The 49,575-nt window shown below is 42.5% G+C and carries 37 protein-coding genes; 15 read left to right on the forward strand and 22 right to left on the reverse strand.

Annotated features, from left to right (window positions below):
- Window positions 1-429 precede the first annotated feature (429 nt).
- Both CEX98_RS10405 and CEX98_RS10410 read left to right on the forward strand, forming a co-directional pair.
- Window positions 430-1,425: a tRNA-dihydrouridine synthase gene (locus CEX98_RS10405; protein WP_099642006.1), complete on the forward strand. Its 996-nt coding sequence runs from the start codon at window positions 430-432 to the stop codon at window positions 1,423-1,425.
- Window positions 1,426-1,453: 28 nt separating this feature from the next.
- Window positions 1,454-1,828 (forward strand): TraR/DksA family transcriptional regulator, encoded by a 375-nt coding sequence (locus CEX98_RS10410; protein WP_099642007.1) that lies wholly within the window; start codon window positions 1,454-1,456, stop codon window positions 1,826-1,828.
- On the opposite strand, the gene CEX98_RS10415 is transcribed toward CEX98_RS10410, so the two are convergent.
- The 10 genes from CEX98_RS10415 to CEX98_RS10460 form a co-directional block, all read right to left on the reverse strand.
- Window positions 1,791-2,795: a hypothetical protein gene (locus CEX98_RS10415; protein ID WP_242441681.1), complete on the reverse strand. Its 1,005-nt coding sequence runs from the start codon at window positions 2,793-2,795 to the stop codon at window positions 1,791-1,793. The genes CEX98_RS10410 and CEX98_RS10415 overlap by 38 nt on opposite strands.
- Window positions 2,796-2,846: 51 nt before the next feature.
- The gene (locus tag CEX98_RS10420; RefSeq protein WP_099642008.1) at window positions 2,847-4,106 is read right to left on the reverse strand and encodes a tetratricopeptide repeat protein; all 1,260 of its coding nucleotides are present in this window, start codon (window positions 4,104-4,106) and stop codon (window positions 2,847-2,849) included.
- An 11-nt stretch (window positions 4,107-4,117) separates the two neighbouring features.
- Complete coding sequence (locus CEX98_RS10425; protein ID WP_099642009.1) at window positions 4,118-4,735, reverse strand: energy transducer TonB; 618 nt, start codon at window positions 4,733-4,735, stop codon at window positions 4,118-4,120.
- Window positions 4,735-5,139, reverse strand: a complete 405-nt coding sequence (locus CEX98_RS10430; protein ID WP_099642010.1) for an ExbD/TolR family protein — start codon at window positions 5,137-5,139, stop codon at window positions 4,735-4,737. Before CEX98_RS10430 ends, CEX98_RS10425 begins: the two co-directional genes overlap by 1 nt.
- A 14-nt stretch (window positions 5,140-5,153) precedes the next feature.
- Window positions 5,154-5,678, reverse strand: a complete 525-nt coding sequence (locus tag CEX98_RS10435) for a MotA/TolQ/ExbB proton channel family protein (RefSeq protein WP_099642011.1) — start codon at window positions 5,676-5,678, stop codon at window positions 5,154-5,156.
- Complete coding sequence (locus CEX98_RS10440; protein WP_099642044.1) at window positions 5,678-7,039, reverse strand: MotA/TolQ/ExbB proton channel family protein; 1,362 nt, start codon at window positions 7,037-7,039, stop codon at window positions 5,678-5,680. The genes CEX98_RS10435 and CEX98_RS10440 overlap by 1 nt, the downstream gene beginning before the upstream one ends.
- A gap of 6 nt (window positions 7,040-7,045) precedes the next feature.
- Window positions 7,046-7,816, reverse strand: a complete 771-nt coding sequence (locus tag CEX98_RS10445; protein WP_099642012.1) for a DUF3450 domain-containing protein — start codon at window positions 7,814-7,816, stop codon at window positions 7,046-7,048.
- A 404-nt stretch (window positions 7,817-8,220) separates the two neighbouring features.
- Complete coding sequence (locus CEX98_RS10450) at window positions 8,221-8,865, reverse strand: CatA-like O-acetyltransferase (RefSeq protein ID WP_099642013.1); 645 nt, start codon at window positions 8,863-8,865, stop codon at window positions 8,221-8,223.
- 48 nt (window positions 8,866-8,913) lie between these two features.
- Complete coding sequence (locus CEX98_RS10455; RefSeq protein ID WP_099642014.1) at window positions 8,914-9,954, reverse strand: Leu/Phe/Val dehydrogenase; 1,041 nt, start codon at window positions 9,952-9,954, stop codon at window positions 8,914-8,916.
- 372 nt (window positions 9,955-10,326) lie between these two features.
- A complete protein-coding gene (locus CEX98_RS10460; protein WP_099642015.1) occupies window positions 10,327-11,853 on the reverse strand; it encodes a fumarate hydratase in 1,527 nt (508 codons plus the stop codon).
- A gap of 329 nt (window positions 11,854-12,182) precedes the next feature.
- Between CEX98_RS10460 and pabB the strand changes: the two genes are divergently transcribed.
- The 6 genes from pabB to CEX98_RS10495 all read left to right on the forward strand — a co-directional run bounded on the left by pabB (window position 12,183) and on the right by CEX98_RS10495 (window position 19,489).
- Window positions 12,183-13,532 carry an aminodeoxychorismate synthase component I gene (gene pabB, locus CEX98_RS10470; protein ID WP_099642017.1) on the forward strand — a complete coding sequence of 450 codons (1,350 nt, stop codon included), beginning with the start codon at window positions 12,183-12,185 and terminating at the stop codon, window positions 13,530-13,532.
- Window positions 13,522-14,082, forward strand: a complete 561-nt coding sequence (locus tag CEX98_RS10475; RefSeq protein ID WP_099642018.1) for a CoA pyrophosphatase — start codon at window positions 13,522-13,524, stop codon at window positions 14,080-14,082. The genes pabB and CEX98_RS10475 overlap by 11 nt, the downstream gene beginning before the upstream one ends.
- A gap of 168 nt (window positions 14,083-14,250) precedes the next feature.
- A complete protein-coding gene (locus CEX98_RS10480; RefSeq protein WP_099642019.1) occupies window positions 14,251-15,627 on the forward strand; it encodes an L-serine ammonia-lyase in 1,377 nt (458 codons plus the stop codon).
- A 128-nt stretch (window positions 15,628-15,755) separates the two neighbouring features.
- A complete protein-coding gene (locus tag CEX98_RS10485; RefSeq protein WP_099642020.1) occupies window positions 15,756-15,986 on the forward strand; it encodes a hypothetical protein in 231 nt (76 codons plus the stop codon).
- A gap of 537 nt (window positions 15,987-16,523) precedes the next feature.
- Window positions 16,524-18,944 (forward strand): S8 family serine peptidase, encoded by a 2,421-nt coding sequence (locus tag CEX98_RS10490; protein WP_099642021.1) that lies wholly within the window; start codon window positions 16,524-16,526, stop codon window positions 18,942-18,944.
- Between the two features lie 11 nt (window positions 18,945-18,955).
- Window positions 18,956-19,489 (forward strand): hypothetical protein, encoded by a 534-nt coding sequence (locus CEX98_RS10495; RefSeq protein ID WP_099642022.1) that lies wholly within the window; start codon window positions 18,956-18,958, stop codon window positions 19,487-19,489.
- A gap of 104 nt (window positions 19,490-19,593) precedes the next feature.
- Here the strand turns inward: CEX98_RS10495 and CEX98_RS10500 are convergent, their stop codons facing one another.
- Together CEX98_RS10500 and bamC are read right to left on the reverse strand one after the other, a co-directional pair.
- Window positions 19,594-20,964, reverse strand: coding sequence for a YjiH family protein (locus tag CEX98_RS10500; protein ID WP_099642023.1), 1,371 nt, complete (start codon window positions 20,962-20,964; stop codon window positions 19,594-19,596).
- A 65-nt stretch (window positions 20,965-21,029) separates the two neighbouring features.
- Window positions 21,030-22,088, reverse strand: coding sequence for an outer membrane protein assembly factor BamC (gene bamC / locus CEX98_RS10505; protein ID WP_099642024.1), 1,059 nt, complete (start codon window positions 22,086-22,088; stop codon window positions 21,030-21,032).
- A gap of 542 nt (window positions 22,089-22,630) precedes the next feature.
- Between bamC and CEX98_RS10510 the strand changes: the two genes are divergently transcribed.
- Both CEX98_RS10510 and bcp read left to right on the forward strand, forming a co-directional pair.
- Window positions 22,631-23,164 carry a glycine cleavage system protein R gene (locus tag CEX98_RS10510; RefSeq protein WP_099642025.1) on the forward strand — a complete coding sequence of 178 codons (534 nt, stop codon included), beginning with the start codon at window positions 22,631-22,633 and terminating at the stop codon, window positions 23,162-23,164.
- A gap of 9 nt (window positions 23,165-23,173) precedes the next feature.
- Window positions 23,174-23,644: a thioredoxin-dependent thiol peroxidase gene (gene bcp, locus CEX98_RS10515; protein ID WP_099642026.1), complete on the forward strand. Its 471-nt coding sequence runs from the start codon at window positions 23,174-23,176 to the stop codon at window positions 23,642-23,644.
- Between the two features lie 89 nt (window positions 23,645-23,733).
- On the opposite strand, the gene CEX98_RS10520 is transcribed toward bcp, so the two are convergent.
- Together CEX98_RS10520 and CEX98_RS10530 are read right to left on the reverse strand one after the other, a co-directional pair.
- On the reverse strand, window positions 23,734-25,122 hold the full coding sequence (locus CEX98_RS10520; RefSeq protein WP_099642027.1) for a pre-peptidase C-terminal domain-containing protein: 1,389 nt from the start codon (window positions 25,120-25,122) through the stop codon (window positions 23,734-23,736).
- Between the two features lie 676 nt (window positions 25,123-25,798).
- Window positions 25,799-27,280 carry a DUF3612 domain-containing protein gene (locus CEX98_RS10530; RefSeq protein WP_099642029.1) on the reverse strand — a complete coding sequence of 494 codons (1,482 nt, stop codon included), beginning with the start codon at window positions 27,278-27,280 and terminating at the stop codon, window positions 25,799-25,801.
- Between the two features lie 145 nt (window positions 27,281-27,425).
- Between CEX98_RS10530 and CEX98_RS10535 the strand changes: the two genes are divergently transcribed.
- Window positions 27,426-27,914, forward strand: coding sequence for a malate synthase (locus CEX98_RS10535; protein ID WP_099642030.1), 489 nt, complete (start codon window positions 27,426-27,428; stop codon window positions 27,912-27,914).
- 94 nt (window positions 27,915-28,008) lie between these two features.
- On the forward strand, window positions 28,009-30,195 hold the full coding sequence (locus CEX98_RS10540; protein ID WP_099642031.1) for a cation:dicarboxylate symporter family transporter: 2,187 nt from the start codon (window positions 28,009-28,011) through the stop codon (window positions 30,193-30,195).
- Window positions 30,196-30,321: 126 nt separating this feature from the next.
- Here the strand turns inward: CEX98_RS10540 and recD are convergent, their stop codons facing one another.
- From recD to CEX98_RS10565, 5 genes are all read right to left on the reverse strand, one after another.
- A complete protein-coding gene (recD, locus tag CEX98_RS10545) occupies window positions 30,322-32,208 on the reverse strand; it encodes an exodeoxyribonuclease V subunit alpha (RefSeq protein ID WP_099642032.1) in 1,887 nt (628 codons plus the stop codon).
- Window positions 32,205-35,741 carry an exodeoxyribonuclease V subunit beta gene (gene recB, locus CEX98_RS10550; RefSeq protein WP_099642033.1) on the reverse strand — a complete coding sequence of 1,179 codons (3,537 nt, stop codon included), beginning with the start codon at window positions 35,739-35,741 and terminating at the stop codon, window positions 32,205-32,207. The genes recD and recB overlap by 4 nt, the downstream gene beginning before the upstream one ends.
- Window positions 35,728-38,985 carry an exodeoxyribonuclease V subunit gamma gene (gene recC, locus CEX98_RS10555; protein ID WP_172439753.1) on the reverse strand — a complete coding sequence of 1,086 codons (3,258 nt, stop codon included), beginning with the start codon at window positions 38,983-38,985 and terminating at the stop codon, window positions 35,728-35,730. The genes recB and recC overlap by 14 nt, the downstream gene beginning before the upstream one ends.
- 133 nt (window positions 38,986-39,118) lie before the next feature.
- A complete protein-coding gene (locus CEX98_RS10560) occupies window positions 39,119-40,144 on the reverse strand; it encodes a GGDEF domain-containing protein (protein ID WP_099642035.1) in 1,026 nt (341 codons plus the stop codon).
- Window positions 40,145-40,620: 476 nt separating this feature from the next.
- Entirely contained in the window at window positions 40,621-41,661 is a 1,041-nt protein-coding gene (locus CEX98_RS10565; RefSeq protein WP_099642036.1) for an alkene reductase, read from the reverse strand.
- Window positions 41,662-42,018: 357 nt separating this feature from the next.
- Here CEX98_RS10565 and CEX98_RS10570 point away from each other — a divergent pair, with 357 nt between their 5' ends.
- Window positions 42,019-42,597: a TetR/AcrR family transcriptional regulator gene (locus tag CEX98_RS10570; RefSeq protein ID WP_099642037.1), complete on the forward strand. Its 579-nt coding sequence runs from the start codon at window positions 42,019-42,021 to the stop codon at window positions 42,595-42,597.
- Here CEX98_RS10570 and CEX98_RS10575 read toward each other — a convergent pair.
- Both CEX98_RS10575 and CEX98_RS10580 read right to left on the reverse strand, forming a co-directional pair.
- On the reverse strand, window positions 42,594-43,079 hold the full coding sequence (locus tag CEX98_RS10575) for a hypothetical protein (RefSeq protein ID WP_099642038.1): 486 nt from the start codon (window positions 43,077-43,079) through the stop codon (window positions 42,594-42,596). The genes CEX98_RS10570 and CEX98_RS10575 overlap by 4 nt on opposite strands.
- Before the next feature lie 23 nt (window positions 43,080-43,102).
- A complete protein-coding gene (locus CEX98_RS10580) occupies window positions 43,103-43,396 on the reverse strand; it encodes a hypothetical protein (protein ID WP_099642039.1) in 294 nt (97 codons plus the stop codon).
- Window positions 43,397-44,030: 634 nt separating this feature from the next.
- Here CEX98_RS10580 and CEX98_RS10585 point away from each other — a divergent pair.
- Both CEX98_RS10585 and CEX98_RS10590 read left to right on the forward strand, forming a co-directional pair.
- The gene (locus CEX98_RS10585; RefSeq protein ID WP_099642040.1) at window positions 44,031-44,201 is read left to right on the forward strand and encodes a DUF2986 domain-containing protein; all 171 of its coding nucleotides are present in this window, start codon (window positions 44,031-44,033) and stop codon (window positions 44,199-44,201) included.
- A 151-nt stretch (window positions 44,202-44,352) separates the two neighbouring features.
- On the forward strand, window positions 44,353-45,324 hold the full coding sequence (locus tag CEX98_RS10590) for a transposase (protein WP_099642041.1): 972 nt from the start codon (window positions 44,353-44,355) through the stop codon (window positions 45,322-45,324).
- Window positions 45,325-45,744: 420 nt separating this feature from the next.
- Here the strand turns inward: CEX98_RS10590 and CEX98_RS10595 are convergent, their stop codons facing one another.
- Entirely contained in the window at window positions 45,745-49,299 is a 3,555-nt protein-coding gene (locus CEX98_RS10595; RefSeq protein WP_099642042.1) for a hypothetical protein, read from the reverse strand.
- Window positions 49,300-49,575 lie beyond the last annotated feature (276 nt).

Consider the following 49,575-nt stretch of genomic DNA (forward strand, 5'->3'; position numbering starts at 1 on the left):
TCCGACATCTAACTGGTAGCCTGATGCCATTGTTTCAAAGCTAAATGGATTTGCATTTGCATCGGTAGCGGTTAGACCCGCAGTACCAGCAACAACGGCACTCAAAGTAAGCGCAATGGAATTCTTTTTAACGGTATTCATCTGTTTGCTCTCTCAGAAATAGTTGATTCAATTAATAGACCCAGCTGGCTAAAATTTTATTTCACCCCTCTTCAAAAAATTCGACACTGTTTATAAAAGCTGGACGTATAGACTTTATAGTTCATCAATTCACTTTTTTCTAACCTAAGTACGCCGAACTGTACAGCTCATCCACACTACTTAAAATGAACAGTTCAAGAGCGTTAAGTTAAGATGACTTACACATTATGATTCGCTAAAATGGCGCACTTTTTTACTGCGATTTTTTGTTCTGTTTAAGGTAACCACATGAAGCTTGTTCTAGCACCGATGGAAGGTGTCGTTGATTTTAAAATGCGAGAATTACTCACAGACCTTGGTGGCTTTGACCTTTGCGTTACAGAGTTCATTCGTGTTGTTGACTTAACTTTCCCGCGCAGAGTATTTACTCGCTACTGTCCTGAGCTTTTAAACGGTGGATTTACCAGAGCCGGGACACCCGTGAGGATCCAGTTGCTCGGCCAAGTTCCCCATGCACTCGCTGCGAATGCAAGAAAAGCAGTAAAACTCGGCTCCCATGGAGTAGACCTTAACTTTGGTTGCCCCGCTAAAACAGTGAACAAAAGCCGAGGTGGTGCAGTTCTATTGAAAGAGCCAGAACAAATATACCAAATAATTAAAGCTGTGAGAGAAGCGGTTCCCGCTGAGCACGAGGTCAGCGCGAAAATTCGTCTGGGGTTTGATGATGATGCGAATAGCACGGAAATTGTAGATGCTGTAGAGCAAGCTGGAGCGTCAAGCCTCGCCATTCACGCAAGAACAAAACGAGATGGGTATAAGCCCCCTGCTTACTGGGAAAAAATTCCTCCATTGCTTTCAAGACTCAGTATTCCCGTGGTTGCCAATGGTGAAATTTGGCAAGTGAAAGATGCCATGCGATGCCAAGAACAAAGTCAGTGCCAAGATCTAATGCTTGGTCGTGGTGCACTGGCGACTCCAGACCTTGCAGCAAAAATCAAAGCCCATGTCACTGACACACCTTATACGCCACTTAACTGGGAAAATGTGGTCCATCATATTTTGCACTCTTCCATGCACCAAGATGAAAACATGAGTGAAAAGTACTTTTCCGCCAGAACCAAACAATGGCTCAGCTACCTGAAGCGTCAATATGCTGGGGCCCACGTCCTATTCGATGAAATTAAAACGCTTAAAAGTAAAGGTGACGTCATCAAGGTGTTGGAGAAGTACGCAATATCCCCTGACCTTGATTCAAATCATAACAGCAAAATTTTACTGAAATGATAATGGGGCGTCGGATAGGAGAGCGCCCATGAATGAAAATACACATAACTATGAGCAAAGCTTACAAACTGAGCTCGCTGCATTAAGAAACGACTTTTTAGGAGAGCTTAAATCTTCTCCCAATGAGTTCACTCATAACCTCGCTAATACTCTAGAGCTTAATCCACCTAATAAGTGGCTAGACATTGTGATGGAAAAGATCAATCCGGAGCAATTTCCGCTATACGATAGGTTGATGAAAGTAGAAGCTGCACTTTGCCAAATGGAAATAGGTCAGTTTGGGTATTGCTGTGATTGCGAACAAACCATAGAACCGGAGTTGCTAGAGCAAGACCCTGCAACCCAGCGCTGCCTTAGCTGCAAAACTAAGGCTGTGAAAAGTGCGGATATGCAGCAAAAATAGTTGCTGGAAAATAGACAATATTGGCAATCAATTGTTGTGCTTGTTGTTCATTCAGCGCTAGTCTTGAGTTGAGCGCAACAAATGCTTGCTTTTGTGACCACCCCTGATAATGAAGTCCCACATCCACTTCCATCAGCGTTAAGATTAGCGCTTTATGTTGCTCAACCGCATCTTTACATTTTGTAACAGATGTAGGTACATTAATGAAACCATCACGCCAGTTTAGCCCAGCGACTTTTGGGCAGCTGGCTGGCAACAAGGCCAAAATATAAGGTTGTTTAGTGTCTGCCGAGATTGTTACTTCACTCAAGGCTTGGGTTTCAGCCCGCAGCTTGCTGAGACTGGCCAACACTTTGGTTGGTGAAGCTTGTATAGACCCATAAAAGTTCAATTTAGATTGATACCATTCTTTACCGTTTGGTAGTTGATGTAACCCTAACATAGATCTGGGTTTGTACTCGTTTAAGTAGCGCTGTAAAGCCTGACCAGCAGGGAAATCGCCACTCACTGATCCCAGCTGCTCTAGCAGTGCTTTATGCTCAAATCGGTTCAAACGGATATTGCTTTCGTCCGCTTCAATTAGCTTAGTCTGCACAAATCCCAACCATTGGTTAAGTGCCTCGTCACTCACGGCTCCCCTGACGTTCTCAATAACAGAAATATACGCAGGCCATGGCAAATAGCGCTCAGGATAGCGCTCTTGAATACGTAAATAGTCCAGCTCTTTATGCGCCATTACATTTGTCGTGTCTAGACTTGTGGCCAGTATGGCATGTCTAAGCTGCAAGTACCCTTCAGTGAAAGGAAGTGTATTGATATCGTCGCTATGCGTATTAATAAAAGCACTGTTTAACGAACGCAGTGCAACACGAAGCTCTTTGTCAGTCTTAGGATTAGTTTGTTCGCTACAACCGGTTAAAGAGAAAAAAATGGTGAGGGCTAGGAGGACAAGTAAATACTTTTTCATCGTTTCACTTCAAATTTTAAAATCAAAAAAGCCCCTTTCGGGGCTTTTTAATTAGAGGCTTACGCCTCTGCGCTGTGCTTTATCTTTAATAAGGTTTGCCCAGCTTTTAGCATATTTTCGAGTGCGAGGATCGTCCTGCGCTTTCAAAATAGCTGTATAAGCTTGCTTAAACTTATCTTGATAATAGTAGCTTTCTGCTAAGTCTACGTAAACATCACCCTTTTTCTTGGTTCCAAGTTCAAGGGCCTTGTTCAGTCTAACTACCGCTTCGCTAAAACGTTGTCTTTGTCTTAACAAACTACCAACTTTAGCGTATAGCTCTGCATCATCATCAAACTTTGCAGCTTCTTCATAGTATTTAGCTGCTTCGTCAAGATGCTTTGCTTGGTGGAAATAGCTAGCTACTGCATTGACGTTTGCTTTAGTACGCTCGACTTTGCCATCTTTGATCGCTTTTTCGTACGTAATAGCAGCATTCCAAGGTATCTCAACAAGAGAATATAAACTACCTAAAATCTTGTAGTGATTCTCTTTTTCAAAATAACCTTTGTCATATGCAACTTTCATTATCGTCAAACCTTTGCTGTATTCTTCGGTTTGAAGATAAAAACTACCTAAGCGAGTCCAAGACTGAGGATCTTCAGGGAAGATTTTTACCATTACTTCACCCACTTCAACAGCCTTCTTAAACTGTTTCAGGTCAAAGTAAGCACCAATCTTCATCAAGTAGTATTGCTTGTTAGGCTCTTCAGATGCTGCAATTGCTTTATCAGCTGGCTCAATTACATTAGCGTACTGCTTAAGCTCGTAATAACCCTGTGCGATACGGCCGTATACGGCAGGGTCATTCTCACCAGTAAAGTCCATCCACGCTTTGTAAGCTTTGATCCCTTCCGCGTACTTTTCAGTACCTAAAAGGAGATCGCCTAACAACTTCATCAAGTCACCTTGGTCTTTGAAGTTTAGCGCATCAGGTGCAATCGCTTGGCGAGTATACTTAATCGCTTCAGCATAGTTCTCTTTCTGAGCATAGAGCTGGCCTAGGTAACGGTTAACCGTTGCTTTATCGAACTCATCAGAAGGGTCTAGCTCGCGAAGCATCGCTATCGCTTCGTCTACTTTCTCTTCGTTATAAAGATCGAACGCTTTGGCAACTTTCTTACCTACTCGCTCACCCATAATCTTCGTTTTTGCTGCTTTGCGCTTTTCTATTTCTTCATAGTTCGGCGCAGCCGCAGCTGAAGTTGAGTACATGCCGCCAGTCAAAGCAATTAGAAGAGCAAGAGCTGTAAATTTAGGTAAACTTTTCATATCCTGCCCCCTTAATTACCTTGGTTCAACGTAAAGTCTAGCTGAACAGTGATGCCCGGCTGTTTCTGAGGTTTACCATCAACAACCTTAGGACGATACTTCCACTTACGAAGTGCACGCTTAGCTTCACGGTCGAAGATTCGTCTAGGTTCCGCTTCAATAACTTCGATGTCTTCAACACCGCCTAGTTCATTGATAGTGAAAGATAGACGTACCCAACCCTCTTTGCCGTCACGAGCAGCTTGTGGTGGATACTTAGGTTCGATTCGAACGATAGGTGTTGCATCACCATCACGACCGAACTCACCTGGTCCAGATAAACCACCTGCTGTACCACCTAGGTCAATGCTAGGCATGTTAAAGCCGATATTACCAGCAGTTGGATCAGCCGTGTCTGGCTGAGGTGGCTGCGGCTTTGGCGGCTGCTTTGGCGGTGGCGGCGGCGGAGGCGGGACACGCTTCCGCTGCTGCACCTTAGATTCAGGTGGATTCGACATAATCTCGACTACGATTTGTTCTTTTTGAACATCCGCCCTATCTGCTCCTCCGGAGATCAGATATGACATAAAAAAGAACAAGCCGAGAGTTACTGCCCCACCTGCTAGAAGTGAAAACAGAAGTCGAATCATTACTGATCTCCAGCTATTGAAATCTTCAGGTTGTCGCCAGTCGCTTTGATTTGGTCCATAACCTTCACAACTACACCGTGTTTCGCACCTTTGTCGGCTTGAATAATTACCACGTCAGTAGGCTGCTCAGCCATTAGACTTTCAAGGTTTGCACTTACACGCTCAACATCTACCTGACGCTTATCCATCCAAATCTCACCGTTTTCACGGATTGCGATGAAGATGTTCGCATTCTTAGTCTTTTGTGCTTGTGCCGCTTTTGGCTTGTTAACCTCAATACCAGCTTCTTTAACAAAAGAAGTGGTAACGATGAAGAAGATAAGCATGATGAATACGATGTCTAGCATCGGTGTCATATCTACTGCTGCATCTTCCTCTTCACGAAAACGTTGTTTACGTGCCATAGTTCAATCTCTCTCTAGTGATGAGGCAAGCTATCAACTAGCTTCTCTTTAGCCATTTTCGCACGTGCTTCTAGACGCGTGCTAAAGAAAACACCTGATAGTGCCGCAACCATTCCAGCCATTGTTGGTATCGTAGCCATTGAAATGCCTGAAGCCATTAATCGTGCGTTACCCGTACCTTGAGTAGCCATCGTTTCAAATACTGTGATCATACCTGTCACTGTACCTAAAAGACCGATTAGTGGACACATCGCAACCAATGTTTTGATAATCAACATACGCTCATCTAATTTTTCAGACGCTTCAGAAATCCATGCATCGCGGATTCTGTGTGCGTACCAAGACGTAGTATCTTGGCGGGCGTCCCACCTAGCGACGATTTCCTTTTGTAACTTAGGAAACTCACCTAGTAGGAACCAATAGCGCTCAATCATTAAAACCCACATTAGAAAGAGTGCTATTGCGACCACGTATAATACATCGCCGCCTGTAGCAACAAAATCCCTGATAGATTCCCATACCTCCATCAGGACTAACATTAGGCTTTCTCCTTCTCCGCGTGAGCAGCAACAATACCTGCGCTTTGCTCATCTAGGATATGTAGAACCGCTTTACTACGACCAGCAACAACAGCGTGAAGTAGAATTAGAGGTAGTGCTGCAATTAGACCTAGTGCTGTAGTTACTAGCGCTAGAGAGATGTTACCAGCCATGATCTTCGGATCACCAGTACCGTAAAGTGTGATTGATTCGAACGTCATGATCATACCAACAACTGTACCTAGTAGACCTAGTAGTGGCGCGATTGCCGCTAGGATCTTGATGATGTTTACACCCATCTCAATACGTGGCGTTTCACGTAGGATAGCTTCATCAAGTTTAAGCTCTAGGTTCTCAACGTCTTGATCTTTGTTATCGTGGTAAACTTTCAAGATACGACCAAGTGGGTTGTTTGTGTTAGGGTTGTTAGCATTTTTGATTTGTGCTTTCATTTTGCCGCTAACAATGAACAGGTCAAGCATACGGATAACGGCAATTAGTGCACCTAGAATTAGTAGTGCAGTAATGATGTAACCTACCGTATCACCTTGGTGCCAACGTTCTTCAATTGTTGCACGCTGTGTATTAAGTTGTAGTAGTGAACCACGAGTTGGGTCAACTGCAAACTTAACGTATTGGTTAGCAGATGCACCGATTAGACGATCAACACCAGCCAGCTCACCGCTTGGTTGCTTACCAAGTGGAACGATTTGCTTGTTCTCTGCATCATAAATAACGTAGCCGTCTTTAGTTACAAGGTTGAAATTACCAACACGAGTTACTTCTTTAACGTTAACGTCACCATTTAACTCTGCAACTTCAGCTTCGAACTTAGAAACTTTTGCTGACTCAGTCATTTCAGTTTGGAAAGCAATCCAAAGGTCTTCTAGTTCACGAGTAGTTGGAAGCTCTTTTGCTTCTGCTAGTGAACGAAGCACTTCAGCGCGTCCTGGTTTTTCAGCACTTACTAGTGAAGCTTCGATTGAACCGATAGCATCAGCCGCTGAACGACGAACAACACCGAACATCTCACCTAGTGTGCCTTTCGCGTTTTCAAGCTCAACTTCTTTCTCAGCAAGAGTAACTTCGTTTTGCTTGAATTGCTCATTTAAACGCTCGCCACGAGCTTTTTCAGCAGCAAGATCACGCTTTGCTTTGTTCAGTAATGCTTGTTTGTCAGCACGGTCGTTTAAAAACTCTTGCTCACGTTGCTTGTTGATTTTTCCTTCAGAGATACGGTTTTGTTTAACCTGCTCTAGGATTTTGTCTAAGGCTTCAGTATTTGCGTGTGCATTTAGCGCGGCACCAGCAGAAACTGTTAACGCTGCAGCAACTGCAAAACCTTTAAATAGTTTCTTCATCATTTATTACTCCGCGCCAAAGATAGGTAGGTTTACAAGTTCAGGAGCCGCTTGCTTACGTGCAATACGGATCATGCTCTTAACTGGCTTAAGATATTCTTCACCCAGTTGATCCCACTGCTTAGAGTCGTTGTTCCAAACCCAAGCGTGTTTTTGGTCGAACGACTGAGCAACGTATGCAATACGGCCAAGACGTGCGAAGTCAACATTGATATTTTTGCCATTTTGTTCAAGAGAACCTTGGCTTGCAACCATAGTTGTACTGTAGTCAGTTTCAATTGTGTAAGCTTCAAGCACTTGACGGAACTTCTCAGAAGTAGTCACAGATGCGTTAGTCATGATGCTACGAAGTTTCTCCACACGAGCAAGACGCGTTTCTTGATTAAACGGAACGTCCGCTTTGATGAATTGCTCAAGCGTATCGATCATGCGATACATCAAAGGCACAACGTCCTGTTTTGTCTTATCAATAGTACCAATTTGACGCTCAAGAGACTCGATACCAGCATTCTGGTCTGCTACTAGACGTGCAACGTGATCGTTGTACACTTTTAGCAGTTCTGTTTCGTCGATAAGCGCGCGGTATTCCGCGATCATTTCTAGAGACTGACCATACAGATTGTCAATCTTATCTTGAGACTTTTTAGCAGCCGTTTGAGTTTGTTGACCTACTTTTTGTATGTCATTCAAAGGATCTGCAATCACATTGCTGCTTGCAAAAGCTGTCGCGCCTAAAAGCGCCGTAGCTACAAGGCTCTTTCTGATTTTAACAGACATAGTTCCCAACCAATTAAGTAATGTTACTTTTATAATTTTCGCGCTCTTAGCATCACTAAGAGCAACCCTGACATCATTTGACAGATATCAACCGTCCAATAATGCTAAATGCAACACGATGTGTCAACTTCACCGTGAAAACATTTTTTGTCAATAAATAAGTAATAATTATATACAAAACAAAAAATTAACATCAAAAACACAGCAAAAGATACACAACTCCCGTAAAACCAACCTTTTGCATACGCCATTTACAATATGTCACATCAAATTTATTCCAATAACCTGAATAGATATTCTATATAAAAATGATGAATACATACAAAAAACAGGAAGATAGATAGATTTTAGTGTTGCACTTTACGCAAATTATTCCATCTTCCGCCGATTAACGCAAAATTTGTTTATTTATCCCAAATCTCTTGATCTATTTTTTCTTGTAAAACTCGAACGAATTCAGCGACGTGTAGACCGTCCATTAATGCATGATGGACTTCGATACAAAACGGCATAGTTCCGTCTGCTTTATTGTATTTTCCGAAAACAAATTTAGGGATCCCAAAATCATCCTTGCTATGCCGAGCATGGCCAAAACTTGAAAATGATAACCAAGGAAGAATAGAAACATGGACACAATTTGGCAATGTGCTTTCCGATAAAAACTGTTCGCTTATCAGCGGCCCATTTAATTGCTCAGCTTTTCCGTGAAGGTTAACGCTGATAAAACGGCTAAACTCCTTCTCAGGGGCTAGTCTAACAAACCTAAAAGTATCGTCCTCACGTAAAAACACACTACTGATTTCTACTTCTTTATACTCGACGACCTCATTGGACTCGAGACGATAGCGAATTGGGGCATAACTGTTTAACGCAAGCTGCAAGGCGTAGAGGCAACTTAAAGAGAAAGGAACGGCACTGCGCTTGCTCATTTCATAAACGCGCTCCATTTGCAGGCTTACCGTCACGGTAAAATAAGGTTGTTCAAAGTCTTTAAAAAAGGAATAGTGTTCTTGGCGCGGCCAATTATCTAAGGAAATTTTCTTTTTCATACAAAAAAGGGGCCACCGCCCCTCTCTAGTTATTAAACGGCTTGTCTATTATAGACCGTTTTCAATAATCTCTTGCGCTAATTTGTCAGCAATAATATGCGTAGAAGTTTGTTCTTCTTCAGAGCGCTTGAAGATTTCGCTAAGTGTATCGTAAATACCCTCAACGTGTTTAGTTGCTGCGGCTTCGTCATAACCTTCAGGTTTAGTCTCGTAATATACGTTGATAATACCACCAGCGTTGATCACGTAATCCGGTGCGTACAACACGCCTTTTTCACGAATAATTTCGCCATGACGAGATTCAGCAAGTTGGTTGTTCGCGCAACCAGCAATGATGGTTGCTTTTAGGCGTGGAATAGTATCGTCATTGATTGTTGCACCTAACGCACATGGTGCATATACATCAACGTCTAAGTCATAGATCTCATCAATGCCTACCGCTGTCGCATTAAAGTCATTCACAACGCGTTGAACCGACTCTTCGTTAATATCGGTGACAAATAGTTCTGCGCCAGCTTCATGAAGGTATTTACACAGCGTGTATGCTACTGCACCTAGACCTTGCACAGCCACTTTAATACCGGCTAAATCTTCATGACCATGTTTATGTTGGTATGCTGCTTTGATCCCTAAGAAAGTACCTAGTGCCGTGAATGGAGATGGATTACCACTTTTACCTTCAAGGCCCATCACGTAATTGGTTTCTTTGTGCATTACCATCACATCACCTGTGGTGATATTCACATCTTCAGCAGAATAATAGCTACCACCTAGACGGTCTAAATGCTTACCAAAAGCTCTAAATAGCGCTTCTGATTTAATTGTTTTTGCGTCACCGATGATGACTGATTTACCACCGCCAAAAGGTAGACGTGCAACAGCATTTTTATATGTCATCCCTTTGGATAAACGTAACACGTCGTACACGGCATCTTCGTCAGACGCATAGTTCCATAGACGACAGCCACCTACCGCAGGGCCCAATTTGGTGTTGTGAACGGCAATAATCGCTTTCAAGCCAGACGCTTCATCTGAACAAAAGACGACTTGTTCATGGTTATCAAATTCAACTTGGTTAAATACAGCCACTTTCTTTTTCTCCAAAAATTATCTATCCCACTCGGGCATGCACCTTGATATGACGTTGGTGAAGTATCACAGCAAGGGCAACTAGCGCTGAAATTGGCTAGACTCTATCACTAACTCTATTACCATGCCACAAATTGAGATGATATAAACCCAATTCCACACAAATACAAATATATAATTCAAAGTTAAAGACGAAAAAGAAAAAATGATTCAATAATTAACAAGTAAAGTCTAATTCAATCTAAGTTATTTAGGTTTTCTGAAGTTACTGTTTACGTAAACGGAAGGTAAAATACAAATGTAAAGAATTCCATACGAGAAGAGGAGGCACTCGCCTCCTCTTTTCATAACTAAGTATCTCTACAAGAGCGATTAACTCAGTTTGCTATCTAATTCTTCAATTTTAGCTTTCCAAATAGCAGGACCTTGGGTATGTGCATTTTCACCCTTGCTATCAACAGCAACGGTTACTGGCATGTCTTCTACTTCAAATTCGTAGATAGCTTCCATACCTAGGTCTTCAAATGCGACTACGCGGGACTTTTTAATAGCTTTTGCAACTAAGTATGCAGCGCCGCCCACAGCCATTAGATATACCGATTTATTTTGCTTGATTGATTCTACTGTTGCAGGACCGCGCTCAGCTTTACCGATCATGCCGATTAAGCCCGTCTTCTCTAGCATTAAGTCAGTAAACTTATCCATACGTGTTGATGTGGTAGGACCAGCCGGACCGACAACTTCATCACCTACAGCGTCTACTGGGCCAACGTAATAGATAAACTTGTTGGTAAAATCAACCCCTTCTGGCAAGCCTTCACCCGAATTAATCATTTCTTGTAAGCGCTTATGCGCGGCATCACGGCCGGTTAATATTTTTCCTGACAGAAGTACTGTTTCACCCATTTTCCATTCTTGGATGTCATCTTTAGTCAACGTGTCTAGATCCACACGGCGCGTGTCTTCGCCCACTTCCCAAGTAACCTCTGGCCAGTCTTCAAGTTTTGGTGCTGTTAGATCAGCAGGGCCTGAGCCATCAAGGGTAAAATGTACATGACGAGTGGCTGCACAGTTAGGGATCATAACAACCGGTTTAGAAGCTGCATGAGTTGGCGCCGTTTTGATTTTGACATCAACAACCGTTGTTAAACCACCAAGGCCTTGTGCGCCAATACCTAGTTTATTTGCGCGTTCAAAAATTTCTAAGCGTAGCTTTTCTTCAGCTGTTTGGGCACCACGCTCCATTAATTCATGAATGTCGACCGGATCCATTAATGACTCTTTCGCAAGTACCGCAGCTTTTTCCGCAGTACCACCGATACCTATACCTAGCATACCAGGAGGACACCAGCCAGCTCCCATTGTTGGTAGAGTTTTTTCTACCCACTCAGCGACGTCATCAGATGGGTTTAACATCACCATCTTAGTTTTGTTCTCTGAACCACCACCCTTTGCGGCAATCATCACTTCAACTTCCGCACCTGGAACCATATCAATATGTACTACTGAAGGCGTGTTGTCTTTAGTATTTTTACGACTGCCAGCAGGATCAGCAACAATGGATGCTCGAAGTGGATTATCTGGGTTAGTGTAAGCACGGCGAGTGCCTTCATCTACCATCTGTTGAACGGTTAAGTCAGTTTTATCCCACTTCACGTCCATACCTACTTTAACAAAACAAGTAACGATCCCCGTATCTTGACACAAAGGACGTTTGCCTTCTGCTGACATACGAGAGTTGATAAGGATTTGTGCAATCGCATCTTTTGCAGCCTTACTTTGTTCTTTTTCGTAGGCTTTTTCTAACGCTTGGACAAAATCAAGTGGATGATAAAATGAGATATATTGAAGCGCATCTTCAATGCTATCAATAAAGTCTTGCTGACGGATTGTACTCATGACGGTTCCTCAAATTTCGACGGTATGATTCGATATTGAAATTTTACGCTGACAATGGGTGTTATACCATTTTGTTTTAATACTTGCTCAAGTTGAGAGAGCAAATCAGACGCCAACTGCATTAAGAGTTTTTTAATATGGAACAACTCAATAGCAAAATTTTTGTCTGGTTATCGACAAGGTTATCTTGCCTCAAAATAGCTCACTTCATTAAGCAAATTGGTATTATTCTGCGCCAGAAAGTCAATTTCAATACCTTAAACTATGGAATAGCAGGCAACTATGATAACCTCCCCGCCCGTTTGGGGCTAGCTTTGCAGGTCAAGTAAATGATAAATGAGCGAATAAACTGTATAAAATTAGACATTCAGTACAATGCAATTGAATTATTTGAATACTTTGCCAACGAAATACAGGCAATACTACTAGACTCTTGTGATTCAGCGCATGTAAATAGTCGCTACAGTCTTATCGCTATCCACCCTACTCATACACTTGAGGCCAAAGGCGGCAAAGTCTATTTGGATAATCAACCTGTAGAGCAGTCAATTTTCACGGTAATGAAAACTCAGCTTGCAAAAATGAGTGCCGCTCAAGCACCTAACGAATTGCCCTTTAGTGGCGGCTGGCTGGGCTATTTTGGCTATGACTTGGGTCGTTATATAGAAACAATGCCAAGTATCGCAGCACAAGACATTACACTTCCCGATGCCCATGTTGGTTTGTACCCTGATGCCCTAATCTATGATAAGAAGGTCGATACTTGGTTTTATGTATCGCAACCAAAGGTAGATAGGTGCGCAGATTATCTAAACCTGATAAAGCAAGCGCCAAAATTCGAAACCTTTGCGCTTACCTCCAAGTGGCAATCAAATATGTCTCAGCCGCAGTATGAAGAGAAATTTAACCAAATCCAATCATATTTGCTCAGTGGAGATTGCTACCAAATTAACTTGGCACAACGATTTAGTGCCACTTATACCGGGTCACCATGGCAAGCGTATAAAAAGTTGAGAAATAACAATAGCGCGCCATTCTCGGCATTTTGTCACCTAGGGGAAAGTGCAGTCGTCTCGGTATCTCCAGAACGTTTTATTCAAGTAAAAGATGGCATTGTTGAAACCAAGCCGATTAAAGGCACATTGCCTAGACTCATCGATGCAAAGGCGGATCTTGAGCAAGCCGAAACACTGCGCAACAGCAGTAAAGACAGAGCTGAGAATGTGATGATTGTCGATTTGCTGCGTAATGATTTAGGAAAAGTTGCAAAATCAGGTTCGGTCACTGTCCCTTCTTTATTTGATATTGAAAGTTTTCCGGCCGTCCACCACCTAGTGAGTACAGTCACATCTCAGTTAGCTGAAGGACACTGTGCAGTTGACCAACTTGAAGCGGCATTTCCAGGAGGCTCTATTACCGGTGCACCAAAAATCCGTGCAATGGAAATCATAGAAGAACTAGAGCCCCATAGGCGCAGCGTATATTGCGGCTCAATTGGCTACCTCAGTGCATGTGGCAACATGGACACCTCAATAACTATCAGAACCCTAGTATGTCATGAAAATAAGATACATTGCTGGGCTGGCGGTGGTATAGTAAAAGACTCTCAGGTACAACTAGAGTTTGAAGAGACTTATCACAAAGTAAATAAGATCTTACCTATATTGAATGAAGACTGATCAGGTTATCTCAAAATTTCTGTTGGCGCCCGTTACCGCGCCAACAACACAAAGACTGACTAGATTAAAACAAAGTGCAGTCTTGCTCCCTATTGTTAATATTCAAAATCATGCACATCTTTTGTTTTGCAAACGCAGTAGTGTGTTGCCCAGTCACCCAAGTCAAATCTGTTTTCCTGGGGGCAAGGTAGAACAACAAGATACCAGTATTATTAACACTGCGCTGAGAGAGACCGAAGAAGAAATCGGCTTATCGGTCGCCATGTCCGAAGTACTTGGCACTTTACCTTGTTTCCAAACGCTTTCTGGCTATCAAATCACCCCTGTGGTGGCTTCTGTACAAGCAAATGCCAAATGGGAGGAACAAAGCGATGAGGTGCAGCACACATTTATCATACCGCTACGACAACTCAATGATAGAGAAAACTGGCAAACATTCCACTTTACTCACCAAGGAAAGCCAATTTCTCTTGAAGGTTTTATGACGCCTCACGGGCTACTCTGGGGCGCTACCGCTAAAATCGTCAAACAGTTTACCGAACTGTTATGAGGCCTAACTGGTAAGACCTTTAGTTATTTTTCCATCTAGCTCGCATCATCTTTAGTTTTCTAGCTTACTTGCAGTAAATACACCCCGCTGTTTTGCCGATTATGGGTTACTTCCCTGAGCAGACACGTTATGATGACGTCCGTTTTAAAGGCAATGTGAGTAAAATTTATGATCAGTGCATTCGATATGTTCAGTATCGGTATTGGGCCTTCCTCCTCTCATACAGTAGGGCCAATGCGTGCCTCTAGGTTATTTGTACAAGACCTATTAGCACAAGGCATCATTGATGATATCACTTCGGTGAAAGTAGAGCTGTATGGCTCCTTGGGTCAAACTGGAATAGGACATGGTTCAGGTAAAGCTGTGATCCTGGGTCTTGCAGGCTATGATCCAGAAACTATTGATGCTGACTTGGTTCCAGAAATACTTGAAACTATTGAAAATGAGCAAGTTATCTATCTCGATAAACAATACAAGGTAAAGTTCCCAAAACAAGGGGCTATTGTTTTTCACCGCCGAAAAACCTTACCTAAGCACTCAAATGCGATGGAAATTAAAGCGTTTAACGGTGATGAACTGGTACATAGCCAGATATATTATTCAATTGGTGGTGGCTTTATTGTTACCGACCAAGATTTTGAAGCGGAAAAACAAGCTGCGCTGGATATCCGAACAGAAAACCCAGCTCCTTATCCATTTAACTCAGCTGCTGAGCTGTTGGAAATGTGTAAAGAATCTGGGCTCAGTGTGTCATCTTTGATGATGGCAAATGAGAAGACGCTGCGAAAAGAAAGTGAGATAAAAGAAGAACTCTTCCACATCTGGCAAGTGATGAAAGCTTGCATTGAGCGCGGCATGAGGACCGAAGGTATTTTACCCGGCGGACTAAAAGTACGTCGCAGAGCGCCTAGTCTTTACCTAAAGCTCAGTGTAGAAACACATCAAGATCCATTACGGGCAATGGACTGGGTCGATTTGTTTGCCCTTGCGGTAAATGAAGAGAACGCAGCCGGTGGTCGTGTGGTTACTGCACCAACCAACGGTGCTGCTGGCATTCTTCCCGCTGTTTTGATGTATTATCATACCTTTATCAAAGAAGTCGATATGGAAATTGCCACTCGTTATCTCCTAACGGCCGCAGCAATCGGTATCCTGTATAAGAAGAATGCTTCTATTTCAGGCGCAGAAGTTGGTTGCCAAGGTGAAGTTGGCGTAGCTTGCTCTATGGCTGCTGGCGCACTTACTGAAATTATGGGTGGTAATGTGGTCCATGTAGAAAATGCTGCCGAAATCGGTATGGAGCATAATCTAGGGCTTACTTGCGACCCTGTTGGTGGCTTAGTACAAGTCCCATGTATTGAGCGCAATGCGATGGGATCAATCAAAGCGATTAACGCTTCGCGCCTTGCTTTACGCGGCACTGGCGATCAAAAAGTATCTCTTGATAAAGTGATCAAAACGATGTTGGACACAGGTAATGATATGAAGACCAAATACAAAGAAACCGCTCGCGGTGGACTTGCGGTGAATATCATTGAGTGCTAGCTGACAATTGTCAGTTCACTTTATAGACGAATTAATGGCATTATGATGACAAATCATAATGCCATTTTTTTAGCCTAAAAACGGCTGAGGATATGGCTTATTAACCAAGAATAAGGAGTAGCATTATCATGTCGGGCACTACAATGGTTTTTTTAATCGTACTAATTTGCGTTGGCGGAGGCATACTGAGTGAAATCTACAAGCGACGACTAGAGTTCAAAAAAATGGACTCTCATAGCCAAAAGGAACGAGAGCAGCTGCAAACCGAAATCAACGCGTTAAAATCCAGAGTGGCAACACTTGAGCAAATAGTGACTGACGAAGGATATCAGGTGAAAAAAGATATTGACCGCTTGTAACTCGACACTTTGTGTCATTTATACTTTATGACCTTGGGGGTTCATTTGATGAGCGCCCTAGGCTCGTATTAAGTAGATGTGATCTCGCGTTGAAGGTTTGAGCACAGTATTTCAGTAATTAGAATAATTAAAATGTTTGATAAACTTAAAACCTGAAAAAACTTTCATAACAATTAGGAAACATCACGATTTAGCATCTTTGCACTTTTAGCCTCGTCTGAGAGAAAAATCTACGTTAGATTAACTGCAAAATATCAAATAAGAATTCATATCAAGCAAGTTTAAGCTAGAGCTTAATTCAAAGTTAATACTTTACTACACAAATAAGAGTATGAAAGATACTCGCTACAAACAGGTCAACTTTCAACCAAAACAGACCTCTATTTACAATTGTTTTCATAATAGGTAACTATTTGAAATATATTATTTTTTTAAACCACCCTTCCTGAAATTGCACTGTACGCAATAACAAGTCATTTGCTCAAAGATTTTTACTTCAGTACATTTAGTTCCGCAAATAGTACAAAGGTAAATAATATGAATAACAATAAGTTCAAATATACCGCTTTGTCCGCAGCAATAGTATTAGCACTATCAGCTTGCGGTGGTAGCGACAATAACAGTGAACCAGAAAATAAAGACCGAGCTCCTCAAGCGGGAGTTACACAATTACAAGATGTTAAACTGTGGCAAACAGTCTCAGGGGAGATAAAAGCGTCTGATGCTGATGGCGATAATCTGGCTATAGCAATCTTTGACGGAGATACTCAGATCACACCACAGGATAATGTATATACTCTTTCCCACGGTATCTTAACCCTAAAAGGGATTAAGGCTTTTGACTACTTACCAATGACAGGTGAAGCAGCAACCATCAAATATACCGTGACATCAAAAGGCAAGTCCGCAAGTAGTAGCATCGAAATCCCAGCATCAATTTCGGATCCTCTTGCTAACCAACAGTGGCACTTAAATAATACCGCTCAAAAAAGCTTTTCACAAAGCGATGCTTATGTTAGTGCAATAGCTAAATTCAGAGCCGGTCGAGAGCCAACGCCTGAAAAAATTGCGGCAGAAGAAAAAGCTGAACGTGATCGTTTTGAGGGTTCTACAGTTGCAGGCATTGATCTGAATGTTACTGAAGCATATTCACTTGGTGTTACAGGTAAAGGCGTTGTCGCCGTTGTTGTAGACCGAGGTGTAGATATTAGACACGAAGATCTAGCGAACAATGTATTATCAGGTCGCTCAATTAATCTTCACCCACAAGCTTCCGATCCAACAGACCCTACAACAGCTGGATATTGGAAGGAAGTCAAGGATGATGACGGAAACTTCGTCAAACTCGAATATGTAGCAAATGACGAAATTTACCATGGTACAGCTGTAGCTGGACTGATTCTAGCTGAGGGTTGGAACGGGCTGGGAGGTCGTGGTGTTGCTCCAAATTCAAGTTTAGTGAGCATTAACTACCTAGATTATCAACTTGGTGGGTTAACGCATGACGCCATCATCCACGGTTTAGATGGCAGTGGAATTCAGAAACATGAAGATGTGTTATTTAACCGTAGTTATGGTTATAACCCACCTGTTTTCTTACCTGAAGACCCGATTGAAGACGCATTATTTTCATATGCACCAACACAGTTACGAGATGGGAAAGGGGCGTTGAGTGTAAATGCCGCGGGTAATGACTTTGTCAATGGACGCATAAACGGTGACTATTGCTTACGCACAGATGTAGCAGAGACAGGTTTGAGTTGTATCGATGTAAACGTATCACAACAAAATCGAACTCCTCACGGTATCACCGTTGCAGCACTGGCTGCAAACGGAAAGAAAGCGAGTTATTCAACCACTGGAAGTGCAATCTTTATCTCTGCCCCAGCTGGAGAAGATGGACGCGGTGCGCCTGCAATGATAACAACGGATGAGATGGGGTGTTTAGAAGGTGCATCAAGCTTTGTAGCAATGGAGTGGTTATATACATACGGTTCTAACGATTTCGTGTCTGGATACGCGCATTTCGACTACCCAGGCCATCCCATGAATGCAAACTGTAACTATACTAACTCCATGTCGGGAACTTCTTCAGCAGCACCAAATACCTCAGGTGTAATTGCGTTAATGATGGAAGCTAATCCAGAACTTACAGCACGAGACATTCGCCATATTCTTGCAACTACTGCGGTAAAAAATGATCCTGAAAACCAACCTGTTGAATTAGAGACTGGCAATGGAAAGTTTACAGCTCACTTGGGATGGACCACTAACGCAGCTGGGTATAATTTCAATAACTATTATGGCTTTGGCCTAGCGAATGCTGGTGCTGCTGTTAAAATGGCACTAAATTACTCTGATGATCTCGGTACACAAGTCACTTCCGAATGGCAAGATGCGGGAGCCCAGATACTCGAAGCAGTAGCCGTAGAAGATGGTGTCTCTGAACTTGTTATGCCAGCAGAACCGAGCCTAGATCTTACAATACCAGATAACAATGCTGAAGGTGTAACGCATAGTATCGTTGTAGATGAGGATGCGACAATTGAATCAATGCAGTTCAGGTTTACGATCTCAAATCCACAAATGGTACTTTTCAAAAACCCAGATGTACCAGGCGACACTGTTAGTTCTGCTGGAACAGACTTAGCACTAGAAGTAACATCGCCTTCAGGTACTAAAGCAATTATTCTTTCTTCTAAACAGGCGCAGTTAAGGCCCGCAATAATGGAAGGCTCTTATCAAGACGGCTATATTCACTTACCGTCAGTTCATTTCCTAAGCAATGCATTTTATGGCGAAACAGCAAAAGGAACTTGGACTTTAAGGGCTATTGATACAGATAAACCTGCAACTACTGTTTATAAAAATAGAAATAAACTGTCAAGTGTAGTATTAGCTAACTCAGAACCATCGAAGCTAGAAGGTTGGGGTTTAAGAGTTATTGGTCGTAAATAAGGGGAGCTACCATGAATATAAATAAACTTATTTTGCTTTCTGCAGCAATATCACTTAATGCGATGGCAACAATAGCTGAAACAGACCTTAAACCATTAAACCTACCTGTTTCAAATATAAATACGTTGAAGCCGGCTAGTACTACGGGGGTAACTCCAGTTTTCAAAAAAGACAGTGGCGTTACAATTATACCGGTGGCTATTGCTGACCCAGATAAGACAATAAAAGTTCAACACGGTATCGCTTTTGTGGAGTCTGCGAAAACAGATTCTGAAGGCTATTACAAAGGCGATGTTTTGTCTGATGATATGGGTAACAGCAAAGTGGTGTCAGGTAATATCAAGGTACATTATGAAGGCAACCTCAATGATATCTCCTCGACATTTGACTTAATTGTTATTAAAGATTTCGGGAATAATGTTGCTCTTGTCAAACCAAGAAACGAAAAAGCTGAATTGAAAGATATCCAAAATAAGCTGATCCAAACAGCAGCAGTTAAAGCTGCACGCGTTGAACTATTAGGTAGTACAATGCGAGCTTTCTAAACAGGCTTTCATTCATACTATAATCATTAAAAAGGCTAGTGATCTCACTAGCCTTTTTCGTATTTGATTTATCAGCGCTTCAGATAAGGTATCTCGGCCTTAGTTTACCCCACCATCCACTTGGCCATAAGCACAATAACAGGAAGTGTAACCAGCGTTCTGAGAATGAAGATCACAAACAACTCCCATAAATTCACTGGGATTTTACTGCCTAACAATAACGCACCAACTTCCGACATATAAATCAACTGAGTAACACTCATAGCAGCTACGATAAATCTGGTTGTATCACTTTCAATTGACCCAGCAGCTAGAATGGAAGGAATAAACATATCGGCAAAACCAACAACGATAGTTTGCGCCGCTTTTTCAGCTTCTGCCACGTTAAGTAGCTCTAGATAAGGCACAAATGGCGTGCCTAAGTATTGAAATACTGGAGTATGCTCAGCAATGATCAACGCAAACGTACCCACCGCCATCACTACTGGCAACACTGCAAACACCATATCTAGGGCGTTATGTACGCCTTCTTCTACCGTGCCTTTAATTCCGGGGGCAGTTCTCGCTTTTGTCAATGCTACATTCAAGGAATGACTGAGTAATCCTTTTCCTTCTGGCACGGCTTCTGAGTCCTCGTTATGATCACTACCATCAACGTAGATGTCTTTTTTAAACCTAAGTGGCGGTAACCGCGGCACGATAATCGCAGCTACAAAGCCAGCTGCACAAACGGTCAGGTAAAACGGCGCAAATAAATGTTCTAGCTTTACTTGGCCAATTACAACTAAACAGAAAGTAATTGAAACCGCAGAGAAGGTAGTACCAATAATCGCAGCTTCTCGCTGTGTGTAGTGCTTGTCTTCATATTGACGAGCGGTCATCAAAATCCCCACACTACCATCACCAAGCCAAGAAGCCACGCAGTTTACAGCACTACGACCCGGCACGCCAAATAGCGGACGCATCACTTTGGTCAGGAGTGTGCCGACCATTTCAAGCAAGCCAAAATTAAGCAAAAGTGGCAGTAATAAACCAGCTAAGATAAAGACGGAAAACAAAACGGGTAGTAGATCATTCAACACCAGCGCACCGGTATTCTCTGAGTGAATCGCTTCTGGACCAACACCATTGAAGGTAAGCACAATAAACACCATGCCGACGAGTCTGGTGATCAACCAAATCCAGCTAACGTCAAACAAGTGCTTTATTATGGTTATTTTTAATAGCGCTTGGGGTTTAAAGAGTTTTATTATCAAACTCATGATACCTGTAATACACACAATAGCGACAATCATGTCTCGAATAAACGGCGCCACTTGCGCTTGTAACCATTTAGCCATCACAGCAATAGGGATGGTCATCGCCTCGCCTACCGCTACAGGTGTCATAAATAAAAAAATACCAATCAATGACGGTACAATAAACGCAAACCACGTTTGCAAGGTGGTGCGTGTTGTCACAGTGCTCTCTGTCATTTTTTACTTCCACAAAAACAAAGAAAAGAGCCGAAGCTCTTTTCGTTTTGAAATTATAATATTTATTAGATTGTTAGACCCTTTTGCCTAAGCAAAGTGATCAAGGCTTGATGCAGATTATTCATTGTATTTGCATCTAGTACATCACCTTTACTATCCTTCCAGGTAATTGACGTTCGCGTATCCTGCGCTTGTGCGATATTAATCGTGTAATCACCATCTTCTATTGGTAGTGCCACCGCTTCATCGCCCCAGATTGAATCCCACACGCTGTTTTCTGGTGCTTCATACCGAACCAGTACTTCTTGCTCCTCTCTATCAACACGTACAACCGTAAAGTTACTTCTTTCTAGGAAATTAGAAAAACGGTCAAGTACAGCTTCCTGTCCTTTTTCAGTCAAGAGTGCCGCATTGCCATTCTTGTCAAAGCCAAGTTCAAGTGCAAGCACTCCCTGACGTTTGCGCATTTCAACCTGAAGCAAGCGGTATTGATAGTCGAACTCAATGATGACTTCATTGAGAGCTCTAACCTCCAAATGGCGCTTTAATAGTGGAGTCAACGCTTTGCTTCCTTGGTAATCAACCAGTTCGGATGAAATAGAGGCAGTACGCTGGTGCTCTTTTTGCTCAACAGTAAACTTAAATCTTTGCTTTGCAGGTTCTTCACTTTCTTCCCAAAACCAACCGTCTTTTGGCTGAATAAGCGAATACCATGTAGTAGTGACAAAACCTTCGGGTTTATTATCAACCTCTAAACCTGCTCCATGCATGGCAAGTACACCATCAACGGAACTCCAAATAAAGGCAGGTAAGTCTTCAATACCGTCATTTTTATCAAAAAAGATCCGCGCGGCTTCTTCACCTTGCTCAACCCAACTTCCATGTGCAACCGTCAAAATCTGTTGTGGTGCGCGATAACTTACTGGTTCTGGGGCAACTTCATATTGCCCTACAGGCATCGCAAACTCCGGATCACGATACGGCTGTGATAGCCCTTCAGGCGCTTTCACAGGCGCATTTGCACGATAGTTTCTCTCATGATGTGCATCATTTGTGAAAATACTACAACCGCTTAAACTCACGGCAATTCCAAGAACCAGTGATTTTGGGATCCAATACTGCACTCATTTACTCCTTAGCAAACCCTATTATTATTCGAATCAAATTTATGATTTAGGATTGCCGAATTGGTTCACACAAAGTTGCCTAAATTTGACAATCTTTGAATTGTTAATGCTATGACATCAAATCATCCACATATCGTGGCAGACATTCCACAGCCAAAAATTTGCCTTATGTTACTTGTCATACATTAGAAAAACAAGCAACCATGCGCAGCCCTGGTGATTCTATTTTTTATTACAACGAGCTAGCGCTAAAACTCAAATATGTTAGTATTTCGCGTTGACTATTTAAGGCACGTTTATCGTTACTGTTTGATTTTCGTTCTCTGGGCAGGTTAAGCACAATATGGCGCTTGGCCCTCACTTGGACTTAAACGACTGCGCTTGATTGGTATTTCTACTGTGCTATCGCTCCATTAACATAGAGTAATATGCTTTGCAGACACTGCTTAGTATCAATACCAATCTGTTGCAAAAACAAACTTGTGAAGACTAAGCCGCCCCTTCCCTTGAGCGCATTACGTGAAATCAGAGGTTTAAAAATGACCATGCATGCAAACCATCAGCTCGTCTTAACAGCAATAGGCGAAGATAGATCTGGTATTGTTGGCGAATTGACACAACTAGTTAGTGACTGCAACTGCAATATAATTGACAGTCGTATCGCCATCCTAGGTAATGAATTTACCTTTATCATGCTACTTGCTGGAGACATGGCATCTATTAGCCGTGTAGAACATACCTTGCCAGCCAAAGGAATGGAGCTTGGCCTATTAACCATGATGAAACGCACTTCTAGCCATCGACAAGGCGAGTACAGTGCTGGTTACACCTTGGAGTATGAAGGGCTAGATACCCCTGGTACACTAAGTAAAGTGACTCGCTACTTTGCAACCCAAGGCGTGAATATTTGTTCTCTAAAATCAGATACCTTTGAACAGGGTGACGAGCTTCATATGCGCTGTGAACTTGAATTTAATATCCCTGTCGACGTAGATATTGACAACTTTAAAGTACAGTTCGAAGATCTTTCTCATTCCTTAAACGTAGACTACATATTTAGACGCATTCGCTAAGGACATTATATGAATACTTTAAAAGCTGGTGATAAAGCACCATTATTCTCACTGCAAAATCAAAATGACGAAACCGTTGAGCTCGAGGCTTTGTTAAAATCGCACCAGGTTTTAGTCTATTTTTACCCTAAAGCGTTAACGCCAGGCTGCACTGTTCAGGCAGAAAACCTGCGTGACCACAAAGCAGACCTCAAAGCGCTAAATACAATTGCCGTTGGGATCAGCCCAGATCCGGTGAAAAAGCTAAAGAACTTTGAAAACAAAAAAGAACTCAATTTCGACTTACTATCAGATGAAGATCATGCAGTTGCCGATGAGTTTGGCGTCTGGGGTCTAAAAAAATTCATGGGTAAAGAGTACGATGGTATTCATCGCCTTTCTTTTCTGGTGGGGCAAGATGGTACGATTAAGCATGTTTTCAATAAGTTTAAAACCAAAGAACACCATCAAGTAGTGATAGATTACTTAACCAACAGTTAAGTATTGCTTTGTACAATAAAAAAACCCAACAGCCTTGAAGTCGTTGGGTTTTTATTATTTAGCCGTTTTTTAGCTGCTTGTGGCTACCCCTAATATGGATTATTTGGCACATAGAAGTTAGTTAGGTTTCCGTCAATTGTTACCTCAAGAGTATTGCCCGTATGAGCGTGGCTAAAGACATTATAGGTTTCTCCTGGTAATACCTTTGTACGCAAAAAGTTTTGATATTCAACAGGCTGCCCACACGCTAAGTTTATTCTCTGTGTTTGAGCGGTTTCTCGCAATATGTAGACTTCTGAGCTACCGTCAACAACTCCATCACCATCCTTATTAATGAATATCGAGGCTGATTCACTTGCGGCGATGTTGAAGTGATTTGCACTATGACGTGCTAAAGATACCGCCGCTCGCCCCATTCTGTCGCGCTCAGCGAAATGCGTGTCTGTTAGTGCATTATCTAGCATCGGAATGGCGATAAATCGACTGCTAAAGTTCAGTGTTTCGTGGCAAAAGTCAGTGACCACTTCACTAGATATCGCGCCAAGCACACCATCAGGGTCATAAATACTATCCGCCATTAGCGCCATACCTGCAGAAGTGCCACCAACGACGCCTCCTTTATCAAACACATGCTGCACCGCACTTTGCACTAGGGTTCCCTGCCATTGATTTAAATAATCAGATTGATCTCCCCCTGCAAACCAGACAAATTCTGCGCTTCGAATAACCCACTCAACGTAAGGGTCATTGGCTTTATTTATCGAGTCTACAATTAACGTTTCAACAGAATCAGCGGCCATGAGCGCCAATAAGTACTCGTTGTAGGCATCGGTACCTGAAGTACGCAGCACCACCACATCTGCGCCATTACCAACATGAGGCGCTACTCGTTGACTAAATGCGTCATCAACGTCTGTCCCTCCTCCCATCAATAATGTCGCACCGTTTCCTGATATTAAAGCATTGCAAGTATCGCTAGTATTACCAGCAATGTATGCCTTCAACGCACCAGGCTTAGATGGGCGACTACCATAATTACATTCTGAGCTTGGCGGCGGTGTTTGCTCTTGGCTAAAGTCAAGGGTTAGATCATACCATCCAGCACCACTGTAACGCGTTAGCTTGAGGTAATACGTTCCCACCGTATCAGCATAATAGCTTCCTTGCTCCGGCACCTGACTTGTTTCTGCGGTTGCCACCGCAGGTCCAGTTTCTTGATATAAAAACCAGTCAAAGTCATCCCCAGAGCTATGATCAAGCGATACATCAATTGCTCCGGGCTCTGTTACTTGAAACGAAAACCAATCGATATCGCCCCTTGATAACTCACCGCTAATCATTTTATTGCTGCATACACCGCTATTAGCGTTACTTTCAGTGTCGTTGAATTCAGTTTCACTGCTTAAACACGCAGCGCTTTGATGGGTGACAAATAATAAGGTGGCTAGTGATACAGATAGAATGTTGTTTTTATTCATAATATTAACCTGAATTAGATAGTTACTTTATCCAATCCGTTCCATGTAGCCAGTAGGTAATACAAACTTTGCGCCGCAATAACCTTTACATTCGATTATTGCCATCACCAAGTCGATCACGCTTTGTGCTGTGCTACTTTGCTATTTAACTGGTGCAACAACATAGGTTGCTGGATTAGTGCAAGTCAAAACGGACTGGTGTCGACCCCAGCGATCAAAAATCACTTGGGGCTAGCTTAAAACTCAGGTGGGGTTACTCGTCGAACCACTCGCTCAAGTGGTAGTTGACCGAACATTCATGCAGATCACTAGGGCACTGTTTGGTATAAATAAACATAGTCGTCTCCTAGATGATTGTTGAAAGAAAAATCAAGCAGATGTAAACAATCTGCTCAGAAAATATGGCACGCAACACGCAACCTTTCAACTATTATTATCAAAAAGTCAACAAAAAATCTAAAAAACTGATTCCACAAGCCCTTCATAAAAGTAACTTGCTCAATTTAGTGATTTGCTCAAAGGCGAGTAAATATTGTCGAAAATACCGCTACCGCATCCTCCTCATGCCAACGTATCAACATCCATATCAGCAGGATAAAGCTTTTTTATTTACTTGTTTTAAATAAGAAATTTCAACGGGCTAGTGTGTGATTTGTTCCCTCAAATTGAGCAAGTATTAAGACAAATTGGTATAACAACTTGGTTGCCGTGGGCAGGTCTTTCCCCTCGTACAAATCACCCTTACGGAACCTTCAAGCCCACGCTCTATCCATTGAATATTTAAAATTTTTGCGACTCTAAGCAATTGCGTTTTCATATGATAAGGCACAACACTCGCTCCCCCATGGCTAATGCACGCTTGCTGTAGCTCTCCAATTAGTGCATCAGCGTCAATTCCTTGTGCATTAATTGCAGGATTTAAATCCAATCCTGCACACAACACCCTTGGCCGCTTCGCAACATCAACAATCTTGACTGATTCACAACAATATAAACGTGGCTTGCCGTTAACATTCAGAATGGAAAGTTGGGCACTGGCACTGTTGCTATCATCATGGAACTTTCTAAATACCGCCCAGTGTTGGCATGGATCGGCAACACTACGCATATTTCCCCATGGCAAAGGGATACCATTACCACGATAAACCGCTTTTAGTTTGCCAGCTTGGTACGCATCAAAATAGTGCCAATGTGGATAAGGTGACACCGAGGTCATTCTACGCATCGCAACCGAAGCCGAAATACCTAACTGTTCGTGAACCCGCACATCATATCCTCTACTTTCAAGTAGTTGTCTGAAGGGCGTACGCGGGCACAATAATGCTCCAGCAAAAAAGCTCGACTCAAAGTCCTGCCAGGCACTCAAAATGTCTTGAGCGTTTGGTGTATCGTGGTCAGGATTATCGCTATTCTTACGACTCTCCCCCGTCGTTAACACACATTCGAGCCCTTCACTATTGTGCAACACAGCATGACCTATATGAACCGCTAAATCGTACTTCATTCTCGCGGGGTGAGAGCGCAAAGTACGGTTGATGAAAACCACATTCGGCTCTTTAAAATAAGAGGTTACCATTCCCTCTCCCACTGAAGATGGCTGCTCAAACCACTCAATTTTTCGCCCTTTTGCTGTCAAAATTGAGATTAAATCATCACAGCTCAAGTACAGGTTCTTGCCCCCCACCTCATCAGCAGCACGCTCTAAATCAGGAAAGTGGTTTTGATGGTGCTCTTGATGGGCGCGGATCAGTAAATGCGCAAATTGCCTACCGCTAATACCAGCTTGAGACAACATCTCGGGGATCGCAATCTGTAGGATTTCTTTTGCAAATAAAAAGTTAGGCTCGAGTGCCATCCCCATAATGCCACCAAAGTTACCTTTGTCTGGTGCAATTTCTGGCGCCTCGGGCTGACTGTCTAAAAACCAATCAATGGGCTTTTGAAATACAGTTGAGAAGTTTTCCAGCATGGCTTCGCTCGGTGTTCGCTGCCCTCTCTCGATCATAGACAAGTAAGAAACGGATGGTGCGCTGGCAGGATCTTGTTTAATACAACGAGCAGATAAGTCTTCTAAAGTCAGATGGTTACGTTTTCTTAGATTTCTTATTTTAGTCCCTAAGAAGTGCGACTTTCTAATTAAACTTGCTACTTTTGCCATGATTTCACATCCCCATTTTTGTGAAATTCACACTGTGAAATTCTTTTTGTGAAATTATTTGAATATTTAACTTACACTCAAAATGTACACGAAACAACCAGAATATATTTCTTAATTTATGACAACATGCACAAAGAGGTGGATCATGGCAGCGCAATTACAACCGCATTCAGAGCAATTAATTGACAGAACAAAAACGCAACAGTCAGCGCTTGCAAAGCAGTACTTAGATGAGCAATGTCCGTTAGAATTTGGCTCACACCAAGAAGTCACTGACTATGTGATTTATTACAATCACCTACTGGCATTTTTTGCCAACGGTACACATTGTGGTCTAAAAAATTGTCGCCAGTTTGTCGCTCTTTGCGGTCACCGAGAAGCACCAGACGCGATTTTGTTAAAGCAAGATGATGGCTTACATGTCGAAATTACGTTTAACCGTACTGGCGCACTGGGCCAATTTGATAACGCACATATTGAAGATATTGTGGTAGAAACGCCGTTGGCTTCTGTTGTTGGTAAAAAGACCAAAACACAACTACAAAAGTTATGGATGAGTTTTTATCATGGCGTCCAACAGCCAGTAGGAAAGGCCTGTTACCGTGCCAAAAATGGGGATGATTATGAACTTTGAGTAAACACTCAATAATTTGTAATCAAATCGCGCAAGCATTCAGTATGTTTTAAGCTAAGCTAATTAAAATACCGCTCTTTTTTTGACTGAGCTGATGACGAAATTGCTTAACTTTTTAAAAAACATTAACTGGATGCTTTGGGCACTCGTACTTGGCATTTTTGCTGGTTTAGTTTTTGGTGAACGACTATCGTTTTTAAAACCCATTGGGACGGGTTTCGTTAACCTAATGCAGATCACCATCCTGCCTTATATCGTCGTTAGTCTTATCGTCGGCTTAGGAAAGTTCAATCCCGATCAAGTTAAAAGCATTTTAGCAAAAGCCGCGTTTGTGATGATCTCAATTTGGGTCATTGGCCTTGCGGTGATCTGGTGTTTTATCATGACACTACCGGCCCACGACGCAGGTACATTCTTCTCTCCCGCTTTGGTCGCTGCCGCACCAGAAGTCGATTTTGTTAAGCATTACATTCCTTCAAATCCATTTGCTTCTATGGCGGAAGGTAATGTACCAGCTTTGGTGATATTTTGTATCGCACTGGGCATGGCACTTATCTCTAACCAAAAGAAAAATCGTTTATTGGATGTGTTGGAAGTGGTTGGGCAAGGCTTATCGGTCATCTCTAAAAAAATTATCGCTATTTTTCCAATTGGCATTTTTGCCATGACCGCCAGCACAGCAGGCACCATGAGTGCAGAAGAACTTTCAGAATTACAGGTTTATTGGGTTGTGGTGTTGTGTGTGGGCACCTATTTAATGTTGGTATTGCTCCCTATGCTAGTCGCGGCCCTAACCCCAGTGAAATATCGAGATTTAATTATGGTCATGCGTAATGCTTGGATCACCGCCTTTAGTACCGGTAATGTTTTTATCGTTTTGCCTGTTATTACCGAGGGGATTAAGGATCACTTGCGCAAAATTAAACAAAGTGATGAAAGCTCAGACCATATTGCTGAGGTGCTCGTTCCTATCGCCTATACCTTTCCCAGTTTGGGCAAGCTGACTACCTTAATTTTTGTGTCTTTTGCTGCGTGGCTAACGGGTAATCAAATTGGCATCGAACAAATACCTAACGTGTCTTTGTCGGCAATGCTTAGCTACTTTGCTAACGTCCATATTGCTATTCCGTATTTGCTGGACATTTTGCGCGTGCCTGCTGATACTTATCAGCTGTATTTATCTATGTCGGTGTTGACTGCAAAAGTGGTTTCTCCCACTACCGTGGTGTATATTTTTGCCTTTGTATTTCTGTGCATCTTTATCAACCGTAAACAGCTACATTTTAAACGCGTGCGCTCGGTGTACTATTTAACTTTATTATCCGCTTTACTTCCTGCCTTTATGCTGCTGAGTTTTACTGCAAACCATTACTTAGGCCAACAAAGTAAGTCCGCAGACGAAGCGATCGCCAACATGGTAATTTCTGACACAGTTCCTGCCCATGTATTAAGTTACGTGCCAAAAGCTTATCAAAGTGGCGAGTTGTCACTAACCAATATTGATGTGATTAAGAAACGTGATCTCCTGCGCGTTGGCTACTTGGTTGATAATGTACCGTTTAGCTACTTTAACCAAAACGATCAGTTAGTCGGCTTTGATGTTAGTTTGGCGCATAGATTGGCCTCAGATCTAGAAGTAAGAATTGAATTTATTCCGTTTAAAAAGCCACAACTCGCAGAGTATCTCAATAAAGGATATTTTGATATTGCCATGTCTGGCCTTGAAATCAATATTGCTGACTTACAAAACGTCCGTTTTAGCGACAAAGTGCTGGAGTTACAATTGGCACTATTGGCCAAAGATCATGACTTGAAAAAGTTTGCCGATAAGTCTGCACTGTTAACGCTTGATAAGCTGAATTTAGCTCATGTTGAATACGCGCCGCTCTTAAAACAGTTAGCGCAACAGAATCCTAAAGTGAAGATATCCAGTATTAATAATCTCCAACACTATTTTAAACATCCACAAGAATATGACGCTCTGGTGATTAGCGCAGAAGCAGGCTTTGCTTGGAGCATGTTTTACCCCGAGTTTGGTGTGGTTGTCCCTGAAGGGGCAAGCTTAAAGTACCCTGTTGGCTTTGCCGTTGCAAAACGTAATCAAGACCTACTGAGCTATGTCAATGCTTGGCTAAGTATTCAGCAAACCAATGGTCATATCAACAAGACTTACGATTATTGGATTTTAGGGAAAGGTAGCGTACAAAAACAAACGCGTTGGTCTTTACTGGATGAACTTGAAATAGACCCAAATACCTTAATGGAAAAACTTAAGTTTTAAAAAAACGCCGTCAGTTAAGGAGTTAACTGACGGCAAGTCTACTCACTGGGCGAGCTAGCTTTCAAGCTCACATTAACCTTAGTCAAACCACAAAACAAAACAAGTTTTTAACATAAAATTCATCTTTTATTTTGTCGAGAGACGACTTCTAAGACCACTGCTGCGACTCACACTTCTATTCATGCCGCTGAGCAAAACCTTATATTGTGCAACCAATTCGAATTGCTTTTTAGCTCGAGTAATACCAGTATAAATAAGTTGTCGGTTAATACCTTGCTGGGCACGCTGTATTGGGGGCAAAATCATCGCCGTATGAGCGAACTCCGACCCTTGAGACTTATGTATTGTCATAACATAAACTCTGTCGAAGCTCGGCAACCTTGCAGGGTAAAAACGCCTAACATTTCCTTGTTCATCTATAAACGAAGCCTGTAACTCGCCCTGTTGATCTCGCAGAATAATCCCAATGTCTCCGTTAAAGAGCTTTAGCTGATAATCGTTTTGCGTGATCATAATCGGCATACCGACGTAAAAGCGCCCGTTAGGTTGGATCAGGCCCAGTTGACTGAGTTTGAGCTCAATCCTACGGTTTAACTCATTGACACCATATGGTCCTTCACGTACGGCCGCCAGTAGTTGATAACTGGCGAATTCGCTGTGTATGTAAGCTTCACTCTGCGCGCTGTGAATTGCCTCAAGATAACGTCGATAATGCTCTGCCGCGCGTGCAATTAACGCATTGTAAGCATCGCTATTGAGTTCATGTAACTGGAGATCAGCAAAGCCTTGTTTTATTACTGAGTCTAATTTCCGCTTATTGTTACTATTCACAGCAAACGCCAATTGACCGATGCCGCTATTGCTATCGAAACGATGGCTCTTTTGTAAAAATGCGAGGTTATCCTCAAGTATAAACTGAGCAGTTTCATGATTTGTTTGTGGTAGTGACTGCTTACTTAAGTGCGCCAATTTCGAGCTAAGTTCATCACTATAATTTGGCGCTTGCCCAAGTGTTAAGTTCTCGCATAAATCACTGAGTACATTACCGGTATCTACCGACGCTAGCTGATCTTTATCCCCTAATAAAATCAATCTGGCATGTTTAGGTAGTGCATCCACCAGCTTTGCCATCAAAGACAAATCAACCATGGAAGCTTCATCGACAATCAGTACATCCAAGTGCAGTGGGTTATCTTGACTGTGACGATAGTGCAAACTATTAGGAATAACACCGAGTAGACGATGAATCGTTTGTGCTTGCTCTGGCAATAGTTTAGCCAAATCAGGTGGCAAATTTAGCTTAGCCTTTGCCCCAATAATAGACTCGCTTAACCTAGCTGCCGCTTTGCCTGTTGGCGCGACCAGCTTAATGGTCAAAGGCGCACGTTCGTATAGCGACTGCAAAATTGCCAGCAACTTAGTGACAGTGGTGGTTTTGCCTGTACCGGGTCCACCGGTAATCACACAAAAACGCTTTACAATGGCAAGGGTGCAAGCCACCTTTTGCCAATCAATTTCTGCTGTCACTTCTTGAGGTGGAAAATAGGTGTCTAACAAAGCACCGAGTCTTTCCTCATCCAGCGTAACCTGTGCTGTTGCCAGCATCTCAAAATGGCCAGCAAGTTTTGCTTCGTAATTGGCCAGCCGGGCTAAATAAAGCTTGCTTCCATAGAGCCTGAGCGGTTTATCCTCACCAACAGCCTGATGCTGCGCAAGCGCCTCGACTGTCACTGGTACGCTTATAAATGGCGATAATACTTCGCCATCGCTGTCAATAAGGTAACCCAAGTCAAATGGATCCTGCCAATTTATCTCATCAAGCACCAAACAACTATGCTGGCGGGAGTGCGTGATTAACAGGAGTAAAAATACATACAAGTAATCATCGAGGCGCTGTTCATTTAATAATTTGGCCAATGCCAAGTCGGCTTTCCCGATGCGCTTATGTTCTAGCAAAAGGTCAATAAAACCGTGATGATCAAAGGCATCAAAGTCCATACTTAGTTGACTCATACAGACTCCTCAAATAACGCATCAAGTTGTAGCACTTGCTCAACACTTAATTGATTAAAGAAAATACCTTGCTCATCGGGTAGCGCACGTAAAAATAGATAGTAGCTCCCCCCTAAATGCTGCTGCGGTTGGTAGTTAGGCAGGCGTTGTTTTAATAAACGATGCAGAGCAACGGTATAAATCATATATTGTAAATGATATTGATGAGAAGACATTGCCGCATCTAGATTATCGTGTTGATAATCGTCTGGGCTGTCGCCTAAATAGTTTGACTTGTAATCAAGGACAAAGAATTGCTCTTGCCATTGGAAGATCAAATCAATAAAGCCTTTTAGCATGCCTTTAACATCGTCAAAATTCAAAAATGACTTTTGCCCCGTAATATCACTTAAGATCTTATTAAGTTTTACCGCACTCAGGGGTTTCAGAGGCAGGTAAAACTCCATTTCAACAATACAATGTTCCGGCTTAAGCTGGCTCAATTGTAGTGCTGGATGAGGTGTTAGCGGTGTCGCTAAGCAGCTCGCTATCCACTGCTTAGTGGCTGCTTGCCATTCTTCGGCAATACCATATTTATCCAGCGATTTAGTGACGGCATCAGTCAGCGTTAGCTTATCATCTCCTTGTGGCAAATGTGGGGCTGTGAAATCTATCAGTTCAAAAATTTCGTGCAAACAGCTGCCGGGCTTCGCCCCTTTGGGGAAGGTATAAGCAGACTTCTCACTTTCTTGACGTTGCTCCGGTAAATCGAGCAAATGGTTTTCATCTACGGCACCTGCGGGTTTATCACCATGATGGGTATGGTAGCTGAGCTGACTAAAACTGGTTGTTCGCCAGTGCCGCTCGATGCTACCGGTAAATGCTTTTGCAAAAAGCTGCGATGACGCTTCGTTTATCGAGTCAGTGATCACTTGGTTTGGATATTCGGTTTGATCTAACAAAGTAAAAGTCATGGTGGCATGTGCATCACAAAGCTGTTGTAATTCGCTTTGCCATTCCTCTGCGCTATCAAAAGTCTTTGCGCCAAATAATGCAAACCCTAACGCGGTTTTATGTAATGCTGACTTTTTACTTCTGCCTTGTTGGATATCATACAACCCCAGCTCGCAATAATGCACAGCTCGGGTGAGCGCAACGTATAGCAAACGAATGTCTTCCGCTAGGCGCTCCTGTTCGGCGTTTTCTTTTGCCTCATCATCTGCGTCAAGGTCAACAACAAGTTTCTCCCCTTGATGATAGATGCATGTATTTGATTCCCGATAGCCAAGTGCAAAGGGCATAAAAACAATGGGATACTCGAGCCCTTTTGACGCGTGCATCGTGACAATTTTAACGAGGTTAGCATCGCTTTCTAAACGGATCTGACTGCTATCACTTTGCGCATTATTCAATTGTGATAAGAACCAGCGTAACACTCGACCGCTACCATCTAGCTCCAGCTGTTTATGTTGGAGAAGCTCAGCTAAATGACGAAAATCGGTAAGCCAACGCTCGACCTCAATACCCTTTTGTCGCCATATAACAGGGAGCTCGCACGCAGTGAGCAGGCGCTCCAACATTGCCATTGCACCAGAGCGATACCACAACTGAGTTAATTCGCTGAAGAGTTGCAAATAATGCTGCCACTCTTGTTCGTTAAATTGCAGGTCATACAATGCTTGATGTTCTAGGTTAAACAAAGGTCCTGCGAGTACCCCTCTGAGGGCAGCCTCATCATAACTACCATGCAGCACTTCTAATAATTGATATAAGGCTATCGCTAACGGCTGGCTAAATACGCTGTCTCTGGCAAGATAGACACTGGCAATCCCACGCTGACTCAAAGCACGTTTCATTACACTGGCTTCAATACGATCACGTACCAAAATACAAATATCGGCGGGCACCACGGGTTGTTCACCAATCTTAGCCAGCCCAGCTTGCCCCTTTTCTACCAAGGTGGCGACTTTAGCCGCAAATGCTTGGCTCAAACCGGCTTGTGCGGCACTTTTATTCAGCGCTTCATCATCATTTGGTAGCAGGCTAAAACACAAGGCGCTATGCTTATCACCATCAATAACAAAGCGTGCATCCTGGGCTTTGCCTTTTGCACTCACCTCGACAAAAGGAATATCTTTGTTGTAGATAAAGCTATTTGGGTGACGTGTAAAAATGGTATTTACCGCAGCCACAACGTCACTGTCGGAGCGATAGTTAGTAGCGAGTGTAAATTGGTTATTACTCGCAATCTCCTTTTTAGCTCCAATGTAAGTGAAAATATCCGCCCCACGGAAACCATAAATCGCTTGCTTTGGATCGCCAATCATCGTCAAAGCGGTCTGTTCACGCTTGTAAATTTGGCTAAAAATGCCGTATTGCACTGGGTCCGTGTCTTGGAACTCATCGATCATGGCAACGGGATATTGCTGCGCTATCTTCTCACTTAAGCTTTCACCGCTATCGCCTAGCAATGCGTGATGTAACTGTTTTAGCAGATCGTCGGGTGAAATTAACCCATATTCTTCTTTATGAGCCTGAAGTAAGGATCTCACTTCGCTCACCGCTTGCTGTACCAGCGCAATGCGAAGACCACTGGCAACTAACTGATGTAACTCAGCTAACGTATCAAAATGGCGAATAAGCTCATGCTGCAAAGGCACTGTATTCTTTTTGTAATGCTTAGGATCGGCCAGACTTTCGCTTCCCCATAAACCGAATGAGTAATTGCTAGTGCCGAACTCAAACCACCACTGTTCACTATTCACATAGTTTTCAAGTGCTTGCAAGTTGTTTTTGTGACCAGGTGTGCGATTACCAGCCAAGCCCGCACTTCTGAGTACATTAAGATAATCCGTTTTGACGATTTCAGCCTTTAACCAAAGTGCTAGCGTTTGGTACTTTTCTCGCGCGGCAAACACCGCATCTAGTGACATCGCAGGCTGAATATCAGCGTTTTCTTTGCTAAGTAACGGCCTGACTTGCTTTGCAAGTGCATATGGCGTAGCAAACTGTTCGACCACAGCTTGGGTCTTTTCTTCGTCTAAAGGGTACACAAAGCGTCGCCAATGATCTGCCATCGCAGCGTCAATCAGCTCACTCTCATCAAGAATAAACTCAAGGTTAAATGCCACCTTAGATTCAAAAGCATGCTGCTTTAGCATTCGTTGGCAAAAGCCGTGAATGGTGAAAATAGCCGCTTCATCCATCGACTTCGCTGCCGCATCGAGAAGATCAAAAGCTCGTTTTTTATCTTCAATTTGCTCAAGGATTGCGGTTATCAAGTCGTCGTTGATTGTTTCGCCCAGTAACACATCTCTCGCTTGGATGATGCGTTTTCGTACCCTGTCTTTGATCTCTTGCGTCGCGGCTTCGGTAAAGGTAACCACAAGTATTTGCTCAACGCTTAACGGCTCGGTATGCTCACCAGGGGTCCGCAAGCCAAGTAAGTAGCGTAGATAAAGGCCGGTGATGGTGTAGGTTTTACCTGTACCAGCACTGGCCTCAATGAGATTTTGTCCACTCAGTTGCATGGTGATGGGATTAAGCATTTCCATGAGCCACCTCCGTTGCAATGGTTAGTATCGGCTCGAATAAAGCCAGACTTAATTCACAAAAACGTTGCTCGTGGGCCGATAAATCATCAAAACAAAGTTGCACATAAGGGTCTTCTCCCTCACCGCGACCTATATATTGTGGTTTAAATTTGCTGGCCGCTGCTTTAATGTCTTGCGTCTTGGCAAACTCCATGCTGGTATTGGCAAAAAATGGCAGTGGTTCACTAAGTGCTTGTTTATAAAAAGCCAGCCACTGCTGCAAATATGTCTGCGATTGTTGCTGCCCCAACACTGTAAACTGAATGCTTTGGTCTAAACCAACAATATAGGTGGTGACTTCTTGCCCCATTGCACAAGCGGCGCAGTGGTGTAGAAAACCTTTAATCAAGTCTTTAGCCTTAATGCTAGCACTGCGATAATACACTTGACGGTTTTCATACAAACTATCGAGCCATCCCACCACCATATGATCATCGAGTTGCAGCTTGAGTTCGATAGGTTCTTTAGGCTCAATGAGCAAAGGAGTCAGCACACGTACCATAGGTTCTACACGCGTTAATAGCCCATCTAACTGGAGCTTGCCAATGTTGGCCTGCGGTAATGAACCTCGCTGTAGGATTTGTTCAATATTCAGGGGCTTTTGCTGCAGTTGCGCCTCAAGGACTTCGTCTAGATATTGATAGCGCTCCAAAGCATTCAATGCAAAAGGCTCTTCGTCTGGGCTTAATGCCTCTACGGGCTTGAGCTTTACACCAAGAGATTGCTGATAAAATAGTTTTTGTGGCTCACAGACTCCGCGCAGCAATTCGCTAAACTCTATTTCAGTATCTAGCACCACCTGTAACGGCTTGTCCTGTGGTTTTTGAACAGGTGTATGCTGCCATAACCAAGTTTGGTTATAACTTTGCAGCGCTCCTGCTTTAAAGTGGTCTGGATTAAATGGTTGCAACGGCAGTTGTTGCGTTAGCCTAGCTACCACAGACTGCTCAGGAGCGTCTTCAAAATAAAAGCTACGCTCTAGATACTCAGCCAGCTCACTGACCAACACCGAAGGTACCTGTGCTTCGTTATTAAAACATGACCGACCAATGTAGCTGATGTAAAGGTTTTCTCGTGCACTCAGTAACGCCTCTAAAAAGAGGTATCTGTCATCAAGCTTACGAGAGCGGTCACCTTTTTTTCGAGTCGAGTGCGCAACCAAGTCAAAACCAATGGGTTGTACCGTACGAGGATAATCGGCGTCGTTTAATCCGAGCATACACACCACTTTAAATGGAATTGCTCGCATCGGCATGAGTGTACAAAAGTTGACGGCTCCAGCTAAAAAGCGTTGCCCTACGCCCTTTTCCTTTACCCCTTGCTTAACCAAATAAGCCAATATTTTTGCCGACACAGGCTCTTGAATATCGCCATTTTCATAATGCTTTTCAATATTCTCGATGATCTGCTCAAGCTTGAGTAAGTCCCAACTTTGCTCCGATTCAGAAGCATAAAACAGTGTCATTGCCTCTCGTAAGGTAGTGGCAAAATGCACTAAGGTTTGTTCTTTGCTCAGCGCTTGCTTCAGCCACATTAAGGCATCAATAAAGCCAATCAGCTTATTTAATACAGCGACCGACATACCCTCGACTTCATCTGCTGGGTAAATTGATGCAAACGAGGTGAGCTCGTCGTTGGTTGCAACGCCTAAAAGCAGCCGGTTTAAGCCATGTTGCCAAGTGTTTAGCGATATTTTGGGCAGACCATACTCTCGCTTATGCTGTTCATTTATGCCCCATTTCACATTCACCTGTTCCAGCCAATAACGGATCAAATCAAATTCATGAGCTTCAAGGTGGAACTGCTCCGCAATCGGTGTTACCCCTAACAAATCTAAAATATCAGACACACAAAAGCGATTATTAGGTAAGTCGGTTAAGGTAATAAAAGACGTGAGTATGGGTCGCTCTTGTTCAATGGCCAAGTCTGAAATCGCATATGGAATGCGAAGGACTTCTTCGGTACTATCAAAAACCGCTTTGATAAATGGTGAATAGGCACCAACATCGGGCATCATTACGATTACATCTTTAGGGGTAAGCGCTGGATTTTGCTCAAACAGATTCAGTAAGTAATCGTGCAGTCGCTCCACTTCACGCAGTGGCGTGTGGCAATCCTGAAACACTAGACTACGGTCATCCACCGTGATTGGCAATTTGCCCTCATCAGAGACAAACCAGTTTGGATCAGCCGTTAGCGACTCTCCTTTAAACGCCAATTGGTAGATTTCTTGCTGTACTTGGCCAAGCAAATGGTCATCAAACTCACCGTCAAAGCCGTCTAACCAGCTCGCGTCTAGTTGCAATAACTGCTCAAAGTAGTCTCGTCCGAGTTTTCCCCACGAAGACAATAAGGGGTTACCAACATAGTAATACTCGCCATCTTTTGCTTCAAGCTCAGGCTTCTTGGCATATTTTGCAGCAACTTTGGCTTGCGTTTTTTCATCCACCAAATCGCCCCAATAATGCTCACTGGGGTTAAAAAAGAACAGAAATACATTGGTTTTTTTACCAAGAGCCTGAAAGATCTCTAATTGGCTTGTGGCTATGGCCGAGAGTCCAAAAATACAGATCCGTTCTGGGAGTTTTTCTGGTTCAGCATCGTTTAAAGCCTGTAATAACTGTTCGTGCATATTAGCGCGATGATATGGACTTTGCTCAAGCTCTACTACATGACTTACCAAGCGTCGCCACAGATCTGGCTGCCAAGGTGCAATAGCCGCAACATCAACGTCTAGGAGGCTATCTTGACCTTGCCCCCAAAGCTCAATCCACTCTGGTCTATACATTAAGTATTGGTCAAATACGTCGGCAATCTTTTCACACAGCGCAAACAGTTTAATACGAGAAGGGTCTTCGCCTAAATAACGCTTTAAGGCAATATAACTTGGGTCATCGATACAGTTGGGCAATATCGTAAAGAGCTTCCACGCCATGTTGCCTTTGTTAAATGCGGACTCACTTGGCACATCATCAATAAACGTTTGATATAGCTTCCAAATAAAACTAGAAGGTAACGGAAAATCCACTTGTGCACTGATCCCCAATTGTTGACTCATGCCAAGCTTCAGCCATTCAGACATACCTGGAGACTGTACCAATACAGTTTCTTTTTCGAAAGGGCTCGCGAGCGGAGCAGATTTAATTAATGTGCAGAGTTGCGCCTGCAAGATTTCCATTCTGTTCGATTGGATGATGTGTAACATGTTGTCTGCCATGCAGTTTAACGCTGGGTTAAGTGTATCTGAATCTCCCTGTAAGCGGTAGTAATTGAGAAGTGTAACGACGCAGTTGGGTAGAAAAGCGGCGCTGACCGCTTCTCACACTCTACTCGGCAGGTTAAAACAAGTCGATATCAGAGTTTTCTTCTGGTATTTCAATCTTGTGCTGTGATAACAGCTCTTCATAAAAACACATCATGTCGCGCCCGTTATCTTTGGCGTAATACAGGGCTTTGTCTGCGTTTTCTAATACAGTAATGGGAAAGTCATATGGGCTGATCCGTGACATGCCAACACTGACCGTCAGTTTTTTAACAAACGGGAAATGCGTGTTTCTAATAAGCTCCATAAATTCGTCCATTTTTGTTTTAATGGAGTCATAGTCAGTTGGCTCAAACACCAATACAAACTCCTCACCACCAAACCGGAACAATAAGTCTGTTGATCTAAAGAACTGACGCATACGCTGAGCTAACAGAAGCAGAACTTCATCACCACAGACGTGACCATAGTTATCGTTTACTTTTTTAAAGTGATCTATGTCCATAATTGCCAGCCACGATGTCGCACCTTTATGTACAGAGCGTACATCACCATGCCAGACCGTTTTATGTTGCTTGATCACTTGCTTTTCGATCAGCTGCTTTAGGCGTTTTTCAAAGGTTTGACGATTAAGTAAGCCTGTGAGCTTATCACGCTCGTTTTCATGAAGAATGGTCAGGTAATTTTCAAAAATACGACAAAAAGCATTTAACAATACTTGGTCTGCACTAGACATACCGTTGCTGACTACGGCTATTGCCCCGACGGGTTTTTCTAGGAGACTAATTGGCACCCAGCGCCGCTCCGTCCCATCTTTTGCCTGAACCGTAATAATACATGCTGACTGCAAACAAGAGATAAGCTCCTTGTCTGGTTCTTTGATCAGGCTTCTTTCTTCCCAGTCGAACTCTTTGTCTGATAGTTTTCTGAGCAATAGGCTTCTTTCTATGGCTATTTCTCCGGGTACTAAAAGATCTTTAAACACAGCGACTTCTTCACAACCAATAAACTCTTGGATAGTGGATACTAAGCTATATTCGAGAGAATCAACGTCTCGCGTTTTGGTAATTTTGATTACGGAATTTAATAAGTCTTCTTGCATGTTCGACGCACTCACAACTGCTCTGCTGCCATATTATTACACACTTACCGAACAAATAAACCGCAAAATACTCCTTTATTCGTACTAATGTTAATGAATAAGCTACAATCCAGTTGATTAATAATTAGCAAATGCTTGAAGGGGCAATATTTATAGCCGCTCAAACTTAAATAGGTAGATAAAGCAAATAGACTGCTTAATAAATACATAACACTTTCTAAGCTTATGCAATACACAAAAAAATGCCAAACTTAAGTGTTTGGCATCGCTTAAAATTCATACTTACGGATTGCTTATCGTAAAACCAATACAACTCCAACCTGAGCCTTGGATAAAAAGTTAGTTAATCAACTAAAATGCCAACGCTCACAGGTGTAATATCAATCTAGCCAGAAGTTGTTTCTTAATACGAGGTAAATTTAACGTAGTAGTAAGAGATAATACCTGCTAGAGAACAAGCTGTTATCAAGTTCAGGCTATTCTAGGGTTGCTAGCATAGACTCATCATAAGCTTTGATAGCTTGACCTTTACGCACTTTCTCAACGTAGTCTGGGTTGGCAATAAATGGTCGCCCAATCGCCAGCAAATCAAATTGCTGTTTTTCAATCGCTTCAGCGCCAGACTCAGCAGTGTAGCTACCAACTCCAACTAACGTTCCCTTATACAAGCTCCGTAAATAAGCAGACGCGCTACCTCCTAAGTAATCGAACTCCATGCTATCGTCAAAAATTCCAACATGAACATATGCAAGTGTGCGATTATTTAAAGCTGAGAGTAAGTAATCAAATACTGCTCTATCTCTTTGGTCGCCTTCCATGTTGAAGTATGCCCCAGGAGACAAACGCAAGCCAACACGCTCTCCTCCAATACTCGCAATAACGGCATCGGTAACCTGCAACGCAAACCGGCTCATATTTTCAGGGGTTTCACCATATTCATCAGTACGTTGGTTTGATGCATAATGCAAAAATTGGTCAATCAGGTAGCCATTCGCACCGTGGATTTCAACACCATCGAACCCAGCTTCAATGGCATTTTCTGCTGCTTTCGCATAATCAGCAACCAGCTGAGCAATGTCTTCTGTTGTTGCCGCTTTTGGAGTTTGGTAGGTCAACTCTCGCATTCTTGGCACTGAGCCTTCAATACCAATGGCAGAGGGTGCGAGGACATCCCCACCAAAGAAGTGAGGGTGAGCAACACGACCTACATGCCATAACTGGGCAAAGATCTTGCCACCATTCGCATGTACCGCGTCTGTTACTTTCTTCCATCCAGCAATTTGCGCTGACGTAAATAACCCTGGGGTATTGGGGTAACCTTGGGCATCGGGGCGAATAATGGTCGCTTCACTAATGATGAGTCCCGCCTCGGCACGTCGAGCATAGTACTTCACCATATCATCAGTCGGCACGAGATTATCGTCTGCCATACAGCGTGTTAGCGGTGCCATAAGAATGCGATTTTTAAGTGATAGGGTGTCGTTGAGCTTAACGTCGTCAAAAAGTACCTGCGGCATGTTTGTTTCTCCTTTTTTGAATATACATTCAACATATGGATTCTTGAATCATTATTCAAGTAAATTTCAAATATTATTATTTAACCTCAGGTTTGGATAAGAAGTGAGCTAATTTATTTTTCAAAATCACATTAAACTATCTCCTTTTCTAGCCAGAAAGTTTTGGGGATAACTCCACTCTCGCGTCATGCTACCGAGCTGATACCTACATCCTTGTAGGCAAGACGAATTTACGCACCAATAGCAGGCTGCTAGAAAAGCATTAATTATCCGAAGCTCAGATTATTTATGCCATAAAAGCCAAGGGATTTTGTTATAATGTCTACCTGACAAGTAACTGCCAAACCTTGGAAAATAATGAGAACAGCAGAGTTTGATAGAGAATCCGTATTAAGAAATGCAATGCACGCATTTATGACATACGGCTACAACAAAACCAGTATGCCAAAACTGACCGAAGTAACTGGCTTGCACCCAGGCTCTATTTACTGCGCATTTAAAAATAAAAAGGGCTTATTACTAGCTGCCATCGACCAGTATCAGTCAGATAGACACGCTCACTACCAACAGTTATTCGAAAACAGCACATGTCTTCGCGATGCTTTAACACTATTTTTGGACGATTTACTCAGTGAATGTTTAGCAGATGAATCAAAAAAAGTATGTCTGTTGACCAAAACACTTAACGAAATCGGTGAGCAAGATAATGAGATCCAAAGCGTATTAAATGCCCATCTTCAGCAGTTTGAATCTTTGATAAGGCAGCAATTTTTGACTGCTTGGCCAGATAGTGAGGTAATGACAGAAGAAGCCGCAGCCAATAAAGCGCGATTTTTTATTATGTGTGTTTATGGTATTCGAACTTACTCCGTCACCCAGTGTAACAGCGAGCATCTACAAACACTTGCCGATCAAGTTCTAGCGGCTTCACTCTAGTCTTGATGCGCCTTACGATATTCCGCGCTAAACGAGTCGTGCAAGCTTTTATCAATATAATCAAGGTGCCATTGTATAAAACGCGAGTCGTTTCTTAATAGTTCAAGCTCAACATTTAGCACAGCCAGTAACGCTTGTGTTGCCGGTGTGTCACTACAGGCAATATGACCTGTGATCAACGGTGAAAATGTATTGAGTTCAACTATCCTAGGCTTTACTTTCCCATTCTTGCCGTAAAAGGCTACGACACTCGGATATTCTAATAATACTTCAAACCGCCCGCTCATTAACATCGAATACATTTGCGCTTCGTTTTCACTTCCCTCTTTAATGTAAAGCTGCTCAGCTACGGTATTTGCAATGATAGCATCCGCTTTATCACCATAAGAGCGCTCCTTCTCTATTCCTAATAGCCAATTAGGATTTGCTGCAAGCAAGTCTTCAAGACTCGAGCTGTTTTTTGTACCACTCACCTCAACCATTGGTCCAACAAATACCTGTAGCCCTAGAAAATAGGTGATTGGATCAGAAACAATAGCGTTTTGCTGCGCTCCTTATTTTTAACTAGGTTTCTAACACAAGCGACTTCACCATTTGCAATGTTTTTCAGCGCGCGGTCAATACTTGCTTCGCGATTGTCGATCACAAAACCAGCCAAACGACTCTGCAGATAAGAAAATACGTGGCTTTCTGTTTGCACCCCTTGAGATGGATTATGGTATATAGTGACCACTTGAGATTGAACCTCTTTGCAACAACACCCAATCAACAAGCTAAACAAAAAACCAAATTTCTTCATACCAACATCCCTTTGATGTTACCTGTACAAGTAAACTACCTACTACTTTTATACTGCAAATATCACTCGTAGCAAAGCAATAACTTACGTGACACGTCAACGTATGTCATAACAACTAGAATGAAATATCTTACCGTAGCACTTGCTCGGCATAATATAGATGTACTGGACTATTTTGCTTCTCGTCACCTTTGAATTAACAACACCATAGCTCTTGTAGTTGGAGCGAACTCGCAAAGTATTTACACTCCTAAAAACTTTTTCCTACAGGTGAAAATAGTGGTGGGTGCCAGTATAGTTCTATGGGTGTCTATGCTATTTATCTAGAGTTATTTCCCTTAGGGGAAAATATTGGCAATGGTGGGTGTCTTGATAGTCCGCTTTTTCCTGTAGGTGAGAATAATGATGGGTGTCAGTATTGTCCTGTATGATTAGATTGGATTTTTTAGCAAAGTAATCCCCAATGATTCGGGAAGGTGTGATTTCCCATTATTAACCTCCAGCTTTAATGGTTACAAAAGACATCAATTATCCCTACCTCTTTTATAGGAAGGTTAAATAGCTATCTTTTTATCATTGTTGAACCCACGAGTGCTAAGGTAAACTAGCACTTCATTCATCATGAGTTGTGAACATGAATCGCAAAAAGAAAATTTACGAAACCCTAAAGAAAAAAGACAAACGTGCAAATGCAAAACTCCAAAAAAGCAATAAGCCGCGCTATATCTCAAAAGCTGAACGTGAAAAAATTGCAGCCCAGCAGAAAACCTGTGAGGAGTTAAATGACGAAGACAATGATAAGTAATTACTTGGATTTAGTATCAGCTCGACCTGTAGTTCGCCGATAATCTCCTCATCAAGATCACTGACACCCACCTCAACGTTTTCCAAATTTGCAAGCCTCTTAGATGTCGTCTACGCTCTAACTCTGAACTCAAAGGATTGAGGAAAAAGCGATGGCGACTGCCCGTAAAAAACTGATTAGTTTAACCGATACCAAATACTACCACTGTATCTCACGCTGCGTACGCCGAGCATTTTTGTGCGGTGAAGATGCACTCACTGGCAAATCCTTCGAACATCGCCGCGGTTGGATTGAGGAAAAACTCCTAGCGCTAGGCGCTGTATTTTGTATTGATGTGTGTGGATATGCGGTGATGAGTAATCACTCTCATCTTGTTCTACATGTTGACGATGATGAGGCTAAGCGATTGTCTGACAAAGCCGTTGTGATACGATGGCATGAATTGTTTAAAGGCAACGCCGTAACGCAAAAGTTTGCCAACGGCGAACCGCTGAGCGAGTCAGAGCATGTGATTTTAGCCGAGCAAGTTGCCAAGTATCGCGAAAGATTGGCAGATATCAGCTGGTTTATGCGGGTTCTCAATGAGGATATCGCCCGTAGAGCAAATAAAGAAGATGGCTGTACAGGTCGCTTTTGGGAGGGTAGATTCAAATCTCAAGCACTGCTTGATGAAGCAGCCCTAGCAGCCTGCCTTGCCTATGTAGACCTAAACCCCATTCGAGCCAAAGTCGCTACAACACCAGAAACTTCAGACTACACCAGCATCAAAAAGCGGATCGACTATGCCAAACTCGGCCAGCAACCCAAGTCTCTACTATGCTTTGCTGGCAGCCCACAAAAAAACATGCCAAAAGGACTCCCCTTTGAACTCAGCTATTATATTGAACTTGTCGAGCTCACAGGCCGATGTATTCGTGCTGACAAGCCTGGGTATATTGACGATATGCAACCCATCCTTACTCGATTAAATATAGAACCCGAGAGCTGGTTCAAACTTACCACGCAGTTTTCACGAGTATTTCACGGCGCGGTGGGTAGGAAGCGCGCTATCACCGCTCATTGTAAAACACTTAAAAAGCACCGGCGTACTAACCTAACCAACTGCGAACGCTTGCTGGGTTAAATAAACTCACATCCATAACTTCCATATTCCTGACTATGTGATCTCAGGAGTTCTCCTGTGCGTGATAATAACTTTTGATCTTGAAAGCAATTCATTTCTGTAAATCAACTGGTTTATACAAGTCTTATCCGCTAAAAGCGCTACAGATTAGCCTCTGTTGAGCGACTTTTCACATAAATACCTAAAATAACAGTGGGTGTCAGCATTGTTACTTTTGAATGAGAATTCAGGATGTGGCAACTACCCTAATTCCGTAGATGAAAATAGTGATGGGTGCCCGCGTTGCTTTTCTCCCGCGTTGCTTTTCTCCGAAAATCACTCACAAATACCCGCTACAAGTACAATAAATTTTGTCGGACTACTTTTCTATCTTTGGTCTTACGAGGGTAAGACCCTCGCAAGACCATAACAGGTATCCAACTAGTGAATGATATATTCTGGCCTGTAGAACATATAGGCCTCTAAGTTATTGGGTAAGCCAGTTGAAACGGCTTCTAATGAAATTGATGCCTTTACCGCTTGAGAAGGAGCAGTAAACTCTCCTTTCAATAGTTCCCAATTATCAGCATCAGGCCAAAATCCACTGCCATACGCTCTCTTACCTGCATATTGATGACCTGAAGGATTTATCCCTCGTTCCTCTCCTCTACCGCCCTCAAAATAAGCTGATTTCATTGCGTGTGTTAAGCATGCATACTTAAATTGCTCTTTGGTTAGTCCAACATTCTGCTCAAGCAACAGTGTATTATTAGTATCGTAAAACGATACACGAACTCTTGGCTCGGCTGAACAGCGAACCAGATCATCTTCCTTAATACCGGTTATGTCTGACTTAAAGGCTACCTCTTCCAGTAATCGGGCCCTTACTAGGGACTTGACTGATATTGTCTGTCCGGATGAGATTGCAATGTTATCTAGTTTTTTGCTACTTACTTTTCCGGGAATGATATCGTGGTTAGTTAGCATTATAATAGGCTCTTTTGGAAAAATATTATTATCTCCCTGGAAAGCTTTGGTAGCTAACCCATTGTTTTTCTTTGCAGATCTTGTTGCTTCAATGAAGCTATACAGGCTGCGTAAATCACTGATCGACTCTACTAAATCCCATCGGTGGAATTTATCTTGTGAATTATCACCCTTTATATATCTCCCGGCTACACATGAATTTTTCAACCCACGCGCATACTGAGAGTAACAATATGCCAAGCCACCATTGTCATCGTAAAGAAAACTGCGTTTCCCTTGCCTGAATTCTGGCGGGAACTGAGTCATAATATAGTCAGTATAGTAACTTAAATCACCATAGAAGCCATCCGTGTATTTAGTCTCTCCATGCAGTCTAGATCTGTATGAGGGGTATTCAAAGTTTTTAAAATGAGGATGTATGAGGTGACCTGGATCCGTCGAGAGCAACCCAAAATCTCTTTCATTATTAACTATCGGTTTACCCAATGCTCTAATATACTCAATCATGAGTGAGTATTTACTTGCATCAGACTCAGGAAGCTTATTAAACAACCCTCGCACGTACCAATCTAATACTTCTCTATCAATGGCCTCATCACTCATATCTCCACTTTTTTTATTGCCAAATCTTCGTGAAGTCGCATTCGGCTGGAAAAATACTTGGTCAAAGTGTTCAACAAAACCACCAGCCTTTATAGAAGAGAAACGAGTAAAGCACTCTTCTACCTTTTCTTCACTTTTTTCACAGGTAAACTCAGAAAATTTCTTTCCTGGCGATGCATGTGTTTTGAAATCAGCATTTATTGTACTATAAACAAAAGCAAGGTGCTGGAGCTGACCTGTTGTGCCTGGGTTATTGGCTGTAAAGCCATTGAGATAGCGTTTGATTTCTCGCAGATAATCATTAAATGCCGAGAGGCAGGCTTCATCTGTTTTTGATGCTTTACAGACGCTTTCGTTTTTCATACCAGATGATTCTTGACCCCATTTAAAACCTGCGAGTCTTACATTGGTTTTTTCGCCCCTTTCTTTGACATTTTCCAAGAAAATACTGTACTGCTCAATTACTTCATCAATATAGTACTTTGTTCTTTTCAAATGCAAACCATAGTCAAAGCTATCAGCAGAACCTGGCTCTATAAAGGGGGCGGGAAGAATCAGGTAAACACCTCTTGGCGCCTCAGTATCCAAAGTTGTTTTATGAATAGCATCAAATATCGAAACTCTTTTGCCATTTTCATCAGGTTTAAACAAGTATTTAGTATTAAATTTTGAATCGTTCAAATCAACTAAATCAAGTTCAGACTTTACGCCAAACACATTATCAAGATACTCTCTCCAGAAATGTCTACTATTGACCGTTGTCAGCGGAGCAATAAGCCCATCACTTTCATGGAAAGTATTTTCAAGTCGATTTACGCTTGTGGTGTTCTTATCATACTTTCCTAGATTATTCCAAAGCACAACACCATCAAATAGTACTTTTGACGTTTCCGGTTGTGCAGCCACGCCGCTGTTTGCCTTGAGATTGCCTTGTGCATCATCAATGGCGTAGGGAAACATGTATGCTTTTATTAGCTCATAACCATCTACTTCGTAGAAGTAATGCGGACCCTTCGCGGGAGCTGCTCCAGCAGTTCCAACCTTGGCTCTTGGCCATAGTTTATTGTATACATTCTGTTGACTACTATCCGTTTCAGCATGAATTGCAACGATGTGAAGCGGAGTCCCCTCGTAATAGACATTGTTATTCCATTTAGCGAGCTTTATTGTTGGAGTAGAATTGGTGTCAGTTACATACCTGCACTGATTATACCTATTACAGGCTTTCAACTTCACTCTTACACTCTGATTTGTTTTATAGTTCGTACTATTAATGTTGTTACCGAACTTAAACCTAACGTTACTCCCTACATTCTCAGTGTTATAGGAACCTAAAAGGCTGCCACCTTCTGCTAAAACATCAACCTGATAAGAATTAGCATTTTTTATTTGTGATATGTTCCAAGAAAGATATTCATTCTTATTGTAGTACGGGTCAATTATTTTATTTCCTGATCCATGCTCATAATTAAATGAAGCATTACCTTCGACTTCCGCGCTACCCGACACATTAATAGTATGATAGCTTTCTGTACATGGTAAGCTTGGATTGCAAGCTGCAATCTTATATGTATGCCAACCCGGGTTACTAGAACGATGCGTGTAATGAAGATCCTTACCTGAGTATAACTGACGACCATCTAGAGAAATAGCGTAATACCCAGATGGGATCATACCTCCAGCAGGGCGCCAGGTAATGTTTACCGCTTCATTGAGTTCAACATCCACTTTCTCAGATGTCAGGTTTCTAACAAAACCAGGGGATGAATAGATATAGACCCCAGTTGTTGCTGCGGAGCTACATTTATCTTGCGAATTACAAGCCTGAACAGAGAATGACTGCCTACCATAATTTGCGAAGTTCAGTTTTTTACTCTGACCACTAAAATAAGCGCCATTCAGTTTATAATAACTTACATATTGCCCCCCAGACTGGGGATTCCATTTTAGCACAAAATCTTTATTTACCGGCTGATAATACTCATGCGATCCGAAAGCAGGTACGCTAGGAGTTGGTAAGTCTCTGATCTGGACGCATTGCTCATTATTTATATTAAATAATCCGAACTCGCCCTCATTCGAGTTCCATCCTCGAACAATAAAGCACCAACGACCTGTCTGATTAAGCGAAATTGACGTACCTGAACCTCTATGATCCTGAAAAGTGTAATCGCCTCCGTTTAACCGATAGCCTATTTTCACGAAAGAAAAGTCGGCGAACGAAAAGCCCGGTAAGGGAGACCAAGAAATATTTACAGGGCTATTCAGATATCCAGAGTTTGGTACAGAAATAGAGTGTGTTACTTTACCGGCGACGGTATTGGCTAAGGCTGGAAGTGACAATGATGAAACAAATAGAACTTTCGACATTGTCAGCCAGATTTTATTTGATATTTTAAATTTCACAATTTTCCCTTTTTATTTAAAATCAACTCAATTGTACCCATTCATGTTACATTTGCTAGCAATTTCCTCATCAATTTTTAATTATCTCAACTTCATAATTTAAGAGATCATGTACGATGTTTAGGGGACTAGGAGGAAGAAAAAGCCAACTACAGCAATTGATGGAGAACTGACCCAATTTTAGTAGAAGTTATTTGGCCTCTTATCTTCAAAGAAGAAACGACAAAATCGTGAGCCAAATTGCTGATAGCAAATTGCTGACACCCACCTTAATTC

It is taken from the genome of Pseudoalteromonas piscicida, assembly GCF_002744175.1.
Taxonomy (GTDB): domain Bacteria; phylum Pseudomonadota; class Gammaproteobacteria; order Enterobacterales; family Alteromonadaceae; genus Pseudoalteromonas; species Pseudoalteromonas piscicida_B.

Coding starts and splice junctions, on each gene's coding strand:
- CEX98_RS10485 (WP_099642020.1), top strand. CDS start 15,756: ATGTCGGGCACTACAATGGTTTTTTTAATCGTACTAATTTGCGTTGGC.
- CEX98_RS10490 (WP_099642021.1), top strand. CDS start 16,524: ATGAATAACAATAAGTTCAAATATACCGCTTTGTCCGCAGCAATAGTA.
- CEX98_RS10425 (WP_099642009.1), bottom strand. CDS start 4,735: ATGATTCGACTTCTGTTTTCACTTCTAGCAGGTGGGGCAGTAACTCTC.
- CEX98_RS10535 (WP_099642030.1), top strand. CDS start 27,426: ATGGCAGCGCAATTACAACCGCATTCAGAGCAATTAATTGACAGAACA.
- bcp (WP_099642026.1), top strand. CDS start 23,174: ATGAATACTTTAAAAGCTGGTGATAAAGCACCATTATTCTCACTGCAA.
- CEX98_RS10565 (WP_099642036.1), bottom strand. CDS start 41,661: ATGCCGCAGGTACTTTTTGACGACGTTAAGCTCAACGACACCCTATCA.
- CEX98_RS10570 (WP_099642037.1), top strand. CDS start 42,019: ATGAGAACAGCAGAGTTTGATAGAGAATCCGTATTAAGAAATGCAATG.
- CEX98_RS10415 (WP_242441681.1), bottom strand. CDS start 2,795: ATGAAAAAGTATTTACTTGTCCTCCTAGCCCTCACCATTTTTTTCTCT.
- CEX98_RS10440 (WP_099642044.1), bottom strand. CDS start 7,039: ATGAAGAAACTATTTAAAGGTTTTGCAGTTGCTGCAGCGTTAACAGTT.
- CEX98_RS10435 (WP_099642011.1), bottom strand. CDS start 5,678: ATGTTAGTCCTGATGGAGGTATGGGAATCTATCAGGGATTTTGTTGCT.
- CEX98_RS10500 (WP_099642023.1), bottom strand. CDS start 20,964: ATGACAGAGAGCACTGTGACAACACGCACCACCTTGCAAACGTGGTTT.
- CEX98_RS10450 (WP_099642013.1), bottom strand. CDS start 8,865: ATGAAAAAGAAAATTTCCTTAGATAATTGGCCGCGCCAAGAACACTAT.
- recB (WP_099642033.1), bottom strand. CDS start 35,741: ATGGAAATGCTTAATCCCATCACCATGCAACTGAGTGGACAAAATCTC.
- CEX98_RS10590 (WP_099642041.1), top strand. CDS start 44,353: ATGGCGACTGCCCGTAAAAAACTGATTAGTTTAACCGATACCAAATAC.
- CEX98_RS10530 (WP_099642029.1), bottom strand. CDS start 27,280: ATGGCAAAAGTAGCAAGTTTAATTAGAAAGTCGCACTTCTTAGGGACT.
- CEX98_RS10480 (WP_099642019.1), top strand. CDS start 14,251: ATGATCAGTGCATTCGATATGTTCAGTATCGGTATTGGGCCTTCCTCC.
- CEX98_RS10420 (WP_099642008.1), bottom strand. CDS start 4,106: ATGAAAAGTTTACCTAAATTTACAGCTCTTGCTCTTCTAATTGCTTTG.
- pabB (WP_099642017.1), top strand. CDS start 12,183: ATGATAAATGAGCGAATAAACTGTATAAAATTAGACATTCAGTACAAT.
- CEX98_RS10405 (WP_099642006.1), top strand. CDS start 430: ATGAAGCTTGTTCTAGCACCGATGGAAGGTGTCGTTGATTTTAAAATG.
- CEX98_RS10460 (WP_099642015.1), bottom strand. CDS start 11,853: ATGAGTACAATCCGTCAGCAAGACTTTATTGATAGCATTGAAGATGCG.
- CEX98_RS10495 (WP_099642022.1), top strand. CDS start 18,956: ATGAATATAAATAAACTTATTTTGCTTTCTGCAGCAATATCACTTAAT.
- CEX98_RS10410 (WP_099642007.1), top strand. CDS start 1,454: ATGAATGAAAATACACATAACTATGAGCAAAGCTTACAAACTGAGCTC.
- CEX98_RS10445 (WP_099642012.1), bottom strand. CDS start 7,816: ATGTCTGTTAAAATCAGAAAGAGCCTTGTAGCTACGGCGCTTTTAGGC.
- CEX98_RS10430 (WP_099642010.1), bottom strand. CDS start 5,139: ATGGCACGTAAACAACGTTTTCGTGAAGAGGAAGATGCAGCAGTAGAT.
- recD (WP_099642032.1), bottom strand. CDS start 32,208: ATGAGTCAACTAAGTATGGACTTTGATGCCTTTGATCATCACGGTTTT.
- CEX98_RS10585 (WP_099642040.1), top strand. CDS start 44,031: ATGAATCGCAAAAAGAAAATTTACGAAACCCTAAAGAAAAAAGACAAA.
- CEX98_RS10580 (WP_099642039.1), bottom strand. CDS start 43,396: ATGAAGAAATTTGGTTTTTTGTTTAGCTTGTTGATTGGGTGTTGTTGC.
- CEX98_RS10520 (WP_099642027.1), bottom strand. CDS start 25,122: ATGAATAAAAACAACATTCTATCTGTATCACTAGCCACCTTATTATTT.
- recC (WP_172439753.1), bottom strand. CDS start 38,985: ATGTTACACATCATCCAATCGAACAGAATGGAAATCTTGCAGGCGCAA.
- CEX98_RS10510 (WP_099642025.1), top strand. CDS start 22,631: ATGACCATGCATGCAAACCATCAGCTCGTCTTAACAGCAATAGGCGAA.
- CEX98_RS10475 (WP_099642018.1), top strand. CDS start 13,522: ATGAAGACTGATCAGGTTATCTCAAAATTTCTGTTGGCGCCCGTTACC.
- CEX98_RS10575 (WP_099642038.1), bottom strand. CDS start 43,079: ATGGTTGAGGTGAGTGGTACAAAAAACAGCTCGAGTCTTGAAGACTTG.
- CEX98_RS10540 (WP_099642031.1), top strand. CDS start 28,009: ATGACGAAATTGCTTAACTTTTTAAAAAACATTAACTGGATGCTTTGG.
- CEX98_RS10560 (WP_099642035.1), bottom strand. CDS start 40,144: ATGCAAGAAGACTTATTAAATTCCGTAATCAAAATTACCAAAACGCGA.